The organism is Streptomyces sp. JJ38 (genome assembly GCF_019303475.1).
Classification (GTDB): domain Bacteria; phylum Actinomycetota; class Actinomycetes; order Streptomycetales; family Streptomycetaceae; genus Streptomyces.
The window spans coordinates 1-51,589 of sequence record NZ_JABLSI010000038.1 but is presented as its reverse complement, the minus strand read 5'-3'; the positions used below and the strand labels follow the sequence as shown (position 1 = coordinate 51,589).

Annotated in this window: 45 protein-coding genes; 19 read left to right on the top strand and 26 right to left on the bottom strand. The window is 73.6% G+C overall.

The features are described 5' to 3' along the window. Both HPT28_RS19925 and HPT28_RS19920 read right to left on the bottom strand, forming a co-directional pair. Nucleotides 1-989 (bottom strand): zinc-binding dehydrogenase (locus HPT28_RS19925; protein ID WP_219092524.1); only part of this gene is annotated, 989 nt, incomplete at its 3' end. Nucleotides 990-1,142: 153 nt separating this feature from the next. Then, nucleotides 1,143-2,555: an aldehyde dehydrogenase family protein gene (locus HPT28_RS19920; RefSeq protein ID WP_219092514.1), complete on the bottom strand. Its 1,413-nt coding sequence runs from the start codon at nt 2,553-2,555 to the stop codon at nt 1,143-1,145. 170 nt (nt 2,556-2,725) lie between these two features. Here HPT28_RS19920 and hmgA point away from each other — a divergent pair, with 170 nt between their 5' ends. Both hmgA and HPT28_RS19910 read left to right on the top strand, forming a co-directional pair. After that, nucleotides 2,726-4,054: a homogentisate 1,2-dioxygenase gene (gene hmgA, locus HPT28_RS19915; protein ID WP_219092513.1), complete on the top strand. Its 1,329-nt coding sequence runs from the start codon at nt 2,726-2,728 to the stop codon at nt 4,052-4,054. Between the two features lie 30 nt (nt 4,055-4,084). Continuing rightward, nucleotides 4,085-4,840 (top strand): GntR family transcriptional regulator, encoded by a 756-nt coding sequence (locus tag HPT28_RS19910; RefSeq protein ID WP_219092512.1) that lies wholly within the window; start codon nt 4,085-4,087, stop codon nt 4,838-4,840. Between the two features lie 96 nt (nt 4,841-4,936). Here HPT28_RS19910 and HPT28_RS19905 read toward each other — a convergent pair whose 3' ends face one another. Then, nucleotides 4,937-5,200, bottom strand: a complete 264-nt coding sequence (locus HPT28_RS19905) for a hypothetical protein (RefSeq protein ID WP_219092511.1) — start codon at nt 5,198-5,200, stop codon at nt 4,937-4,939. A gap of 328 nt (nt 5,201-5,528) precedes the next feature. Here HPT28_RS19905 and HPT28_RS27115 point away from each other — a divergent pair, with 328 nt between their 5' ends. From HPT28_RS27115 to HPT28_RS19875, 6 genes are all read left to right on the top strand, one after another. Continuing rightward, nucleotides 5,529-6,044, top strand: coding sequence for a hypothetical protein (locus tag HPT28_RS27115; protein WP_257578966.1), 516 nt, complete (start codon nt 5,529-5,531; stop codon nt 6,042-6,044). Then, a complete protein-coding gene (locus HPT28_RS19895) occupies nt 6,011-7,126 on the top strand; it encodes a GNAT family N-acetyltransferase (RefSeq protein WP_219092510.1) in 1,116 nt (371 codons plus the stop codon). The genes HPT28_RS27115 and HPT28_RS19895 overlap by 34 nt, the downstream gene beginning before the upstream one ends. Nucleotides 7,127-7,590: 464 nt before the next feature. Next, nucleotides 7,591-8,379: a glycosyltransferase family 2 protein gene (locus HPT28_RS19890; RefSeq protein ID WP_219092509.1), complete on the top strand. Its 789-nt coding sequence runs from the start codon at nt 7,591-7,593 to the stop codon at nt 8,377-8,379. After that, complete coding sequence (locus tag HPT28_RS19885; protein ID WP_308119386.1) at nt 8,376-9,401, top strand: glycosyltransferase family 2 protein; 1,026 nt, start codon at nt 8,376-8,378, stop codon at nt 9,399-9,401. Before HPT28_RS19890 ends, HPT28_RS19885 begins: the two co-directional genes overlap by 4 nt. Before the next feature lie 20 nt (nt 9,402-9,421). Further along, complete coding sequence (locus HPT28_RS19880; RefSeq protein WP_219092522.1) at nt 9,422-10,198, top strand: polysaccharide deacetylase family protein; 777 nt, start codon at nt 9,422-9,424, stop codon at nt 10,196-10,198. Next, nucleotides 10,191-13,748 (top strand): lipopolysaccharide biosynthesis protein, encoded by a 3,558-nt coding sequence (locus HPT28_RS19875; protein ID WP_374226988.1) that lies wholly within the window; start codon nt 10,191-10,193, stop codon nt 13,746-13,748. Before HPT28_RS19880 ends, HPT28_RS19875 begins: the two co-directional genes overlap by 8 nt. Before the next feature lie 16 nt (nt 13,749-13,764). On the opposite strand, the gene HPT28_RS19870 is transcribed toward HPT28_RS19875, so the two are convergent. After that, entirely contained in the window at nt 13,765-15,108 is a 1,344-nt protein-coding gene (locus HPT28_RS19870; RefSeq protein WP_219092520.1) for a xylan 1,4-beta-xylosidase, read from the bottom strand. Nucleotides 15,109-15,355: 247 nt separating this feature from the next. Between HPT28_RS19870 and HPT28_RS19865 the strand changes: the two genes are divergently transcribed. Continuing rightward, the gene (locus tag HPT28_RS19865) at nt 15,356-16,411 is read left to right on the top strand and encodes a DUF5925 domain-containing protein (protein ID WP_257578976.1); all 1,056 of its coding nucleotides are present in this window, start codon (nt 15,356-15,358) and stop codon (nt 16,409-16,411) included. 16 nt (nt 16,412-16,427) lie between these two features. On the opposite strand, the gene HPT28_RS19860 is transcribed toward HPT28_RS19865, so the two are convergent. From HPT28_RS19860 to HPT28_RS19850, 3 genes are all read right to left on the bottom strand, one after another. Further along, entirely contained in the window at nt 16,428-16,805 is a 378-nt protein-coding gene (locus HPT28_RS19860; RefSeq protein ID WP_219092507.1) for a GntR family transcriptional regulator, read from the bottom strand. Between the two features lie 218 nt (nt 16,806-17,023). After that, entirely contained in the window at nt 17,024-17,437 is a 414-nt protein-coding gene (locus tag HPT28_RS19855; protein ID WP_219092506.1) for an SH3 domain-containing protein, read from the bottom strand. Between the two features lie 208 nt (nt 17,438-17,645). Further along, on the bottom strand, nt 17,646-18,200 hold the full coding sequence (locus HPT28_RS19850) for a DUF1697 domain-containing protein (protein WP_219092505.1): 555 nt from the start codon (nt 18,198-18,200) through the stop codon (nt 17,646-17,648). A 187-nt stretch (nt 18,201-18,387) separates the two neighbouring features. Between HPT28_RS19850 and HPT28_RS19845 the strand changes: the two genes are divergently transcribed. Further along, entirely contained in the window at nt 18,388-19,746 is a 1,359-nt protein-coding gene (locus HPT28_RS19845; protein WP_219092504.1) for an alkaline phosphatase PhoX, read from the top strand. A gap of 42 nt (nt 19,747-19,788) precedes the next feature. Here HPT28_RS19845 and HPT28_RS19840 read toward each other — a convergent pair whose 3' ends face one another. The 4 genes from HPT28_RS19840 to HPT28_RS19825 form a co-directional block, all read right to left on the bottom strand. Next, the gene (locus HPT28_RS19840; protein WP_219092503.1) at nt 19,789-20,772 is read right to left on the bottom strand and encodes a hypothetical protein; all 984 of its coding nucleotides are present in this window, start codon (nt 20,770-20,772) and stop codon (nt 19,789-19,791) included. A 6-nt stretch (nt 20,773-20,778) separates the two neighbouring features. Beyond that, nucleotides 20,779-24,372, bottom strand: coding sequence for a DNA polymerase III subunit alpha (locus HPT28_RS19835; RefSeq protein WP_219092502.1), 3,594 nt, complete (start codon nt 24,370-24,372; stop codon nt 20,779-20,781). 175 nt (nt 24,373-24,547) lie between these two features. Further along, nucleotides 24,548-24,952, bottom strand: a complete 405-nt coding sequence (locus tag HPT28_RS19830) for a DUF1992 domain-containing protein (RefSeq protein ID WP_219092501.1) — start codon at nt 24,950-24,952, stop codon at nt 24,548-24,550. Between the two features lie 66 nt (nt 24,953-25,018). Continuing rightward, nucleotides 25,019-25,375, bottom strand: coding sequence for a VOC family protein (locus HPT28_RS19825; protein WP_219092519.1), 357 nt, complete (start codon nt 25,373-25,375; stop codon nt 25,019-25,021). 327 nt (nt 25,376-25,702) lie between these two features. On the opposite strand from HPT28_RS19825, the gene HPT28_RS19820 reads away from it, so the two are divergent. Continuing rightward, nucleotides 25,703-26,731, top strand: a complete 1,029-nt coding sequence (locus HPT28_RS19820) for an aspartate-semialdehyde dehydrogenase (RefSeq protein WP_219092500.1) — start codon at nt 25,703-25,705, stop codon at nt 26,729-26,731. 182 nt (nt 26,732-26,913) lie between these two features. Here the strand turns inward: HPT28_RS19820 and HPT28_RS19815 are convergent, their stop codons facing one another. After that, nucleotides 26,914-27,873 (bottom strand): slipin family protein, encoded by a 960-nt coding sequence (locus HPT28_RS19815; protein WP_219092499.1) that lies wholly within the window; start codon nt 27,871-27,873, stop codon nt 26,914-26,916. Between the two features lie 89 nt (nt 27,874-27,962). After that, on the bottom strand, nt 27,963-28,766 hold the full coding sequence (locus HPT28_RS19810; protein ID WP_257578974.1) for a DUF1684 domain-containing protein: 804 nt from the start codon (nt 28,764-28,766) through the stop codon (nt 27,963-27,965). Between the two features lie 565 nt (nt 28,767-29,331). On the opposite strand from HPT28_RS19810, the gene HPT28_RS19805 reads away from it, so the two are divergent. Next, a complete protein-coding gene (locus HPT28_RS19805) occupies nt 29,332-29,787 on the top strand; it encodes a cell division protein SepF (protein ID WP_219092498.1) in 456 nt (151 codons plus the stop codon). Between the two features lie 338 nt (nt 29,788-30,125). Beyond that, on the top strand, nt 30,126-30,812 hold the full coding sequence (locus HPT28_RS19800) for a class I SAM-dependent methyltransferase (RefSeq protein WP_219092497.1): 687 nt from the start codon (nt 30,126-30,128) through the stop codon (nt 30,810-30,812). 79 nt (nt 30,813-30,891) lie between these two features. Here the strand turns inward: HPT28_RS19800 and HPT28_RS19795 are convergent, their stop codons facing one another. Continuing rightward, on the bottom strand, nt 30,892-31,431 hold the full coding sequence (locus HPT28_RS19795; protein WP_219092496.1) for an isoprenylcysteine carboxylmethyltransferase family protein: 540 nt from the start codon (nt 31,429-31,431) through the stop codon (nt 30,892-30,894). A gap of 325 nt (nt 31,432-31,756) precedes the next feature. Between HPT28_RS19795 and HPT28_RS19790 the strand changes: the two genes are divergently transcribed. From HPT28_RS19790 to HPT28_RS19780, 3 genes are all read left to right on the top strand, one after another. Next, nucleotides 31,757-33,514 (top strand): NAD(P)/FAD-dependent oxidoreductase, encoded by a 1,758-nt coding sequence (locus tag HPT28_RS19790; RefSeq protein ID WP_219092495.1) that lies wholly within the window; start codon nt 31,757-31,759, stop codon nt 33,512-33,514. A gap of 31 nt (nt 33,515-33,545) precedes the next feature. Then, nucleotides 33,546-35,201 carry an NAD(P)/FAD-dependent oxidoreductase gene (locus tag HPT28_RS19785; RefSeq protein ID WP_219092494.1) on the top strand — a complete coding sequence of 552 codons (1,656 nt, stop codon included), beginning with the start codon at nt 33,546-33,548 and terminating at the stop codon, nt 35,199-35,201. 96 nt (nt 35,202-35,297) lie between these two features. After that, nucleotides 35,298-36,203: an SDR family oxidoreductase gene (locus HPT28_RS19780; protein ID WP_219092493.1), complete on the top strand. Its 906-nt coding sequence runs from the start codon at nt 35,298-35,300 to the stop codon at nt 36,201-36,203. A gap of 58 nt (nt 36,204-36,261) precedes the next feature. Here HPT28_RS19780 and HPT28_RS19775 read toward each other — a convergent pair whose 3' ends face one another. Beyond that, nucleotides 36,262-37,449: an acyl-CoA dehydrogenase family protein gene (locus HPT28_RS19775; RefSeq protein ID WP_219092492.1), complete on the bottom strand. Its 1,188-nt coding sequence runs from the start codon at nt 37,447-37,449 to the stop codon at nt 36,262-36,264. A gap of 41 nt (nt 37,450-37,490) precedes the next feature. Next, on the bottom strand, nt 37,491-39,125 hold the full coding sequence (locus HPT28_RS19770; protein WP_219092491.1) for an MFS transporter: 1,635 nt from the start codon (nt 39,123-39,125) through the stop codon (nt 37,491-37,493). A gap of 400 nt (nt 39,126-39,525) precedes the next feature. Here HPT28_RS19770 and HPT28_RS19765 point away from each other — a divergent pair, with 400 nt between their 5' ends. Further along, the gene (locus tag HPT28_RS19765) at nt 39,526-40,539 is read left to right on the top strand and encodes a phosphatase PAP2 family protein (protein WP_308119383.1); all 1,014 of its coding nucleotides are present in this window, start codon (nt 39,526-39,528) and stop codon (nt 40,537-40,539) included. Between the two features lie 121 nt (nt 40,540-40,660). Here the strand turns inward: HPT28_RS19765 and HPT28_RS19760 are convergent, their stop codons facing one another. The 3 genes from HPT28_RS19760 to HPT28_RS19750 all read right to left on the bottom strand — a co-directional run bounded on the left by HPT28_RS19760 (nt 40,661) and on the right by HPT28_RS19750 (nt 42,894). Continuing rightward, nucleotides 40,661-40,876 (bottom strand): I78 family peptidase inhibitor, encoded by a 216-nt coding sequence (locus HPT28_RS19760; RefSeq protein WP_219092490.1) that lies wholly within the window; start codon nt 40,874-40,876, stop codon nt 40,661-40,663. A 247-nt stretch (nt 40,877-41,123) separates the two neighbouring features. Further along, complete coding sequence (locus tag HPT28_RS19755; RefSeq protein WP_219092489.1) at nt 41,124-41,981, bottom strand: hypothetical protein; 858 nt, start codon at nt 41,979-41,981, stop codon at nt 41,124-41,126. Between the two features lie 259 nt (nt 41,982-42,240). After that, nucleotides 42,241-42,894, bottom strand: coding sequence for a transglycosylase family protein (locus HPT28_RS19750; RefSeq protein WP_219092488.1), 654 nt, complete (start codon nt 42,892-42,894; stop codon nt 42,241-42,243). Between the two features lie 520 nt (nt 42,895-43,414). Here HPT28_RS19750 and HPT28_RS19745 point away from each other — a divergent pair. Together HPT28_RS19745 and HPT28_RS19740 are read left to right on the top strand one after the other, a co-directional pair. Continuing rightward, nucleotides 43,415-44,218: a hypothetical protein gene (locus HPT28_RS19745; RefSeq protein ID WP_219092487.1), complete on the top strand. Its 804-nt coding sequence runs from the start codon at nt 43,415-43,417 to the stop codon at nt 44,216-44,218. Between the two features lie 78 nt (nt 44,219-44,296). Continuing rightward, complete coding sequence (locus HPT28_RS19740) at nt 44,297-44,620, top strand: hypothetical protein (RefSeq protein ID WP_219092525.1); 324 nt, start codon at nt 44,297-44,299, stop codon at nt 44,618-44,620. Between the two features lie 61 nt (nt 44,621-44,681). On the opposite strand, the gene der is transcribed toward HPT28_RS19740, so the two are convergent. The 7 genes from der to HPT28_RS19705 all read right to left on the bottom strand — a co-directional run. Next, complete coding sequence (gene der / locus HPT28_RS19735; protein WP_219092486.1) at nt 44,682-46,148, bottom strand: ribosome biogenesis GTPase Der; 1,467 nt, start codon at nt 46,146-46,148, stop codon at nt 44,682-44,684. Between the two features lie 65 nt (nt 46,149-46,213). Next, nucleotides 46,214-46,798 (bottom strand): 1-acyl-sn-glycerol-3-phosphate acyltransferase, encoded by a 585-nt coding sequence (locus HPT28_RS19730; protein WP_219092516.1) that lies wholly within the window; start codon nt 46,796-46,798, stop codon nt 46,214-46,216. Between the two features lie 68 nt (nt 46,799-46,866). Beyond that, nucleotides 46,867-47,610, bottom strand: a complete 744-nt coding sequence (gene cmk / locus HPT28_RS19725) for a (d)CMP kinase (protein ID WP_219092485.1) — start codon at nt 47,608-47,610, stop codon at nt 46,867-46,869. A 108-nt stretch (nt 47,611-47,718) separates the two neighbouring features. After that, nucleotides 47,719-48,804 carry a prephenate dehydrogenase gene (locus HPT28_RS19720; protein ID WP_219092484.1) on the bottom strand — a complete coding sequence of 362 codons (1,086 nt, stop codon included), beginning with the start codon at nt 48,802-48,804 and terminating at the stop codon, nt 47,719-47,721. 2 nt (nt 48,805-48,806) lie between these two features. Beyond that, complete coding sequence (locus HPT28_RS19715; protein WP_219092483.1) at nt 48,807-49,886, bottom strand: pseudouridine synthase; 1,080 nt, start codon at nt 49,884-49,886, stop codon at nt 48,807-48,809. A gap of 13 nt (nt 49,887-49,899) precedes the next feature. Beyond that, nucleotides 49,900-50,565: an SMC-Scp complex subunit ScpB gene (scpB, locus tag HPT28_RS19710; protein ID WP_219092482.1), complete on the bottom strand. Its 666-nt coding sequence runs from the start codon at nt 50,563-50,565 to the stop codon at nt 49,900-49,902. Beyond that, nucleotides 50,558-51,589: ScpA family protein (locus HPT28_RS19705; protein ID WP_257578963.1), on the bottom strand; the 1,032-nt coding region annotated here is incomplete at its 5' end. The genes HPT28_RS19705 and scpB, both read right to left, overlap by 8 nt.

The following is a 51,589-nucleotide window of genomic DNA, read 5'->3' as shown; positions in this document are numbered from 1 at the left end:
CCGCCCAGGTCCAGCCGTCCCGTGCGCACGTGCTCCGCCAGCACCGGCACGTCCTTCGCCGGGTCGCTGTTGCCGAAGACGCAGCCCGAGAGGGTGCGGGCGAAGTGGAAGATCTCCAGCGCCGAGAAGGACACCTGCTCGGCCTTGCCGCCGATGCCCACGACCGTCGTCCGCCCGCCGCGCCGAGTGGACGCCCAGGCCGTGCGGATGGTCTGGGCCCGGCCGACGCACTCCACGGCGACATCGGCACCGTCGCCCCCGGTCAGCGCGCGGATCTCCTTGGCCGTGGCCTCCCCGGCGAGCAGGAAGTCGCTCGCTCCGGCCGCGCGGGCCAGCTCCTCCTTGGCCGGGGACACGTCCACGGCCACGATCGGCCCGGCACCGGCGATCCGGGCCGACTGCAGGACGGCGAGCCCCACCCCGCCCACGCCGAAGACGGCCACCGACTCCCCGGGGGCGACCCGGGCGCTGTGGTGGACGGCGCCCCAGCCGGTCAGCACGGCGCAGCCCAGCAGGGCGGCGTCCGTGAGCGGGATGCCGTCGGGCAGCGGCAGCACGGCCCGCTCGGGGACGAGCGTCTCCTCGGCGAAGGCCGCCGCGCTCAGCCCGGGGTACAGCTCCCGGCCGTCGGTGGTCCGGGCGTAGGGCACGGTGGTGGCCGCGTTGGCGTGCGGGCACAGCCACGGCTCGGCCCGCTCGGCACAGAAGCGGCACCGGCCGCAGGAGGGTGCCCAGTTGAGGATCACACGGTCGCCGGGGGCCACGGCGGTGACGCCCTCCCCCACCGCCGTCACGGTTCCGGCGCCCTCGTGGCCGAGCACGGCCGGGACGGGCTGCCGGAGCGTGCCGTTGGACAGGGAGAGATCGGAATGGCACACCCCGGCCGCGGCCACGGCGACCCGCACCTGACCCGGCCCCGGGTCGGGCAGTGCGATCTCGGTGATCTCCAGCGGTGCGTCGACGGCGGGCAGGACGGCGGCTCGGACCACGGCGTTCGGCTCCTCGGTCACGGATTCACGGTCACGGGTTCACGGTTCACGGGTTCACGGTTCGCGGTTCACGGGCGGGTACGGCTTCGGAGGGGCCGCGGGGCGGGGCGGGGTGCGGGGCGGGGCGGGGTGCGGGCCTTCGGCGGTCGCGGCCTAGAACTGCAGGGACTTGGTCTGGAGGTACTCGGTGAGCCCGTGCGGGCCCAGTTCCCGGCCGACTCCGGAGCGCTTGTGACCGCCGAAGGGGGCCAGCGGGTTGAACCGGCCGCCGTTGATGTCCACCTGCCCGGTGTCCAGCCGGCGGGCGAAGGCGACGGCCTCGTCCTCCTCGGCCGCCCAGACGGCCCCGGCCAGTCCGTAGTCGGTGTCGTTGGCGATCCGGGCGGCGTCGTCGACGTCCCGGTAGCGCAGGATGCTCAGGACCGGTCCGAAGATCTCCTCGCGCGCGACCGTCATCTCCGGTGTGACGTCGGCGAGCACGGTGGGCCGCACGTACCAGCCGCGGCCCAGGCCCTCGGGGGCCTCCGTGCCGCCGGCCACCAGCCGTGCGCCCTCCTCGACGCCCCGTGCGATGTATCCGGTGACGCGCTCCCGCTGGCGGGCGCTGACGACGGGGCCGAGGCGGGTGGCCTCGTCCGCCGGGTCGCCGGGCACGTACCTGGCGACGGCGCGGGCCGCCAGCTCGACGGCTTCCTCGTAGCGGTCGCCGTCGACCAGCAGCCGGGTCCAGGCGCTGCACGTCTGCCCGGAGTTGGCCATCACGTTGGCCACGCCCGCCTTGACGGCACGCGTCAGGTCGGCCCCGGGCAGGACGACGTTGGCCGACTTGCCACCCAGCTCCAGGGCGACCGGTTTGACGGCGGCCCCGGCGGTGGCGCCGATGCGGCGCCCGACGGCGGTGGAGCCGGTGAAGGACACGAGGTCCACGCCCGGGTGCCCGGCCAGCGCCTCCCCGGCCTCCGGGCCGTACCCGGTCACCAGGTTGAACGTGCCCGCGGGGAGGCCGGCCTCGGCCACGGCCTCGGCGAAGAGCTGGGCCACCAGCGGGGTGTTCTCGGCGGGCTTGAGGACGACGGTGCAGCCCGCGGCGAGGGCGGGCGCCGCCTTGGCCACAATCTGGTGGAGCGGGTAGTTCCACGGCGTGATGGCGCCGACGACGCCGACGGGCTCGTGCAGCACCCGGGAGTTGCCGATGCGCTCCTCGAACGGGTACTCGGTGGCCAGGGCGGCGTAGGAGCCGGCGACGGTGACGGGCAGCGCGGCGTGGACGGCGCGGGAGAAGGAGAGGGGCGCGCCCAGTTCGGCGGTCACGGTCGTGGCGATCTCCTCGCGACGCGCGTCGAGGGCGCCGGTCAGCGCGGCGAGCCGGGCGGCACGTTCCGCGGGCACGGTCGCGGCCCAGCCGGGCAGGGCGGCCCGGGCCGCGCGGACGGCCGCGTCCACCTCGGGTGCACCGCCTGCGGGGACCCGGGCGATGACCTCCTCGGTCGCCGGGTTGTGGACGTCGATCCCGTCACCTCGGGCCGGAACCCAGGCGCCGCCGATGTAGTGAGCGTCGTGTGCCATGACCTCAACCTATCGCCGCTAGATTACGGCTGTCAGCCACTCGCCGACGTGCCGTGACTCACTCGCGCGACACGCCGCACCACCGGGCGACCCGCGTTCGGGTGTTGCGCATGGCGAAGGGATTCCTATGATTCACCATAGGAATCGAGCGCGGCAGGAGCGAGAGCGACATGAGCGACGGGGACCAGACCCGCACGACGGGGGACGAGCTGTCCTATCTCTCCGGATTCGGCAACGAGCACAGCAGTGAGGCCGTACCCGGCGCGCTGCCCGTGGGGCGCAACTCGCCCCAGCGCGCTCCCCTCGGGCTGTACGCCGAGCAGCTGAGCGGCACCGCCTTCACCGAGCCCCGGGCGCACAACCGGCGCTCCTGGCTCTACCGCATCCGGCCCTCGGCCGCGCACCCCGCCTTCACCCGGCTGGCGGGGCCCCGCGCGAACCCGGCCCTGCGCACGGCGCCGTTCACCGAGGTCCCGGACCCGAACCGGCTGCGCTGGGGCCCGCTGCCACGCGCGGCCGCGGGCACCGACTTCGTCGACGGGCTGTGGACGGTCGGTGGCAACGGGGACGCCGCGCAGCGCACCGGCATGGCCGTCCACCTCTACTCCGCGACCGCCTCGATGACCGACCGGGTCTTCAGCGACGCGGACGGCGAGCTGCTGGTCGTGCCGCAGGACGGCGGACTGCTGCTGCACACCGAGTTCGGCGCGCTGCGGGCCGAACCGGGCCACTGCGCGCTCATCCCGCGCGGCGTACGCTTCCGCGTCGAGCTGCTGGACGCCCACGCGGGCGGCTACGTCTGCGAGAACTACGGCCAGCCGTTCACCCTCCCCGATCTGGGCCCCATCGGCGCCAACGGTCTCGCCAACCCGCGGGACTTCCTGGCCCCCACCGCCGCCTACGACGCCGCCGACCGGCCCGTCGAGGTCGTGAACAAGTTCTGCGGACACCTGTGGGCCGCGGAGTACGACCACTCGCCGCTGGACGTCGTCGCCTGGCATGGCAACAACGTGCCCTACGTCTACGACCTGCGCCGCTTCAACGTGCTCGGCACGATCAGCTACGACCACCCGGACCCGTCCCTGTTCACCGTGCTGACCTCCCCGACGGACACCCCGGGCCTGGCCAACGTGGACTTCGTCGTCTTCGCGCCGCGCTGGCTGGTCGGCGAGGACACCTTCCGCCCGCCCTACTTCCACCGCAACGTGATGAGCGAGTACATGGGGCTGGTCGAGGGCGCCTACGACGCGAAGGCCGAGGGCTTCGTGCCCGGCGGCGGCTCCCTGCACAACATGATGTCGGCACACGGCCCGGACCGGGAGACCTTCGAGGCCGCCAGCTCGGCCGAGCTGCGCCCGCAGAAGATCGACGACGGGCTGGCCTTCATGTTCGAGACCCGCTGGCCGGTGGTGGCGACCGGGCAGGCGATGGACGCTGGACACCGGCAGCACGACTACGACGAAGTGTGGCAGGGTCTGGAACGACACTTCCGCAACTGATGTTTCGGCCCTGAGCGGCCGGGAGGCACGGTGACCCTCTTCGCCCCCGACTCCGTCGAGCTCAACCGCAAGCTGCCGCTGTGGTACCAGGTCTCGCAGTCCCTGCGGGCCTCCATACTCGGGCGCCCGCCCGAGGCCCCGCTACGGCTGCCGACGGAGGAGGCCCTGGCCGAGCACTACGGCGTCAGCGTGCTCACGATGCGCCAGGCGCTCAAGGAGCTGGAGACGGAGGGGCTCATCTCCCGGCACCGGCGGCGCGGCACGTTCATCGAGCCCGAAGCCCGTCGGGGCCGGCCGGTGCGGCTGCTGGGCTCGGTGGACGCCATCGTGGCCCAGCAGTCCGGCGAGGACACCACGCTGCTGGGTCACGGCCCCGCCCCGGTGCCGGCGGAGCTGGCCGAGTACTTCCCGGACTGCGCCGAGGCCGTGTCCTACCGGCGGCTGCGCCGCGACCGGGTGAGCGGCGAGCCGACGAACTGGGCGGAGAACCTCATCCCCCCGGCGACGGCGGCACGCATCGACCCGGAGGCGCTGCGGCGCATGCCGATGACCAAGCTGCTGCGGGACGAGGTGGGGATCCGCATCAGCCGCATCACGGACACGGTGGAGGCCAGGCTGGCCGACCCGGAGACGGCCAGGCTCCTGGAGGTTCCGCTGTTGAGCCCGATCCTGCACTACACGGGCGTCACGCTCGACGAACACGGGCGGGTGGTGGACGTGGCCCGGATTCACTACCGGGGGGACCGTTTCTCCTTCTCGGTCACCGTGGAGAACGTCGTCGACTGAACGGAGGTCGGCTGAGGGGTGTCGGGTGGGCGCCGTCGGACGCCGGGTGCGGGCGCTCGGCGCCGGGCCCACGCGGGCCCGGCCGGGCCGGGAGGCTCAGCCCCGGCCGCCGAACAGCGTGCGACGCAGCCGGCGCAGCGGCGCGAGCAGGGAGACCCGCCCGCCACGGCTGCTGCGGCTCCTGCCTGCGTCGTGCGTGGTCAGCTCCCGCATCAGCGTCAGGGCCTCGTCGGCCTTGCCCGGCGGCACGGCCGGGCCTCCGATGACGCTCAGATGCCGGTCCAGACGGGAACCGGACGCACCCGTGCGGCAGTTGATCGCGGGCACCCGAGCCCTGCTGCGCATTGTTATCTGATCCATGACACTCCCCACCCGTACGACGGCACCCGGCCCGGGCAGGCCCAAGCCTATCGCCCGGAGTGGACCGGCGGGTATCCCGGCCATGGGATCCACCTGCCCCGCAAGGGCGTTGGCGAAGCTTTTCACATGTCGTCAGCTGATGTCGCGCACACTCGGACGTGATACTTCACGCCCGCGCGTGAGCCCGCGCGCCGGGCGTGGGCTCCCGTGAGCCGGTTCCCCACCCCCTCCCCCACCGGCCAGCATGGTCGGAACGCCCGTGACGAGGCCACCAGGCGCGGCCGGAACGCGGGGCACGACATCCGGCGCTTCGGGGGCACAGCCGATCATGCACACCACGTCACACCAGAGCCCGCGTGCGCGCCCCGGCCCGAGCGCACACCACCGTCCGAGCGCGCGCCAGAGCCCGCGCGGGCCGCGCTCGGGTGCCGGTGCCGCGCTCCTCGCCGGGCTGGCCGTCGGCGTGACCGGCGCCGTGCTGACGTTCGCCGAGCCCGGTCCGCCGCTGCGCGCCCCGCTCACCTCCTTCTTCCTGCTGGCCGCCCCCGGCGCGGGGCTCGCCGCCGCGCTGCGCGGGCTGGACCCACTGAGCCGGTCGGTGGTCGCGCTCGTCGGTTCGATCGCCGTCAACCTGCTGGTCGCCCAGGTGATGCTGGCCACCAGGAGCTGGTCGGTGCGCGGCGGCGTGGCCGCGATCGCCGTCCTCAGCACGCTGGCGCTCCTGACCGCCGCCCTGTGGGCCCGCGCCCGGCGGCGCGGCGCGGGCGGCGCCACCGCCGCGGGCACCGGCCCACGCCCGAGAGAGGATCGATGGATACCGACGTCTGCAGACCCGGCGAGCTGACCCGGGCCGACCGGGAGGCCTGGAGCGCACTCCAGGCCGCGGCCGCCGGGCAGGGCTTACCCGAGCTGGCGAACCCCTTCCTGGCCCCCGAGTTCACGGTCGCCGTCGGCCAGGTGCGGCGGGACACACGGGTGGCCGTGGTACGCGGCGGGGGCTCCACCGACACCGGAAGCCCGGCGGCGTTCCTGCCCTTCCAACGCTCACGGTTCGGCGTGGGACGCGCCGTCGGGCTCGGCCTGTCGGACTGCCAGGGCATGGTGGCGGCGCCCGGCTTCCACTGCGACGGCCCCGGGCTGCTGCGGGCCTGCGGGCTCGCGGTGTGGGAGTTCGACCATCTCGTCTCGGGGCCGCAGCCGTTCGCCGGGTACGCCTCGGGCGCGTTCGCCTCCCCGGTCATCGACGTCGCCGACGGCCCGGAGGCGTTCTGGTCGGCGCTGCGCGCCCGTTCCCCCAACTTCACCCGCCGCACACTCGGCAAGGGGCGCAAGCTGGGCCGCGAGGCCGGGGAGCTCGTCTACGTCCACGACGAGCGCGATCCGCGGATGCTCGAGGTGCTGCGGGGGTGGAAGTCGGCGCAGTACCGGCGCACGGGCCGCGGCGACCGCTTCGCGCGACCCTGGATCGTCGAACTGGTGGACCGTCTCTTCCACACCCGCACGGACCGCTTCGCCGGTCAGCTCTCGGTGCTGTACGCCGGCGGGCGGCCGGTCGCGGCCCACTTCGGGCTGCGCTCGGACCGGGTGCTGTCCACCTGGTTCCCGGCCTACGACCCGGCCTACGGCAAGTACTCCCCCGGGCTGCTGCTGCATCTGCGCATGGCGGAGGCCTCCGCGGCCCAGGGGCTGGCCTCGGTGGACATGGGACGTGGCGCCAAGGCCTACAAGGACGCGCTGAAGTCCCGGGAGCTGACGGTGCACGAGGGCTGGGTGACGCGGCGCCACCCCGTGGCCCTCGGTCGTCGGATGCACCGGGCCCCGGTCCGCGCTCTGCGCAATGCCGTCGTCTCACGACCGGAACTGTTCGGCCCTGCCGACAGATTGCTCAAGCGACTGGGGAGCTTTCGCCCGAAAGGGCGAAACTAAGCATATTTACGCTGATCCGTGGCTGGATGCCGCAAGTGGTGCCCTACACTCCAAGCCGTCACAGAACGTCAGCTTCTGCCACACGCTCGGTTCGTCACACGGCCGCACCCAACGACCGCCGCGAACCGTTCGGCTCGCATCATCCAGCCACACAGCCACACCAACCACCACACACACCACAGAGGACCGCCATCCGCGCGGCGATGCGGTGCCGCCCCAGGGAGGGGGCGCGCCGCGAGTCCACACAGCGCGGACGGCGGTCGGGGGTCAGGTCCGGGGTCCCGTACAGCGCCCGGACCGCGGCGGCCCAGCCACACCGCCCACCCGTGCCGGACCCGCCCGGCGCCCGTCCGCTCCCGCGGAGCGGCGGCACCGGCGGGCCCGGCACCCGCCCCCTTCGCCTCGGGTAACCGCTCGGACCGGCCACGGCGGCCGGTCCACCGGACGAGAGGGCTACACCGCTCATGAATGTCTCCGTACTTCCACCCACCGATCCGCCCCTGGCGCACTATCGGCCCGTCAGCTCGCATCTGGCCATCGCACCACCCGTCAGCGTCGTCATCCCGGCCATGAACGAGGCCGAGAACCTCCCCTACGTCTTCAAGTCCCTGCCCGACTGGGTGCACGAGGTCGTCCTCGTCGACGGCAACTCCACCGACGACACGGTCGCCGTCGCCCGCGAGCTGCGCCCCGACGTCGTCGTCGTACCCCAGCGCGGCAAGGGCAAGGGCAACGCGCTCATCAGCGGATTCGCCGCCTGCACCGGCGAGATCATCGTGATGGTCGACGCCGACGGCTCGGCCGACGGCGCGGAGATCGTCACCTACGTCTCCGCCCTCGTCGGCGGAGCCGACTTCGCCAAGGGCTCGCGCTTCGCCAACGGCGGCGGCACCGACGACATGACACCGCTGCGCAGGCTGGGCAACCGTGCGCTCACCGCCGCCGTGAACGCCACGTTCGGAGCCCGCTACACCGACCTGTGCTACGGCTACAACGCCTTCTGGCGCCGCTGCCTCGACGACATCGCCCTCGACTGCTCGGGCTTCGAGGTCGAGACGCTGATGAACATCCGCGTCGTCAAGGCGGGCCTGCGGGTCCAGGAAGTACCCAGCCACGAGTACGCCCGCATCCACGGCGCCAGCAACCTGCGCGCGGTCCGCGACGGGCTGCGGGTGCTCTCGGTCATCCTGCGCGAGCGCGGCGCCCGGCCGCGCGGCGGCCCGGCGGTCCGCCCCCGGGAGCGCCGCGGGTGAGCAGACCGGTGAACCGATTCGCCCACTCCACGGTCGCCGGCGGGTTCTCGGTGGTGATCTGCGTCTACACCGAGGAACGCTGGAACGACATCCTGGCCGCCGTCGACTCCGTGCGGGCCCAGGAACTGCCCGCCCACGAGCTGATCCTCGTCGTCGACCACAACCGGCCGCTCCTGGAGCGCCTCGCCCTGCACTACGCGGCCACGGCCGCCGTGCGGGTCCTGGCCAACGCCGGACCGCGCGGCCTGTCCGCCGGACGCAACACCGGGATCGCCGCCGCCAACGGCGAGTTCGTCGCCTTCCTCGACGACGACGCCGTGGCCGAGCCCGCCTGGCTTGGTCACTTCGCCGCCGCCTACGCAGACCCCGCCGTCCTGGCGGTGGGCGGCCGCACCGAACCGCTGTGGTCCTCCGGGCGTCGGCCGCCCTGGTTCCCCGAGGAGCTGGACTGGACGGTCGGCTGCACCTATCGCGGCCACCCGCCCGGCCTGGTACGGGTCCGCAACGTCCTGGGCGGCAACGCCTCGTTCCGCCGCTCCGCGCTGACCGCCGCGGGCGGCTTCACCACCGGAATCGGCCGGGACGGGCGGCGACTGCCCCTCGGCTGCGAGGAGACGGAACTGTGCCTCCGGCTGGCCCGCGCCCACCCGGAGGCCGTCCTCCTCGTCGACGACCGGGCCGTCATCCGGCACCGCGTGCCCGCCGCCCGGCAGCGCCTGGGCTACGTCCGCACCCGTGCCTACGCCGAGGGCCTGTCCAAGGCGCTCGTCACCCGCAGCGTCGGGGCCCGGGACGGGCTGGCCACCGAACGCCGCTACACCACCCGGGTGTTGCCGGCGGCCCTGGGCCGCGGGGTGCGGGACTTCCTGGCCGCCCGGCCGGGCGGAGCGGGCCGCGCCCTGGCCCTCCTCACCGGTCTCGGAGCCGCCGCGGCCGGCTACGCCGTGGGCACCCTGCGGGCCCACGGCAACGCCGGGCCGCCGGGCGCGGACCGGGCCGCACGGGAGGAGGAGCCACGGTGAACGGCCCGGTACCCATCCTCATGTACCACAACGTGGCCCGCTTCCCCACCACCGAGACGCTGCGGCTCTCGGTGTCCCCGGAGGCGTTCGCGGCCCAGGTCGAGGTCCTCGCCGACCGCGGGCACACTCCCCTCACGGCGGCCGAACTGGCGGCGGCGTGGCGCTCCTGCCGTCCGCTGCCCGAACGGCCCGTGCTGATCACGTTCGACGACGGCTACGCGGGAGTGCACCGCTACGCCCTGCCCGCCCTGCGCCGCCACGGCTTCCCCGCGACGCTCTTCGCCGCCACCGGATGGCTGCGCGGCCCCCGGCAGGCCCAGGCGGTGCCGGACGCGATGCTGAGCTGGCCGCAGCTGCGGGAACTGGCCGCCGGCGGGGTGGAGATCGGCGGCCACAGCCACTCCCACCCACAACTCGACCAGCTCCCCGACGCCCGGCTGCGCCACGAGGTGCGGCACTGCCGCGCTCTGCTGGCCGAGGCCCTGGGGCAGTCGCCGGTCTCCTTCGCCTACCCCTTCGGCTACTCCAGCCGCCGGGTGCGGGAGGCGGTGCGCTCCGCCGGCTTCGGCCAGGCGCTGGCCGTGCGGAACGCGCTGGCCGATCCACGGCGGCAGGGCCCGTACGCGCTCGCCCGGCTCACCGTCCGACGCACCACGACACTCTCGGAGTTCACCCGCATGGTGGACGGCGTCGGCCTCGGCCGCGGCTTCGCCCGGGACCGGCTGCTGACCCGCGGCTACGCGGTCGTGCGCCGGACCCGCGCGGCGGCCGGAAAGGCACGGCTCACCGGTGGCTGACGCCGCGACGAAGACCGCTGGGGACCCCGGCCCGCCCTCCCCGCAGGACGGACCGGGCCCGCCGCCGCGGGGCGCGGCGGAGCCCGGACGCCACCTCTTCCGCAACGCCTACGCCCTGATGCTCAACACCGGGGTCAGCGCGGTACTCGGCCTGGGCTACTGGCTGGTGGCCGCCCGCTACTACACGGACGCGGCCGTCGGCCAGGGTTCGGCGGCCATCGCCGCGATGAAGCTGCTCGCCGGGCTGACCGCCGTCACCCTCCTCGGCACTCTGGCCCGCTTCGTCCCGGTGGCGGGCCGCACGACCCGCGCCCTGGTCGTGCGCGTCTACGCGGGCGGCGCGGCGGTGGTCGCCTCCGCGGCCGTGCTCTTCGTCCTCACCCTGGACCTGTGGGGGCCGTCCTTCCGGCTCCTGGACGGCTGGCTGCCCGGGCTCGGGTTCGTCCTCGCCGTCGTGGCCTGGTCGCTGCTCACCCTCCAGGACGGGGTGCTGACCGGGTTACGCAGCGCCGCCTGGGTACCGGTGGGCAATACGGCCTTCTCCGTGACCAAGCTGGCCCTGCTGGTGGTGCTCGCGGCCGCGGTCCCCACGGCGGGGGTGTTCGTCTCCTGGGCGGCGGCCATCGCCGTCTCCGTCCTCCCCCTCGGCTGGCTGGTGCTGTACCGGCTCGTGCCCCGGCACGTGGCCGCCACGGCGGCCGGCGCCCGCCCGGCCTCCTGGCGGGAGATGGGACGCTTCCTGGCCGGGGACTCCACGGGCGCGCTGTTCTCGCTGGCCGTCGTCTACCTGGTGCCGGTGCTCGTCGCCGCGCGGGTCGACGCGGCGCAGAACGCGTACTTCTACATCACCATCACCATCGCCGGCACGGTGAACCTCCTGGCCGTCAACATGGGTGCCTCGCTGACCGTGGAGGGCGCGCACGACCCGGCGCTGCTCGCCGCCCACTGCCGGGCCGCGCTGCGCCGCATGCTGCGCATCATGGTCCCGGTCTGCGCGGGGCTGTTCGTCTTCGCGCCGCGGATCCTCGGCGTCTTCGGCCCCGGATACGCGGCCGAGGCCACCGGGCTGCTGCGCTGCTACGCCGTCGGAGCCCTGCTGCGGGTGGTGATCGAGGTGTACTTCGCGGTCCTGCGGGCCCGTAGCCGCACGGCCGGGCTCGCCTGGCTACAGGGGGCGCTGTGCGCGCTGGTGCTGGTGCTGACGGTGGTGCTTCTGCCGCCGCTGGGGCTGGTCGGGGCGGGCCTGGCCGAGCTGATCAGTCTCGGGGCCGTCGCGCTGGTGGCGCTGGTACGGCTCCGGAGCACGCTCGGCTCGGGTTCCGGCTCCGGTCCCGGCACCCGTGTCCGTGGCCGCGCGAGGCCGCGCGCCACGACGCCCGCGCCGGACGGCGACCTGGCCGACCTCCCCACCTCCCTGCTGCCGCGTGGCCACCGGTGGCGGCTCCCTGGGCGCGGCCGCCTGCCCACCCCCGGCCCGTGGACGACGCTGCTGTGGGCGGCTCCGGTCGCGGCGGCCGGCCTGTACTGGGTCCCGCTGCGCGAGCTGGGCACCCCCGAGCTGGACGCCATGGGCGGGCTCGGCCTCGTCTCGGTCCTGCCCGGGGCGACACTGCTGGGCGCCGCGGCGCTCGTCGCCTGCTTCGCCCTCACGCTGGTCCAGCCGCGCCAGCACCGGGCCCTGCTCACCCTCGTCCTGCTGCTCACCGTCGTCTCGCTGCACGCCGTCCCCGCCCTCGTGGAGGCGGAGCCCCGCTTCGCGACGGCCTGGCAGCACCTGGGTTTCCTCGACCTCATCGACCGGACGGGCGCCGCCGCCCCGGAGCTGGACGCCCGGTGGAGCTGGCCCGGCTTCTTCGCGCTGGCGGCCTTCCTCGCCCAGGCCTGCGGCGTCGACGACCTGACCGGGGTACTGCGCTGGTGGCCGACCGCCGTGCAACTCCTCTGCCTCGCGCCCTTCGCGCTGCTGCTCCGCGCGGTGCGCGCGCACTGGCGGGCGAAGTGGTGCGCGGTCTGGTTCTTCGTGCTGACCGGCTGGGTGGGGCAGGACTACTTCTCTCCGCAGAGCCTGACCTACCTGCTCTACCTCTCGTTCGCCGCCATCCTGCTGGTGTGGTTCCGGCCCGACGCGGGGGGAGGGCGGGACACGGCGCGCCCGCCGGGCCCGGGCCGGACGGGCCCGGCGGGCCGGAGACCGGGCGAGGCGACGGTCCCGGCCCTTCCCGGCCCGACCCGGGCCGTGCTGCTGTGCGTGCTCCTCGCCCTGTTCACGGCCGCCGTCTCGGCTCACCAGCTCACGCCGTTCGTGATGCTGGGGCTCCTGTGCGGGCTGCTGGCGGCGCGGCGGCTCGCGCCCCGCGGGCTGCCGCTCTTCGCGGCGCTGCTGGTGGTGAGCTGGGTCGGCTTCCTCGCCGAGCCGTACTGGGTCGGTCACTTCGACGAACTCTTGGGCGGCCTGGGCGGTTTCGGCGACAACGTGTCCTCCTCCGTCGCCGGGCGGATCGAGGGCGGCAGCGGCCTCCACCGGCTCGTCCTGCACACCCGGGTGGGCCTGGCCGCCGGGCTGATGGTCCTGGCCGTGGCGGGGCTGCTGCGCCGCCGCCGGGCGGGCTGGGCCGACCGCTGTCTGCCGGTGCTCACGGCGGTGCCGTTCCTGGCCTTCGCCCTCCAGTCCTACGGGGGTGAGATCGCGCTGCGGGTCTTCCTCTTCGCGGCCCCGGGCGCGTGCGTGCTGGCGGCGCTGGCGCTCTTCCCGCACCCGGAGACCGGGCGGCCCGGGGGCGGGCGGCCCGGGGGCGGGCGGCCCGGGGGCGGGCGATGGGCGGCACCGGGCGCGGTGCTGCTGTGCGGACTGCTGTTCATGGGCGGCTTCCTGGTGGCCCGGTGGGGGAACGAGAGCTTCGAGCGGGTCCGTCCGGGCGAGGTCGCGGCCATGGAGTACGTGTACGCGCACGACCGGCCGTCGGCCGCGCTGCTGTGGCTGAGCACGGACCCGGAGGTCAACGTCACCCCGGCGCTGCCATGGGGCGCCCGGGACATGGAACGGGTGCGCTACGTGCCACTGCTCGCGCCCCGGGACCCGGGACGCACGGACGCGCTCGTGGCCGCCCTGCGGACGGCCGGGCCGCGCGCCCGGCTGGTGGTGAACGCGGGCCAGTCGGAGTATCTGCGGCTGGACGCGGGCTATCCGGCCAGCTGGTCCGCCGAGTTGCGCGCCGCGCTGGACGGACGGGTAGAGCTGCGCCGGGTGTTCAGCGATCCGGACGCCGTCCTCTACGCGCTGCGCGATCCGCCCCGGGAGGCGCCGGCCGCCGTGGCCGGGCCGGGGGCGGGCGCCCCGGGTCCACTGGTGACCTGGGACAACTGGTCGGTGACGGGAGCGCTGTGCACCGTGCTGGCGCTCGGCCTGCTGGCCTGGCGGGAGGTGCGGCGGACCGTCCTGCCGCCCGGTCCGCCGCGGTCGGCTCGGCTGTCTGCCCTGTGGTGGTTCACCATGCCGCTGCTCGGGGTGGCCCTCGGCTCGCTGCTGCTGCGGCTCGTGACGCTGGTGTGAGCCGCGGAGCGGACCGTCAGCTCTCCAGCCAGCGCACCTCGTAGCCGTCGAGGGTCAGCGCCCGCCCCTCGACGCTCACCCGCACGGGGCCGGGCCGCTGGTTGACGGCGAGGACGGCCCGCTCGCTCGCGAGCAGCAGGACGCCCTCGGGCTGCTCGTCCGGCAGTCCGCGCAGCTCGGCCCCCGGCCCGAAGGCGGCGGCGAACCGGGTGAGCAGGTCGAACATGGGCAGGGTGCCGCCGCCGTCCGCGTCGGCGGTCCCCGTCCACAGGCAGCCGGGGCAGCGGCCGCGCCACGTCTGCGGGTTCCAGTAGAAGCCGGTGGTGGCGCCGCCGCGCACCATGGCCACGAGGGCGGAGGCGTGGGCGGCGACGCGCCGGGGTTCGCTCCAGCCGTCGCGGCGGTCGCGCTCGTCCCCCCGCTCGACGTACCACTCGGCCCACCACACCGGCAGCCCCGTCTCCCGGCGCACCCAGCGCGTCACGTCCGTGAACATCTCCGTGGCGCCGAAGACGTCGGGGAGGAAGCGACCGTCCTTGGTGTAGGACGAGCCGTCCACGACAACGAAGTCGGCGCCGCGCTTGTGCGTGTTCCAGTACGTGAGCGCGGCCGTCGACCGCCGGTCGACGCTGCCCCACGGCCCCCGCAGCGGGGAGGCGTGGGGGCTGTCGTCCGGATCCACGGTGTCCAGGACGACGTAGGGCCCGCCGATCAGCGCGTCGGGGCGGGCCCGTTTCACCGCGTCGTACACCAGGTTGTACAGCTCGGTGTAACCCTCGTGGTTCCAGCGGCCCTTGGTGTCGTCGAAGAAGCCCTTCAACTCGTTCCAGACCAGGAAGTGCCGCACCCGTGGATAACGCCTGGCCACCGTGGCGGCGAGGCGGGCGAAGTCGGCGTAGTGCTCCGGCTCCGGGGCCTCCTCCAGCCGGCTCCAGTCCGTCTCTCCGGGGCGGCCGCCCTTCATCCAGTCGGGGGCGCAGCACAGGGTGAGCACCGGCACGCCGTGGGACTCCTCGACGAAGGCCATACGGCTGTCCAGCGCCTCGAAGTCGTAACGTCCCGGAGAGGGTTCGGGATTCTCCGCGCCCCAGCCCATCAGGTGCTGGACCTGTGGCAGCCGGTGCGGGGCGAGGGCCTTCGTGACCCGGCCGACGGCCTCCTCCTCCCCGGCGTCCGCGCTGAACCGGGTGTGGGTGAAGCCCCAGCCGAGCTCCGGCCGGGCGGGCCCCGGGGCGCCGGACGTCGCGCCCGGCGGTCCGCCGTCGTCACTTTGGCCCGGCGGCGCGGCGCACAGGGCCAGCGACAGGGCGAGGGCGACGGCTCCCGCCGCGGAGACCCCGAACAGCCTTCTGCGGACCAACTGGCCTACCGCTGCGTGTTCTGCCACTCCCTCAGCGTAACGACGACCGACGGGGGCGGGGGCGGGGAACGCTTCGGAAACACACGTGCGCGGGACGGCCGGGTGCCGGATCATGGGCGGCATGCCCAACGCGCCAGAGGAGCCCCACGCCGCACCGACCGACGTCCGCCCGCCCGCGCCACGGCCCGGCGGGGCCGGGCTGCCCGCGGCCCAACCGCCGGAGGCGGGCCTGCCCGTCCGGCTCACCATGGACGACGCCGACTCCCCCGCCGACGTCATCGACGCGCTGTTCCTGACCCGCTTCGTCACCGGTGCCCAGCCCTTCGCCCAGGGCCGTTCCGTCGAGCGCACGAAGAAGACGAGCACGCTGATGCCGCCGGACGCCCGGGTGCTGCGGTCCTTCCGGGAGGGCGACCGCCGCTGCACGCTGGCCGAGGGCGAGGGGTGGACGGTGCTCGTCTCCCGCTGGCCCCGGCGCGCCGACGTGACCGTCACGGCCGTCAGTCAGGAACTCGCCGACGAGCGGCTGCGCCAGGCGCTCGACGGCGCCGAGGACGAACCGGAACCGCAGCCCGACGACGTGGCCATGGGTTTCTGGTACGTCTCACCGCTGCGCGGCGCCTACCGCACGACCCGCCGGATCTCGGCCGGCTCCTGGGAGGAGGTGCGCGGCAACTACACCGCGCCCGTCGCCGACGCGCTCGGCGACCTCATGAAGCTCACCCCCGACGACATCAGCGGCCGGCTGCTGCTGTTGCACGGCCCGCCGGGCACCGGGAAGACCTCGGCTCTGCGCACCCTCTCCCGCGCCTGGCGCGACTGGTGCCAAGTGGACTGCGTCCTCGATCCGGAGCGGCTGTTCAACGACATCGGCTACCTGATGGACATCGCCATCGGCGAGGACGACGGCGACGGCGGCCCGGGGCGCTGGCGGCTGCTGCTCCTGGAGGACTGCGACGAGCTGATCCGCGGTGAGGCCAAGCACGCGGCCGGGCAGGCGCTGTCCCGGCTGCTGAACCTGACGGACGGCCTGCTCGGGCAGGGCCGCAACGTCCTGGTGGGCATCACCACCAACGAGGACCTGGAGCGGCTGCACCCCGCCGTCGTCCGGCCGGGACGCTGTCTCGCCCGGGTCGAGGTCGGTCCGCTGACCCGCGCCGAGGCCGTGGGGTGGCTGGGTACCGCCGAGGGGGTCGGCCCGGAGGGCGCCACGCTCGCCGAGCTGTACGCCCTGCGCCGCGGCTCGGCGCCGGCCGGTGTCCCCGTGCAGAGCGGCCCCGCGGGGGCGGGTCTGTACCTGTGAGCCGCCGGGCGGTGGGTCAGTCGGCGTCGTAGACGGCGCGGAGCGCGTCGCGGACGGCGGTGAGCGCGGCGTCGTGGTCCAGCCCGAGGCGGTGGACGTCGTGGGCGTACCGCTGGGCCGCGCTCGCCGCGCCCCGGGCTGCGGCGTCCGCGGCGGCGGCCACGAAGGTGCCCGCCCGGCCGCGGGTCTCGATCACGCCGTCGCTCTCCAGGACGCGGTAGGCCTTGGCCACCGTGTTGGTCGCGAGTTCGAGTTCGGCTGCCAGGCCGCGCACGGTCGGCAGCCGGTAGCCGACGGGCAGCCGTCCCGAGCGGGCCTGCTCGGCGATCTGGGCGCGCAGCTGCTCGTAGGGGGCGGCGGCCGACGACGGGTCGATGGTGACGTGCAGGGCCAAGGGGCTCTCCAGCGGGCGGTGTTCGGGGACGGCGGTCCGGGGCGGCGCCGGGTCGCGGTGCCTGGGCTTTCGCCCACGACCTTAACTCCCGTCCGTGACACCGGGGATACGCGCATGGCTCCCGGAGAGCGCCGGGGCCGGCGACGGGGCGGGACGGCGACGGGCCCGGGAGGCGCGATGCCGCGTCTCCCGGGCCCGTCGGCCGGTGTGCCCACCGGTCAGTGGCGGCACCAGGGGATGTAGTTGAGGTTCTTCACGTAGCGGGCGGTCACCCAGCCCTTGTGGTGAGCGAGCTTGTACCAGCGCGGGTTGCCCTTGATGGTCTGGCCGTTCACCTTGCAGATGATCTTTACCTTGGCGCCGTAGGGGAGGCCGCCGACGATCTTGGAGTGGGTGGTGGGCCTCTTGCGGATGTTCAGGCCGGTCCGGGCGATGACCTTGCCCCAGCGGGCGTGGGCCGCGGCCTCGGCGGTGTGGTCGGCAGTCTCCTCGACCGCTCCGGCGGCCGTCGGAACGGTCTGGGCGGTCGCCTTCGCCTCTTCGTCACCGGCCAGGGCGGGCCCGGCACCGAGCACGCCGAGCGTCAGGGCGCCGGCCGTCAGGGCGACGGTCGTCTTCACGGATTTCAACACGGTCTCTCCTCCGATGTGAGCGGTCATCGGCGCACGGCTCCGGGAGCGGGCCTGGGTGAAGGCCGTCGCCGGTCACCCCGGGCTCATGCGCCGCAACGAGCATGGGGGGACGACGGCGCGCGCTTCCGGGCGCCATTCCGATACCTCACCCGCCCGAGCGAGCCCGGCAGACCCGATGGAGTATCCCGGCGGCCCTGTGGTGACCCGGTCAGCCTTGGGCGAGGGAGAGCAGCCTGGTCGCCGTGTTCCAGTTGCGGGCCGTGGCGACGACGCCGGCACGCTCCACCGTCCGCGTCACCCTGGAGGCGAGGCGGGAGCGGCCGATGCCGCCCGGGCAGTGCAGGTAGACCGTGCGGCCGAGGAGCCGGAAGGAGTCGGGGGCGTCAGCGGACGCGTCGAGGTCCGCGAGGGGCGCGGGGCCGGGCGGGGCGGCGGAGAGGAAGAGGCAGTGCAGCGAGGCGGGACGGGCCACGGCCTCGGGGTACGGGTTGGCCGCGAGTTCGGCGGACAGCTCCTCCGGGGTGCGCATGACCACGGGGACCGCGGTGCCGAGCTCGGCCTCGATCGCGGCCGTCAGCTCCTGGGCGACCCGGGCGGGCGTGTGCTCGTCGGAGGCGGACAGGACGATGTTCCCGGTCTGGAGGTGGACCCGGACGTCGGTGTAGCCGAGGGCCTCAGCGAGCTCACGCTGCCGGACGGCGGAGATCCGGCGGCGGCCGCCGACGTTGACGCCGCGGAGCAGGGCGATGTGCCTGGTCGTCATGGCGGCAGCCTCGCACACCGCGCCCCGTGCGGCGGGGCCCCGACGGGCGGAGGGCGCGGTACCGGGGAGTCGGGGAAGGTTCGCACAACGGCCTTCTTCCGTTGGGGCACAGGGCTGTGGGCCCCTTCCTAGGGTGAGGCCACCGCCCCCCGCGGATCCACCGTGTGACCCTAGGAGACGATCTCTCATGACGGACCACCTCGACCGGCAGCCCGCCCAAGACGGCATCGAGCGGCGTGGCTTCCTGCGCGGCGCGGCGGGGGCGGCCGCGGCCGGCGTCGCCTTCTCGGCGCTCTCCGCCCGCACGGCCTCGGCCGCTCCGGCGAAGTTCGAGTTCGACCCCGGCTACGGCCCACTGCGGCCTGTCAGGGACCAGGCCACCGGCCTGGAGCTGCTCATGCTGCCGCGCGGCTTCGAGTACATCTCCTACGGGTGGACCAACGACCTGATGGACGACGGGGTGCGCACCCCGGGTTCGCACGACGGCATGGCGGCGTTCCGGCGTGGCGACCGCGTGCACCTCGTGCGCAACCACGAGCGGCGCGACGGCGAGGCGTTCACGTCCCCGGCGTACAACCCGGAGGCAGGAGGCGGCACCTCGAACCTGGTCTTCGACCCGGACGCGGGCCGGTGGCTGGAGTCCTACGGCAGCCTCGGCGGCACGGTCCGCAACTGCGCGGGCGGCCCGACCCCGTGGGGCACCTGGCTGACCTGCGAGGAGACTTTCGAGACCCGGGCCGGCAAGCGGCACGGGTACGTCTTCGAGGTGCCCTGCGAGGGCAAGGGCGACCCGCGGCCGTTGACCGCGATGGGCCGGTTCAACCACGAGGCCGTCGCTGTCGACCCCGCGACGGGCCACGTCTACGAGACCGAGGACCGCGGCGACGCCTGCCTGTACCGCTTCGTGCCCACCGTGCCGGGCGACCTGGCCAAGGGCGGCCGGCTGGAGGCCCTGAGCATCGGTGAGGCCGCCTACGACACCCGCAGGGACGGCGAGCGCTCCTACGGCACGGTCTCCTGGGTGCCGGTCGACGAGGCCGACCCGGCCGAGGACACCGTGCGCAGGCAGGCGCAGGCCCGCGGTGCGGCGGTGTTCGGCCGACTGGAGGGCGCCTGGTACGGCAACGACCGTATCTATGTCATCTCCACCAACGGCGGCCCGGCGGGCCAGGGCCAGGTGTTCGAGCTCGACCCGGCCACCGGCCGGTTCCGGGTGCTGTTCGCGTCGCCCGGTGCCGAGGTGCTGAACGCCCCCGACAACATGTGCGTCAGCCCGCGCGGTGGTCTGGTGCTGTGCGAGGACGGCGGCGGCACGGAGTATGTCCACGGCCTCACCACCGAGGGCGAGATCTTCCGCTTCGCCGCCAACGCCGTGGACCTGCGCGGGGGCACGGCGGGCAAGGACGTGCGGCCGGGCGACTACCGGAGTTCGGAGTGGGCCGGTGCGTGCTTCGAGCCGAAGAACGGCAACTGGCTGTTCGTCAACGTCCAGAGCCCCGGCATCACCCTGGCCATCACCGGCCCCTGGCGCCAGGGCGCCCTGTAGGGGCCCGCAGAGGGCGCACGACGGGTGCGTCGGCGGCACCGCTCACGCCGCGTCGCCCAGCCGGTTCGCCGGGTGAGCGGCGGTGGCGCCGAAGCGGTGCCGGGCCCGGTCGGCGGCGGCTTCGGCCCGGTGCGCCTTCTCCTCCCGCGGGTCGAGGGAGAGCTGCCGGGAGGCGAGGTCGGCCGCCGTGAGGTCCTCGGCGCGCAGGGAGAGGGCCCGCACCCGGGCCCGCTGGAGGCCGAGCGCGTCGTGCAGCGCGTAGGCCAGGGCCGTCAGCGCGGGGGTGTGGGCGGTCGGTTCGGGCAGGGCGCGGGTGCGGGTCGTCGTGGAGCGGTCGGCGTACCGGACGGTGAGGGTGAGGGCCCGCGCCACCTGGCCGTCGGCGCGCATCCGGTAGCCGAGGTCGTCGGCGAGGGTCAGCAGTGCGCGGCGGCGGACGTCGGCGTCCAGCTCGTCGCGGCCGAAGCGGTGTTCGGCCGCGACCGAGCGGGCGGGGGCGCTGGGAACGACCGGGACGGGGTCCTCGCCCCGGGCGCGGGCCCGCAGCCGGCGTGCGGGGGTCGCGCCGAGGATGCGCTGGAGGGTGGCGGGGGACGCGGCGGCGACGCGGCCCACCGTGTCCAGACCGTAGGCGCCGAGGCTCCGGGCCGTCGCGGGGCCGACGCCGTAGAGGGCCGCGACGGGCTTGGCCGCCAGGAAGTCGGCGACGGCGGTGGGGTCGTCGGGAACCGACCGGACCCGGCCGGGCTCTCCGTCGTACGCCGCCATCCGGGCCAGCAGCGGATTTCCGGCCACTCCGACGGTGCACGGGACGGCGTGGAGGGCGAGGGCGCGGACGCGGACCAGCTCGGCCAGCTCCGTCGCCGTGCGGCCGAAGTAGCGCAGGGCACCGCGGACGTCGGCGAGCGCGGCGTCCGGGGGGAGCGCCTGCACGACGGGGGTGATGTCGGCGAGCAGGTCGAGGAGGAGGGGGTAGCGCTCCTCGGTGCAGCCGGGACCGAAGTGGACGTACAGCACGTCGCCCATGGCGGATCACCCCGCGCTTCCGGGACTGGAGTGCCACAACTTGCGGCCGGGGCCCGCGGGTGTGCCGGGGCCCGCGTGCTTGGGGGACTCGCCGGCGGGCTGGAGGTCGGCCCAGGGGTGCAGCTCGTACCCGGTCGCCAGGCGGATGCGGCGCCGGGGCGCGGCCTCCGCGGGGGCGTCCTCGTTCGGGGCGTCCTCGTTCGGGGCGTCCTCGTTCGGGGCGGTGGGCCGGTCGCCGGGAGCGGGGCGGGTACCGGGCTGTTCGGCGAGCCGGGCGGCGACGGCGTCCAGACCGCCGGTGCGGCGCAGTTCGACCAGCTCGGCCAGGTCCCAGGCGGCGGCGCCGACGACGCTGAGGCTGCGCGGTCCGCGCCGCTGGACGACGCCGCGCACCAGCAGCAGCCAGGAGTGGAAGACGGTGTGGGCGCAGGCGGCGTGGCTGTCCTCGAAGAAGGCGAGGTCGGTCAGGCCGGTGCCGTCGTCGAGGGTGACGAAGATGACGCGCTTTCCGGAACGGATGGGCGGGGTCTGGGTGGCGACCTTGGCTCCGGCGACCAGCACCGTCTCCCCGTGCCGGGCGGCGGTGAGCCGCTGGGCGGGGCGGACGCCGAGCTCGCCGAGGAAGGCGTGGTGGTCGCTCATGAGGTGGCGGGAGGCGTCCAGGCCGAGCACCCCGAGTTCGGCGCCGAGGCGTTCGTCGCGGTCCAGGTCGGGCAGTCCCGCGGGGGGCGGCCCCGCCTCGTGCGGGCTGCCCCCTTCGCCGTCCCCGCCCCGGACGTCCAGGGCGAGGGGCAGCTGCCCGGCGCCACTCCCCGGGCGGCGGCCGCCCCGGTGCAGCTCGGCGATGTGCAGGAGGAGATCGCGCCGGTTGGGCCCGAAGGCGTCCAGCGCACCGACCCTGGCCAGGTTCTCGGCCACGGGGCGGGGCGGGTGGGCGCGTTCCAGCAGGTCGTGCAGGGAGCGGTAGGGCCGTCCCGCGGCGATGCGGGCGGCGTCCGCCTCGCTGATGCCGCGCACCTCGCCGAGCGCGAGGCGCACGCCCCAACGCCGTGATTCGGACTCCAGTTCGATCCGATAGGTGACGTCGGAGCGGTTCACGTCCAGCGGGAGGACGGGGACGCCGTGCCGCCGGGCGTCCGCGAGCAGCAGCCGCTTGGGGTACATGCCGGGGTCGTGGGTGAGCAGCCCGGCGTAGAACGCTGCCGGGTGATGGGCCTTCAGCCAGGCGGACTGGTAGGTGGGGACGGCGAACGCGACGGCGTGCGCCTTGCAGAAGCCGTAGGCGCCGAACGCCTCGACGATCTCCCAGGTGCGTGCGATGACCTCCGGGGAGTAGCCGTTCCCCGCCGCCTCCCGTTCGAACCAGGCCCGGATGCGCGGCTGGAGGTCCGGATCGGCCAGCGCCCGCCGGGTCTCGTCGGCGAAGGACTTCCCGCAGCCCGTCATCCGGTCGACGATCCGGATGATCTGCTCGTGGAAGACCACCACGCCGTAGGTCTCGCGCAGGGCGTCCGCCAGGTCCGGGTGCGGGTACTTCGGCGGGGTGCGGCCGTGCCGGGCGGCGATGAAGGGCCGGACCATGTCGGCGGCGACGGGGCCGGGACGGAACAGGCTGATGTCGACGACCAGGTCGTGGAAGGTGGACGGCTGGAGGCGGCCGATGAGGTCGCGCTGGCCCGGTGACTCGATCTGGAAGCAGCCCAGCGTCTCGGCGGCGGCGATCAGCCGGTAGGTCCGCTCGTCGCCGGGCCCGGCGACGTCGAGCGCGTCCAGGTCGGGGCGGCGGCCCGTGGCCCGCTCGATCTCCGAGACGGCGTAGGCCAGCGTGGACTGCATCCGCACCCCGAGCACGTCCAGCTTGAGCAGTCCGAGCCGCTCGACGTCGTCCTTGTCGAACTGGGACATGGCGAAGCCCTCGCCGCTGGTGGGCACCACCGGGGTGCGGGCGCGCAACCCGGCGTCGGACAGGAGCACGCCGCACGGGTGCATGGCCGTCCCGCGCGCGAGCCCGTCCAGCGCCTCGACCAGCCCCCAGAACCGGGCACCGTGACGTTCGGCGTCCAGGCCGCGCAGCTCCGGCAGCTCGGCGAGCGCGCCGCGGGCGTCGCGGGCCCGGATGTGCGGGAACGCCTTGGCGAGCCGGTCGACCTCGGCCGGGTCCATGCCGAGCGCCGCGCCGACGTCCCGGATCGCGTGCCGGACCCGGTAGGTCTCGGGCATGGCGACGGTGGCCACCCGCTGTTCGCCGAACCGCTCGAAGATCGCCCGGTAGACCTCCAGCCGCCGGGCCGACTCGACGTCGACGTCGATGTCCGGGAGGGCCGCGCGGTGCTCGGAGAGGAACCGTTCCATCAACAGGCCGTGCTCCACCGGGTCGGCGGCGGCGATGCCCAGCAGGTGGTTGACCAGCGAGCCCGCCCCCGAGCCGCGGGCCGCCACCCTGACGCCCAGGGCCCGGACGTCGTCCACGACCTGCGCGACGGTGAGGAAATAGGTGGCGAAACCGTGGCGCTCGATGACCCGCAGTTCCTCCTCCAGCCGGTCCCAGCGGCGGCGGTCCCGGTCGTAGCGGCGGGCCACCATCCCCGCCGCGCAGCGCGAGCGCAGCACCCGGTCGGCGGTACGGGCGCCGGCCCCGACGAGATGCGGCTCGGGGAAGTGGGCACTGCCGACGCCCAGGTCGTCGCCGGCGTCGACGCGGCACTGAGCGGCGCTCTCCTCGGTGTGGGCCAGCAGCCGGTGCGCGAGGTCGCGGCGGAAGCCCGCGGCCTCGGCGATCTCCTGCGCGAGCCGCGCCATCTCCCGCGGCCCCTTCAGCCAGCGCTCGCCGCCGTCCAGCCCGCGGGCGGGGTCGACGGGCACCAGGGTGCGGGCCGCGTCGAGCACGTCGGCGACGGGGCCGAGGCCGGGGTCGGCGTACCGGACGGCGTTGGTCAGCACCGGGACGACACCCCGCTCGGCGGCGAGCCCCAGCATGCGGGCCGCCTCGCGGCGCGGCGCCGAGCCGTCCACCGCCAGCCGCAGGGCGTCCCCGAAGACGTCCCGCCAGGGCGTGAGCAGCCGGGCCGCCCGGTCCGGCCGGCCGGCGGCCAGGGCCCGGCCGACGTCCGACCCCGGGCCGAGCAGGACCGTCACGCCACGGGCCGGAACGTCCGCCGGGCCCAGCACGGGACGCTCGCCCGCGCCCGCGTGGGCGCCCGCCGTGGTGTCCCTGTGGGCGGCGCTCACCAGCCGGCACAGCTCGGCCCAGCCGGCGGCGCCGTCGCGGGCCAGGAACACCACGCGGTGCGCCGGCTCGGCCACGAAGGCCCCGCCCCGCACCGGGGTACGCCGCCGGACCGCACCGACGCCGGGCGCCGACGCGCCCCCGGTCCCGCCGGGCGGCTCGGCGACGGCCAGCTCGACGCCGAACAGCGGTCGCACCCCGGCGCGCTCACAGGCGTCGGCGAACCGCACGGCCCCGGCGAGGGTGTCCCGGTCGGTCAGGGCCAGGGCGTCCATGCCCCGCTCGGCGGCCCGCTCGGCCAGCCGCTCGGGGTGTGAGGCGCCGTACCGGACGGAGAGACCGGACACGGCGTGCAGATGCGTAAACCCAGACATCCGCGTCTCCTCGCCACACCAGCCACCCCCTGCCTACGACTCTCGCCGGCTCTCTCCTTCCACCTTAACCCCGTTTTCGAATGGACGTTCGAACGGCCGGGCGAAGAGAACCCCGGGCCGTGCGGCACGGCCCGGGGCGTGGCTCTGGTCGGCTCCGGAGGCCCGGAGGGCCTGGTCAGCCCCCGGTGTCGCGGGCGCGGCGCTCCGCGACGACCTGCTCGACGTCGAACGGGGTGAGGTTCAGCGGAGGGCCGGAGAGCGGCCGGCGCAGGGCGGCCTCGATCGTGACGTTGATCTCCCGCAGGATGCGCCGCGCCTCGGCGTCGGAGCGGGCCGCGCGGGCGGCCGCGAGGGCGTCCTCGGCCTCCTTGCGCAGAGCGAGCGCCGGCGGCAGGACGGACACCCCCTCGTCATGGAGCTTCCGCTTGATCCACCAGTTCTCGTCATAGGGCTCGTCGGCACCGGGCAGCGGCTTGCCGGCACCCGTGAGGCCGGTGAACGCGCCGCGTTCGGCGGCCTCACGGATCTGCTGGTCGACAAAGGACTCGAAGGAGACTCCGGGGGGCTTGCGCTCGGTCATCGTTCGTCCTCCCTCTCGGGGTGTCGTCACTCCTCGGCGTCACTCCCGGAGCGATGCCCCGGAGCGTCATTCCTCGGGACCGAGGAACTCCAGGCGGTTCCCGTGGCAGTCGTCGGCGTAGAAGCGGCGGCGGCCGGGGAAGGCGTCGTCCCAGGCGACGACGACGCCCTTGTCGGTGAGGCGTGCGGCCAGCGCGTCCAGGTCGGCGACGAGGATTCCGGGATGGCCCTTGCGCGCGGGCCGGAAGTCATCCTCGACGCCGAGGTGGATCTCCAGGCCGTCGGCGCGCACCCACAGCCCGCCTCGCGCGGCGAGCTCCGGGGGCTTGCGGATCTCCGTCATGCCGAGCACGTCCACGTAGAACGTACGGCACAGCTCCTCGTCCCCCGGGGGCAGCGTGAGCTGGACGTGGTGGAGGCCCAGCCCGAAGTCGGAGCGGGGGACGGCGTCGTACGGCTGGGGCTGGCTGCGTTCCCTCACGGCGTGGCCCTTCGTCGGCCCTGCGTTCCAGCGGTCACCGTCGATCCTATGTCGGCGTTATGCCGCGGAACACCCGCCCTGCGGGGGTCCGTACGGCGCCACCAACGGATTCCCGCGGGCGCTGACTACCATGGAGGAGGTGTGTGCCCGCACCACGGTCCGCCGGGTGTTCACCCGATGTGACGCACGTCAAACGATTGGCAGGCCGTAGGGCGCCTCGGGCAGGGTAGGGGCCAGCGTCGGGACACGAGTCGAGAACGAAGGAGCCCCATGAGGATCGGCATCGTCGGAGCCACGGGCCAGGTCGGCAGCGTTATGCGCGACATCCTGGCGGAGCGGAACTTCCCGGTGGAGGAGCTGCGCCTGTTCGCGTCCGCCCGCTCGGCCGGTCGCACGCTGCCCTGGAAGGACGGCGAGGTCACCGTCGAGGACGCCACGACGGCCGACTACTCGGGCCTGGACATCGTCCTCTTCTCCGCCGGCGGCGCCACCTCCAGGGAGCTTGCCCCCAAGGTCGCGGCGGCCGGCCCCGTCGTGATCGACAACTCCTCCGCCTGGCGGCTGGACCCGCAGGTCCCGCTCGTCGTCTCCGAGGTGAACCCGCAGGCCGCCGTGGACCGGCCGAAGGGCATCATCGCCAACCCGAACTGCACCACCATGGCGGCCATGCCGGTGCTGCGCCCGCTGCACGACGAGGCCGGGCTCACCGCTCTCGTCGTCGCCACCTACCAGGCGGTGTCCGGCAGCGGCCTGGCCGGGGTGGCGGAGCTGGACGGCCAGGTCCGCAAGGCGGTCGAGACGGACGCCGCCCAGCTGACCTTCGACGGCTCCTCCGTGGACTTCCCGGCGCCGGACAAGTTCAAGCGCCCGATCGCCTTCAACGTGCTCCCGCTCGCGGGCTCCATCGTGGACGACGGCCTGGAGGAGACCGACGAGGAGCAGAAGCTCCGCAACGAGAGCCGCAAGATTCTCGACATCCCCGGGCTGAAGGTGTCCGGCACCTGCGTGCGCGTGCCCGTCTTCACCGGTCACTCGCTCCAGGTGAACGCCCGCTTCGAGCGGCCGATCAGCCCCGAGCGTGCCCGTGAGGTGCTCTCCGCGGCACCGGGCGTCGCCCTGTCGGAGATCCCCACCCCGCTGCAGGCCGCGGGCCAGGACCCGAGCTTCGTGGGCCGCATCCGCCGGGACGAGACGGTCGAGAACGGGCTGTCCCTGTTCCTGTCCAACGACAACCTGCGCAAGGGCGCGGCCCTGAACGCCGTGCAGATCGCCGAGCTGGTCGCGGCCGAGCTGAGCTGAGGCCTGGCCGACGGCCGGACCCCGCGCGCTGGCCGGCCCAGCGCCGAGGCGCGGGGCCGGCCAGCCCAGCGCCACGGCACGGCGGCGGGCTTGGGCGGACTGCCCGTTCCCCGCATGTCGGGGCGTGCGGGTGTGTCATGGCCGATCGCGCGGTTCCCCGCGCCCCTGCCGGGGGCGGGGAGTCAGCGGTCGGCCCCTGACCCGCCCTCCGGCCTCTCGGGCGGCGGCACCTCCGGTACGCCCGGCACACCCGGCAGCTCCGACACCCCGGGCACCTCCGGCAGCTCCGGCTCGTCGGCCTCGTGACGCGGCGCCTCCGGCTCCCGCGTCACCTCCGCGGATCCGCCCGACGCGGCGCCCCGGGCTGCCGCGTCGGCCTCCGGCGGCGGCCCGCCCTGCGCTCGCTCCAGGAAGCGCAGCAGCTCGACGGGGAAGGGGAGGACGAGTGTCGAGTTCTTCTCGGCGGCCACCGCCACCACCGTCTGGAGCAGGCGCAGCTGCAGGGCCGCCGGGGTGGCGGCCATCTGCTGGGCCGCCTCCGCGAGTTTCTTGGACGCCTCCAGCTCCGCGTCCGCGTTGATGACCCGGGCCCGGCGGTCGCGGGCGGCCTCCGCCTGCCGGGCCATGGAACGCTTCATCGCCTCGGGCAGCGAGACGTCCTTGATCTCCACCCGGTCGACGTTGACGCCCCACTCCACGGCCGGGCTGTCGATCATGATCGCCAGCCCCTGGTTCAGCTTCTCGCGGTTGGACAGCAGGTCGTCCAGATCGCTCTTGCCGATGATGGAGCGCAGCGAGGTCTGGGCCATCTGGGAGACCGCGAACCGGTAGTCCTCGACGCGGATGATGGCGTCGGCCGGGTCCACGACCTTGAAGTAGACGACCGCGTCCACCCGGACGGTGACGTTGTCGCGGGTGATGCCCTCCTGGGCGGGGACGGGCAGGGTGACGATCTGGAGGTTCACCTTCTGCATCCGGTCCACCACCGGAACGATGATCCGGAAGCCGGGCTCCCGGACCTCCGGGCGGAGGCGCCCGAGCCGGAAGACCAGCCCGCGCTCGTACTGCCTGATGACCCGCGCGGCGGCCAGGAAGTAGACCGCGCAGACGGCTGCCACCACCGCCGCCACCTCGACGACCATCGCTGCCTCCCGCCAGGAGAAAATACGGCGATATCGGTCGAAAACGCCAACTCCACCGTAATCCGGTCCACGACCCGGGGTCGAGGGTGTCAGGAGACCAGGTCGCGCTCCCCCGCCGCCACGTCGAGGCCGAGCGTGTTCCCCGGAGGCGGGAACGGGCACAGGAAGTGCTCGGAGAACGCCGAGGGCGGCAGCGTCGTGCGGTTGAGGTCGACCGTGACGGAGTGGTCGGGCGCGGGGGCCCCGGTGCGCAGGAAGCGGAAGCGGTAGCTGCCGTGCCCGCTGGTTCCGTCCGCGAAGACCGCCCACAGCGCCCCGCTGCCCACGACCGACACCCGCAGGGTGTGCGCACCGCCGTCCGGCCCGGTGAACCGGATCTCCCCGCCGAGGTCCAGGCCGCGCTCCCGGCCGTCCGCGTTGGGCACGATCACGCGCCGCGTCTCCGCGTAGCGCTCGAAGACGCCGGGCAGGACCCAGCGGGCGTCGTACGGACTCGTCCTGATGCCGGTGAACTCCCGCCGGGCGGGCGCGCCGGGGTCGTGCACCCGCACCGCCCACTGCCCCTCCCTCCGCAGCAGCTCCAGCCGACGGTCCCCCCAGGTGATCCGGGCGTGCTCGGCACCACCGGCACTCGTGCCGAGGGTGCGCTCGCCCATCAGCGGCTCCCCGGCGACCGACAGGTCGTCCAGGACGTCGGCGTGCAGCACGACCCCGGAGCCGTCGGGCGTCTCGCGCCACTGCCCCGGCAGCCCCTCGATCCAGCCCGCGTCGTCCGCCTGCGCGAGCCAGTACGTGCCGGTCACCGAGAGCGGCCCGTAAGGGGCCACGACCGTCTCCAGACGCTGCTGGTGCCACTCCTGCCACTGCTGCACGGCGGAGGATCCGGGCGCCATGGGATTCGCGACGTTCGCGGAGTCCGGGTCGGTGTTGTACGGGTTCGATGACATTTCGGCGTTCATGCGTTCAACTTGCCACAGACCGGGCCGCGCGGCGGTGAGCCACCGCGCGTGCTCGACGCGGCCGCCGCCCGCCGCACAACGACCCCTGGCGGCCGGCCTCGGACCGACGCGGCGTCAGAACCCCTCCCGGGACAGCACACGCACAGAGTTGACGCGCACTCACACCGTGGGCGAAGAGCCTTTCCGGGGCGCCGCCGGCCGGACGAAGGAGACGCCATCGCCCTGCCGGCATGTGCCACCGTCCCCATGACGGCGCATCAGTTCTGCGGCGCTCCGGCGCTCACCCGCCCGGCGGTCGGCTCACCCGCCCGGCGGCCGTCCGTGATCTTTCTGTCTTTCACCACCCGTATACCGCACAACCGCAGCTCCACAAGGCATGATGTGTGCAGCAGAACTGTCACGAAACATGCTCGCGACGTATATCCGCTTGGCGCACCATCCGCATCATGGACGACGATAGGCGTGCGGACGGTACGACCGCATGCGAGAGGAGGCGTCCATGGGATCGGTGCGCAAGGCGAGTGCCTGGCTGGGCCTCGTCGACGACAGCGAGATGCGGTACTACGACGACTACGCCGAAGAGGCGGGGCAGGAGCCGGAGCCGGGTGACGCCGTGCGGGACGCGTGGGCCACGGACCCGCGGATCAGGGCGACGGCGGCGGACGCCCAGGACGCGGGCACCCGGATCGCCACCATCACCCCCGACGGCTTCCGGGACGCCCGGCACATCGGCGAGCTGTTCCGGGAGGGCGTTCCGGTGATCGTCAATCTGACGGCGATGGAGTCGAGTGACGCCAAGCGCGTCATCGACTTCGCCGCGGGCCTCACGTTCGGGCTGCGCGGCTCCATCGAGCGGGTGGCCAACCGGGTGTTCCTGCTCACGCCGAACGCCTACCAGATCCTCAGCGGACAGGACCGCCGTCCCGCCGAGGGCGGCTTCTTCAACCAGAGCTGACGACGCGGCTGAGGGCGGGCGCGAACGCCCTCAGCCGCGTCGGGGGCCGGGCGCGACGGGCGGCGCGTCCCGGCGGGCGCCGTTCCCCTCCCGTTCCCACGCGCCACCGCGCGCCTCTCCGAACATTCGGCCGAATTCCGGTTCGCTTCCCGGTACTTTCTGACTCGAGGCCGAACCGAACGGATTTCGCCAGATGGCCGAGATTCGATCGAATGCCACTCGAAAACGACTCGTACCGCGCTGGGAAAACCAGCCCTTCTCGACGCTCACTCAAGGTCTGATTCGCATGACCCACCCGCTTGTTGACAAGGTCTGAGCAGCCTCGGACCATGGCCGCCATGAGCGAATCAGAGGCAGGAGAGTCCGAGGTCATCGGCTACAACAAGCAGATGTACGGCGACCCGAAGAAGTTCGCCAAGCGGGCCCCGTGGGACATGGGAGAGCCGCAGCCCGAGGTGGTCGACCTGGTGAGGTCCAGGGCGATTCGGGGCGAGGTTCTCGATATCGGTTGCGGCACCGGTGAAATCGTCATCTACCTCGCCTCCGAGGGATTCTCCGTCACCGGCCTCGACGCCGTTCCGGAGGCGATCCAGCAGGCGAAGGAGCGGGCCGCGGAACGGGGTGTCACCGCCACCTTCGCCGTCGCCGACGCCACCGACCTGTCCGCCTACGCGGACCGGTTCGACACCGTCGTCGACAGCGGGCTGTTCCACGTGCTGGACGCGGAGCAGCGGCGGAAGTACGCCACGACGCTGCACGCCGCCTGCCGGCCCGGCGGTCGCGTCTTCGTCCTCGCCTTCAGCGCCGAGGGGCGCGAGGTGGTCAAGGCCAGGATGGCCGCGATCGGCGTTCCGCAGCAGGTGACCTCGCGGATGAGCCCGCTGGCGCCGGACGACCTCCGCGCGGCGTTCGGCCCGCTGTGGGAGGAGGAGTCCATCCGGGACTCGGCCATCCGCGTGCGTTTCCCCGGTGACGCGTCGACCTCCGACCTGCCCGCCATGTTCGCCGTCTTCCGGCGTCCGTGAGCGGGGACGTCATCCCCGTGCCGGGGCCGCTGCCGCGGCGGCCCCGGCACCTCCACCACAGGCAAGCCCCGACGCCGCGTCAGCCGGCCGGGTCCCAGGCGTGCACGCGCGGCACCCAGCGCGGGACGTGCCGCCGGTAGCGGTCGTAGGCGTCACCGAAGCGGTCCCGCAGCCGCCGCTCCTCGCTCAGCGGCAGATAGACCGCGTTGGCCAGGAAGAACAGCCCGAACCACAGGCCGAGCCACGGCGAGCGCAGCGCGACGGCCTCACCGAGCTGGATCGCGAGCACCCCACTGATCATGGGGTTGCGCACGTGCCGGTAGGGGCCGGTGACGACGAGGTGCCGCGGCGGATCCAGCGGTGAGAGCGTGCCCTCGCCCTTGCGGTGGAACAGGCTCACCGTCCAGGCCAGGAAGGCCACTCCCCCGAGGACCAGCGCGACGCCCACGCCGGCGCACAGGACGCGCACGGCCAGGGGAACGTCCACCCCTCGCATGCCGCTTCCCGTCCACACCAGCGCCGGGATCACCACACCCATCGTGACCGGGCCGATCAGCACCGGGGCCACGTGGCGCCGCAGCCGCACCGCGCCGCCGCCCGGAGTCGCTTTATTTCGCATGCTGGTGAATTTAGTGCGGTCCCGAGCGGGCTTCGAGTCACCCCTCATCCCCGTGTGGTGTCTTTCGGCCATACGTCACGCGGTTTGCCTGGGGGAAGGACCGCAGCCGCCCGCCCCAAGGTTCACCCGATCGATACCGCACGCCCGCGATCGCAGGAGGAACACCCATGGGCCGATCTCGCGCCCGTCACCGGAGGGAGGCCCTCACCGGCCCGCCCACGGGCGCGACGACCGGGCTCGTGCGACGTCCCGTCCGCCCGCCCTCTCCCTGTCGACGACCGGGAACGCAGCCCAACTCCGTTTCGCATCACCTCTGGAGGCACTGATGCCCCGCGCAACCACACCCCGTCAGCAGTCGGGGAAGAAGTCCGAGCGTCCGGACACCGACGTCATCATCCTCGGCTCGGGGCTCGCCGGCGCCGCCATGGCCGCCGTCCTGGCCCGCGGCGGTGCCAACGTCCTCGTCCTGGACGCGGGCAGCCACCCGCGCTTCGCCATCGGCGAGTCCACCATCCCGTACACGTCGATGCTCATGCGGCTGGTCAGCGAGCGGTACGACGTCCCGGAGATCAAGTACCTGACCACGTTCGAGAACGTACAGGGCAAGATATCGTCGACCTCCGGCATCAAGAAGAACTTCGGGTTCCTGTACCACCGCGAGGGCGAGCGGCAGAACAACCGCGAGACCCACCAGTTCCCGATCCCGCGGATCACGCACATCGAGAACCACTTCTTCCGCCAGGACGTCGACTCCTGGATGCTCAACGTCGCGGTGAAGTACGGGGCGAGGATCCAGCAGCGGACGCGGATCGTCGATGTCGACTTCGACGACGAGGGCGGCACCCTCACCGACGACCAGGGCAAGACCTACCGCACCCGGTACGTCGTGGACGCGAGCGGATTCCGCTCCCCGCTGGCCACGAAGTTCGGCCTGCGCGAGGAGCCCACGCGGCTGCGCCACCACTCGCGCTCGCTGTTCACCCACATGCTGGGCGTCACGCCCTACGACGACCTCCTGCCGCGCAGCTCGAAGGATGCCCCGACCCCGTGGCACCAGGGCACCCTGCACCACCTGTTCGAGGGTGGCTGGGCCTGGGTCATCCCGTTCGACAACCACGCCCGGGCGACGAATCCCCTGGTCAGCGTCGGGCTGAACCTCGACCCGCGGGTCCACCCGGAGTTCGACGGCACCCCCGAGGAGGAGTTCCGGGCCTTCATCGACCGCTTCCCGGACATCCGGCGCCAGTTCGGCGACGCCACCGCCGTCCGCCCGTGGGTGCGCACCGGGCGGCTGCAGTACTCGTCCAAGACGACGATCGGTGCCCGCTGGTGCCTGACCTCGCACGCGGCCGGCTTCGTCGACGCCCTCTTCTCCCGCGGGCTCAGCAACTCGTTCGAGATCATCAACGCCCTGGCGTGGCGGGTGCTGGAGGCGCTCAAGGACGACGACTTCACCGTCGAGCGCTTCAGTTACGTCGAACAGCTGGAACAGGGGCTGCTCGACTTCAACGACAACCTGGTGGCGAACGCCTACACCTCCTTCTCCCACTACGGCCTGTGGGACACCTGGTTCCGGGTGTGGTCGCTCGGACAGATCCTCGCCACCTTCGAGATCAACCGCACCTACGCCCGGTACCTCGACTCGCACGACGCGGCCGACCTGGCGCATCTGGAGAGCATCGCCCCCGAGGGCTCCATCTCCGACTACGGGCCCGCCCGCGAGCTGCTGGCCTTCGTCAGCGACCAGGTGCGGGACGTCGCCGAGCGCCGCACCAGCCCGGGCCCGGCCGCCGCGTCGATCATGAACGCCCTGATGAAGGCCGACTTCGTACCGCCCGCCTTCGGGCTGGCCGACCCCACCAACCGGTGGTTCAACGCCAGTCCGCTGAAGGTCATGGACACCATCAAGTGGGCCCGCAACGACGCTCCCCCGGAGATCGGCAGGCTCGTGGACGACGGCCTGACGCTCTTCATCAAGAAGCGCCTGTCGCCCGACGAGTTCGACCTGCGGGAAGAACTCAAGCACGTGGTCGCCGGGCTGCCGCTGGTGGGACGGCCGCTGCGCTCGTCGATCGCCCGCTGAGCCCCGATCACGCATTCAAGGAGCAACAGACATGACTGTGAAGGCCAACCGGTACGACGTCGCCATCATCGGGGCCGGCATGGGCGGTTCCGTGCTGGGCGCCGCGCTCTCCCGCAACGGGGTCCGTGTCCTGCTGATCGACGGCGGCGTCCACCCGCGGTTCGCCGTCGGCGAGGCGACGATCCCCTACACCAACGTCAGCCAGCGGATCATCGCCGCCCGGTACAACCTGCCGGAGCTGACGACGCTGTGCACGCTCAAGGACTGCGCCAAGAACATCAGTCCGACCTTCGGCACCAAGACGCACTTCGGCTTCCTCCGCCACGAGGAGGGCAAGCCGCAGAACCCGCGGGAAACCAACGAGTTCCACACCCCCGGGCTGCTGCACGAGGCCCACCACCTCTACCGCCAGGACGTGGACGCCTGGGTGTTCCACCTCGCGGTGAAGACGGGCTGCACACCACTGCAGAACTACAAGGTCGCGGACGTCGACTTCGACGACTCCGGTGTCACCGTGCACGGCGAGGACGGCTCCGAGTACCGGGCGCGGTACGTCGTGGACGCCAGCGGCCACAGCTCGCCGCTGGCGGAGAAGTTCGGTCTGCGCGACGAGATCCCGCGCTACAAGCACCAGTCGCGATCGATGTTCACGCACGTCATGGGCATCACGCACACCGACGACCTGTGGGACCGCAAGCCGGAGCACACGCCGCCGGTGCCGTGGTACGAGGGCACGGTGCACCACACCTTCAACCGCGGCTGGGGGTGGGTGATCGGCTTCGACAACACACCGCTGTCCCGGAACCCGCTGTGTTCCATCGGCCTCACGGTCGACCCGCGGGTCTACCCGAAGAACCCGAAGCTGTCCGTCGAGGAGGACTTCGCGGACATCACCTCGCGCTTCCCCGACATCGAGCGGCAGTACGCCGGTGTCACCCCGGTGCGCGAGTGGGTCTCGACAGACCGTCTGCAGTACTCCTCGAAGCAGACGGTCGGCGACCGCTGGTGCCTGCTCTCGCACGCCGCGGCGTTCATCGACCCGCTGTTCAGCTACGGCCTCGCCAACACCGGGGACGCCATCAACCGGCTGGCCTGGCGACTCATCCGGGCCTGCCAGGACGACGACTTCTCGGCGGAGCGCTTCGACGACTTCGAGCAGTGGCAACAGGCCCGCTTTCACTACAACGACGAGATCGTCAACGCCGGCTTCACGGCGTTCGACCACTTCGAGTTCTGGAAGGCCGTCTTCCGGGTCTGGGTCTGGGGCAACAACTACGGCACCTTCCGGGCGCGGGCCGGGCTGACGCAGTACCAGAAAGACGCCCGGGACAGCCACTTCCAGGACCTGGAGAAGGGTCAGAACCTCGGCTTCGACTGGCCCGACCACGAGGGCTTCCGGCACCTCTTCGACACCATGGTCACCCAGGTGGACGCCTTCCAGGCGGGCAAGATCGCCGCGCACGACGCCTCCGAGGCGCTGTGGGCGGAGCTGGAGGCGGCCGACTTCTTCCCCAAGCCCTTCGGCTTCCAGGACCGCTCCGTCCACTTCATGAGCCCGAAGCCCCCGGTCATCGCCAAGTCGGCGCTGTGGCTGTCGCGCCACGGCGACCCGCAGGTGCGCAAGATGCTCATGAAGAGCGGCCGACAGGCCATCCGGCTGCGGCTGTCCGGCTCGAAGATCTTCTGAGCTCCGCCCCAGGACATCAGGCGGGTGCCGGCCGCGCGACATCCGGAGCCGGCACCCGCACCCCGTGACACCTGCAAGCGAAACGAGGAGTTGCTCGTGCACGTCTCCCACACAGGCAAGGGCACGGTGGTCGTCACCGGTACATCGTCGGGAATCGGCCGCTCCTGTGCCCTGCGACTGGCGGCCGACGGGTACCACGTCTTCGCCGGAGTCCGTAAGGAGTCCGACGGCCGTGAGCTGCGGGCGGCCGCCCGCGGCAGCCTGGAGCCGCTCATTCTGGACGTCACCGACGAGGCGAACATCAAGGAGGCCGGGCGCCGGGTCCGCGAGGCCACCGGCGACCGGGGCCTGGCCGCGCTCGTGAACAACGCGGGCGTCGGCATCACCTCGCCCGCCGAGGTCGTCCCGATGGACCGGCTGCGCAAGAGCTTTGAGATCAACTTCTTCGGGCAGCTCGCGGTCATCCAGGAGTTCCTGCCGCAGCTGCGCAGGGGAACCGGGCGTCTGATCAACATCGGTTCGATCGGGAACCGGGTGGTCATGCCCTTCGCCTCCCCGCTGAACGCCTCCAAGTGGGCCTTCGCCGCGGTCAACCACGCGCTGCGGGTGGAACTGCTGCCCTGGGGCATCCACGTGGTCCTGGTGGAACCCGCCTCCATCAAGACGGCGGCGGTGGACAAGCTGGAACAGGAGGGCCTCAGCAACATCGACGAGTTCGGAGCCTACGAGCGGAACCTGTACGGGAAGGCGTACCGCTCGATGCTGAAGAACGCGACGATGCACATCCGGCGTCTGGGCACCTCGCCGGAGGCGGTCGGCAAGGTGGTGGTACGGGCCCTCAACGCGGAGACGCCGAAGGCGCGTTACCTCGTCGGCAAGTCGGCGCGCCCGCTGGCCGGCATCGTCAAGTACGCGCCCGACCGCGTCTACGACAAGATCCGGATGAAGGTCTTCCAGCTGCCGGACGAGTTCGGCGCGCGCGCCGGCGAGCCGGTGGACTGAGCCCCTTCGCGGCGCACGCGCTGGGGAGTCCCGCCGGCCGGGCGGGACTCCCCCGGCCTCAGCGGAAGGCGTCGACGCCCGTCAGCGCCTTGCCGAGGACGAGCTGGTGCATCTCCACCGTGCCCTCGTAGGTGAGGACGGACTCGAGGTTGGTGGCGTGCCGCATCACCGGGTACTCCAGGGAGATGCCGTTGGCGCCCAGGATCGTGCGGGAGGTCCGGCAGATCTCGATGGCCTCGCGCACGTTGTTGAGCTTGCCGAAGCTGATCTGCTCCGGACGCAGCGTCCCGGCGTCCATCCGGCGGCCGAGGTGGTGCGCGAGCAGCACGCCCTTGTGCAGTTCGAGCGCCATGTCGGCCAGCTTGGCCTGGGTCAGCTGGAACCCGGCGAGCGGACGGCCGAACTGCTCGCGGCTGCCCGCGTAGTCGAGGGCGGCGTGGAGGCAGCTGCGGGCCGCGCCCATCGAGCCCCACACGATGCCGTAGCGGGCGTGGCTGAGGCAACTGAGCGGGCCGCGCAGGCCCGTGACGCCGGGCAGGACGGCGTCGGCCGGGAGCCGGACGTCGTCCATGACGAGCTCGCTGGTGACCGAGGCCCGCAGAGACCACTTGTGCTTGATCTCGGGCGCCGAGAAGCCCGGGCTGTCCGTGGGCACGACGAAGCCGCGGATGCCGTCCTCGGTGGCGGCCCACACGACGGCCACCGCGGCGACGGAGCCGTTGGTGATCCACATCTTGCGGCCGTTCAGCACCCAGTCGTCGCCGTCGCGTTTGGCGTGGGTGCGCATCGCGGCCGGGTCGGAGCCGACGTCGGGCTCGGTGAGGCCGAAGCAGCCGATGAGCTCGCCGGCGGCCATGCCGGGCAGCCAGCGCTCCTTCTGCTCCGTCGAGCCGTAGCGGTGGATGGCGTACATGGCCAGGGAGCCCTGGACGGAGACGAGGGAGCGGATGCCGGAGTCGGCCGCCTCCAGCTCCAGGCAGGCGAGGCCGTACTGGACGGCGGAGGCCCCGGCGCAGCCGTAGCCCTCCAGTGACATGCCGAGGGCGCCGATGCGGCCCAGCTCGCGGGCCAGCTCACGGATGCCGGGCAGTTCCCCGTTCTCGTACCACTCGGCGATGTGCGGCAGCACCCGATCCGACGCCCAGGACCGTACGGTGTCGCGGACCGCCAGCTCCTCCGGGCTGAGCAGGTCGTCGAGGCCGAGGGGATCGGCGGGGTCGAACGGCGGCAGGGAACGGCTGGACATGCGCGGCCTCCGGATCACCAGGTGGTCGAAACCGCCAGATGCTACCGATTGGTAACACTCTGGGGCAAGAGGGGCTCCTCCGTGGGGCCCGGCTGCGCGGGGACGTACCCGCCCCGGTCATCGGCCCGGTGCACGGCGCGCGGCAGCCGCAGGGCGGCCAGCGCCCCGGCGAGCAGCAGGCCGGCGCTCACCAGCAGCGTCACGTGCATCCCCTGGACGAAGGCGAGCCGCGCGGACTCGCGCAGCACCTCCCCCGCGGCGCCGCCCAGGGAGTCGGCCACCGCGAGCGCCTCGCCCAGCGAGTGCCCGGCGGCCTCCGCGGCCCGTTCCGGTATCCCCGGGGCGGACTCGACGGCGGAGCCGTACGTCCCGTTCATGACGGTGCCGAGCAGGGCGATGCCCAGCCCCGCGCCGAGCTGGTAGGCCGTCTCCCCGATGGCCGCCGCGCTGCCCGCCTGTTCGGGCGGGGCGTCGGCGAGCATGGACTCATAGCAGCCGAAAAGCACCGTCTGCAGACCGAAGCCCAGGAGGAGGAAGGCGCCGACGCACACGGCCGGATCGTCCCGCTCGCCCAGCGCGGTGAGGCTGAGGACGGCCACGGCCGTGAGGAGGAAGCCCCCGACGACCATGGCGCGCGGGCCGAGGGCCCTGAGCAGCCGCGGCCCGGCGAGCCCGGCGGCGATGGCCGCGAGGGACAGCGGGAGGAGCCGCAGTCCGGTCTGCAGCGGCGAGAGCCCGAGGATGAGCTGAAGGTACTGGGCGGCCAGCAGCGCGAGGCCGACGAGGGAGAGCACGGTGAGGACGATGCAGCTCACCGCGGTGCCGAAGGCGGGCCGGGCGAAGGCGGTGAAGTCCACCAGCGGGAACGGGCGGCGGCGCTGGCGGTGGGCGAACCAGCCGAGGAGCACGGCACCGGCCGCCAGCAGGGCCCCGGTGCCGGGGTGCAGCAGCCGCCCGTCGCCCGCCTGCTTGACGGCCAGGATGACGCAGCACAGACCGGTGGCGGCGAGCAGCGCGCCGAGCACGTCCCAGGGGCCGCTGTCCCCGCCGGTGGACTCCGGGACGAGCAGCCGCCCGACCGGGACCGCCACCACCATCAGCGGGATGTTGAGCAGGAAGACCGAGCCCCACCAGAAGTGCTCGAGCAGCAGCCCGCCCACCAGGGGCCCGGCCGCCGCTCCGACGGCGGCGACGGCGCTCCAGACACCGATGGCCAGCGCCCGCTCGCGCCGGTCAGGGAAGACGTGCCGCAGCAGCGAGAGCGTCGCGGGCATGATCATGGCGCCGCCGACGCCCAGCAGCGCCCGGGCGGCGATGAGCACCCCGGGCGTGTGGGCCAGGACGGCGAGGACCGAGGCGAGCCCGAAGATCGCGTAGCCGAACAGCAGGACGCGGCGGCGCCCGACCCGGTCGCCCAGGGTGCCGAACAGAATGAGGAGGGAGGCGCAGACCAGTGGGTAGGCGTCGACGATCCACAGCAGCTCGACCGGCCCGGGCCGCAGGTCCGCGGTGACGGCCGGCACGGCGACGTGCAGCACCGTCGCGTCCAGCGCGACCAGCAGGAGACTGGCACAGAGGACGACGAGCACGGTCCAGCGTCCGGCTACGGGAGCCGGGGGGCGGGTCCGCTGCGCGGGGACGTCGGATCCGGCGGGGTCCGGACTCGTCCCTGGCATGTACTACCTCCTCGTGCTGCCCGCCGAAGGCGCTGACGTGCCGCGGTCAGTGCGGGCCACCGGCGTGGCCGGGCCCGGACGGAGCGGTGGCGGTGCCCCGTAGCGTACGCCAGTCCGCCGATCGGTCATGTGTCGCGGTTCACCCGGGCACGCCGCCGCGTGGCCCGACGTCCCGCCGCACCTCCCGCGGGAAGATTAAGCCGAGGTGGACACGAGCGGAAGTCCGGTGCAACAGGACTCGCGGATTCCCAGGAAAGGCCGTGGATATGAAAAACCGGCCCCAGGATTTCCACGGAATCCACCCGCGACCGCCTATCTGGGAGGGAATCCACATCACATCGCCATTACGAAGGCGGGTGCGGGAGCGCCCCTTCAGGTCACCCGCTGTAATGTCGACCGAGTGCGTACCGACCGAATCCTCGCCCGCCTGGAACAGGAGCCCGCGCGGCGACCGAACCCGGCCCCGGCGATGAGTGTCGCCCGCACGTCGCTTTTCGCCGCCACACTGGTCGTCTACGCGGCGATCGTCGCCGCGGTGGTGCAGACCTCCTACCTGGTCCGGCTGGACTGGCAGCTCATGCTGTTCCGCCCGTACAAGCAGTGGCCCCAGCTGCATCCGTTCCTCGACTACTTCGTCGTGCTCGGCCAGCGCGGGCCCACGGCCGTGCTGGTGACCGCCTGGCTGGGCTGGCGCTCCTGGCGGCAGCGCACGCTCCGCCCGCTCCTGATGCTCGGGGCGGCCCTGCTCCTGCTGAACGTGAGCGTGGGGGCGGCCAAGCTCGGCATGGCCCGGGAAGGGCCGCACTACGCGACGACCCTCGGCTCGAACGAGATGTGGCTCACCGGGGACATATTTCCCTCCGGGCACACCGCGAACGCGGTGGTGACCTGGGGCATCCTCGCGTATCTGGCCAGCACCGAGCGCGCCCGGCGCCGGTTGTCCGTCGTCGCCGCCGTCTTCGCACTCGGGGTGGGAGCCACCACCGTCTACCTGGGCACGCACTGGGTCAGCGACGTGCTGCTCGGCTGGGTGGCGGGGCTGCTGATCCTGCTGGCGCTGCCGTGGTGCGAGCCGTTGGCCGCTCGCGTCGAGGAGCACGTGCTGGCGTACTGGACACGGCTGCGGGCCGCGGGAAAGCTGGTCACGGCGGCCGGGGCGGAGACGGCGCCGGCCGCCACCGCGCCCGGCGGTGCGGCGACGCCGGGCTCCGAGGCCGCGTCGGGCAGGACGCCGGCCGGGGCGGCCGGGGGCGCCATACGGCACGCCCACGCGGCGCATCCGGGGCACGCGGGCCACGCCTCCCGGCCGCACGCCGTGCGCTCGGAACGGACTCCCGTCACGCCCGCGGGGAGCCGCAGACCGGCCGCGGAGCGCCCCGGAGGCCGTACCACGCCGCTCGGGCCACGGGCCTAGCGGGCAGGGCGCCGTGCCCTGCGGGACGCTCCCGGGGACGGCGGCCACGACGCCAGGCGGGCCCCGCACCGCGGCCGTCGGCCGCGGTGCGGGGCCCGCCTGGCGAGAACGCTGTCGGCTCTCAGCCCTTCCAGCCGCGGACGACCGTGTCGTCCTCGGCGGTGAGGTTGAGGCGACCCGCCACGTACTCCATGGTGACGACGGCGTCCGGCGGCAAAACGCGCACGGTGGTCCAGCCTCGGCTGCGCGCCCGCTCCTCGGCGGCCGTCACCGGCATCCCGGCGTAGGCCTCGGGGTCGTCGTCCGGCTCGTTGGACTCGAAGGGTATGGGTGCCATGTCGGCCACCGTACGTCACGGCCCCACGCACCAGGAAGTCCCGGCGCGGTCATGCGCGTGCCACACTTCTGTCACAGTCGCTCCTCCGTTCGGCCCTCTCCGCGACCGCCCCTCCGGGCCTTCTCCGCCTCTTTTCCACGGACCCGCAATTCCCCGGGGGCAGCCCCGCCGAATCACGGTTCAGCGGTGTGGGAATTCCCGGTGCGGAGGGTGGGTAAAGGCGGGCGGAGTTCCGGTGCGACCGCCTTCAGCGACCGGTTCGGCCGGCACCGCGACGCACGGGTTCGAACCGCAGCAGCAGCTCGTTGGCCCCCGTGTAGCAGGGGCGGACGAGGCGGTCCCCGTCACTCAGCGGCACCGCGGGGTGCCGCAGCCGGTGCTGCTTGTCCGCGACGTCGTCGAGGATGCGGGCGACGCGCACGGCGGCCTCGCCGGCCCCCGGACGCAGCCACAGCGCACAGCCGTCGCGCGCGGGCGGGCGCAGTCCCGCGAGCGGGAGGACACAGCGGAAGCCGCCCCCCTCCGGGCGCACCGGGGCGCTCGCGACGGGGCCGCGGCCCTGCCGGGGCGTCACCTCCAGGGTGGCCTCGGGGGTCAGCTCGGCCCCGTACAGGCGGCCGCGCAGCGTCAGCGCACCGTCGGCGACCAGCAGCTCCGCGGCCTCGGCGTGCGGCCAGCGCTGCCAGGCCCGCAGGGCGAGGTTGCCCTTCTGGGTGGTGAAGGGGACGCGCGCCCCGAGCCACGTCCGCCCGGGCTGGGGACTGTGTGCCGTCAGGGAGTGCAGGTCGTGGGTGCCGGGGAGCAGCCGCGCGCGCTCGCCGCCACCGAGGCAGAGGTAGGCGTTCCACACCCCCTCCGCGAGCGTCATGGTGCTCGGCAGGGCCGCCCGGAGCACCCCGGCCCCGACGGGCACGAGCGGCAGCCGGACCTCCTCCGTGGCGGCTCCGGGCCCCATCGTGCGGCGGCACAGCAGCAGCGCGGCGTCCCAGGACTCCCCGACCACTTCGGGCCGGACGACGTCGAAGGTCAGCCCACCCGCCGTGTCGGCGGTGCAGTGGGCCCGCACCCGCACCCGGTCGGGCAGGGGCTCCGCAGTGGTCATCATCCGCGGCGCCCTCCCGTCGGCACGCCGTCGGCGCCGTGCCCGCCTCGCGGGAGGGTGGGTATGTGCATGCGTCCCCGGTTCCGTCTCTGGGCGCGGGCGGCCACCGCCGGCTGGCGGCCGCCCGCCTTACGTCCAGTAAGACCGGGATGCGGCGTCCCGGGTTGGTTCGTTCACCGGATTTCTTCGGAGAAACGTCACATCGACCGACAGTTCGTCCCGCCCCGGAAGGAGTCCGGGGCGGGACGCGGTTGGCGGCGGATCAGACGTGCAGCCGCTGTCCCGGGAGGATCACGTCCGGGTCCTCGCCGATGACCTCGGCGTTGTCCCGGTGGACTCGGCGCCAGTCGGTGTCGTGCGCGGCGGCGATGGCGCTGAGCGTGTCACCGGGCTCGACGGTGTAGTTGGCCCGGGAGTGGCCGCGGTCGGTGTGCGGCCGGGGTGTCCGCTCCGGCACTCCGGAGCCGCGGGCGGACGTGTCGGGCCCGCTGTGCGACCCCGCCTCGGGCGCCGGGGAGGCCGGCTGCTTCGACGGGGCGGGACGGGTCGGCTGAGGGTCGCTTCCGTACAGGCCCAGCTTCGCGGAGCAGGCGGGCCACGCCCCCCAGCCCTGGGCCGCCTGGACCTTCTCGGCGATCTCGATCTGCTGGGCCCGGCTGGCCGTGTCGGCGGTGGCCGCGTAGGCCGTGCCGCCGTAGGCGGCCCAGGTGGAGGCGGAGAACTGCAGGCCGCCGTAGTAGCCGTTGCCGGTGTTGATCCGCCAGTTGCCACCACTCTCGCACTGCGCGAGGCGGTCCCAGGTTCCACCGTCCGCCGCCTTGGCGGGGCCGGCCGTCAAGGTGAGCAGCGCCACCGGGGCCAGGACGGTCAGCGAGACCGCGCCCGCACGTGCTGCTTTCCCACGACGAATGGACAAATCTCATCCCTCTCGAACGCCCCGGGGCTCCCCTGTACCGCGTCGGCCGTCCGGCGCCTGCTGCGCCGTCGGGCCGGGCGGGTGTCCGTCGCGGGTACTGCTCGGTGGTGCGGCACCCGTGTCGCGCGGTCGTACTGCGCGGCACCGGTGCGGCGACGGACTGCCCCGGGTGGTGCTCTCTGCACCAGCCGGAGAATCTAGGGACTACCGGGGGCCGGGGACAACCAACCGGCCGCTTGCGCAGGTCAGTTGAATGTTACCGCAAGTAACAGACAATTTTCCCTGTCCATACTTGTCAGATTTTGTCCTGATATGGACGATCCCGGACACCCTGGGCGGGTGACACACCTCACCGACGCAACTTCACCAGTCTGCACATCAATTGACTTTCCGTGACCGTTTTCGGCGTTCTGTTCACCAAGCGCATTCGCCTGGACGACTCGGCACCACCAGTTGCGTGACTGTGACCACAGGTGACCCGTTGTCCAGACGAACCAGTACCGAACGCCAGGAGCCTCCTGTGTCCCCCATGCTCGACGTCAGTGACGAGGTCCGCGCCGAGATCGGCGAAGCCGAAGCCGCCAAGCTGATCGCCGGCGACACCGTGCCGGACCGCTACGACTGCACCTCGTGCCGCACGCCCGGCAGCACCGACGAACGCACGAGCACCGTGCTGTTCGTCGGCAGCGAGACCGCCGTGCTGGCCTTCGCCCACGCCGCCTGCGTCCCCTCCCAGATCGTCAGGGTCTCCGAGGAGCAGATCCAGAGCGCCGTGCGCACCATCTCCGGTGAGGCGGCCGGGGCTTCGGCCCCCGCCGAGTCCGGGTCCCCGTCCGTACCCGCCGACGGCCGGCAGGCCGTCCTGGGCGTGACCTGCGGCCAGGTCCTCGTCGGCGAGACGCTGCACCCGGCCGTCGTCGTGGAGCCCACCGGCCCCATCGCCCGCCCCGGTACGACGGGCGGCGGCGACGAGTTCCTCCCGCTCCTCATCGAGGCCGGCTTCATGCCGGTCACGGAGCTGGACAAGAAGCCCGGGCCCCTGCCCGGCTGGTCGGTGCTCATGGCCATGGGCAAGTTGCACGCGGTGCTGCAGCCCGCCGAGGAGGGCCAGCAGCCCACCTCCTGGTGGCAGGCGCACCAGCCGCTGCCCGTCACCGACGAGTGGCGCACCACGGCCAACAGGACCAACTCCGTCCTCGTGTACGCCGCTCCGGCCGGTTCCATCGGCCAGCAGCCGCGCGAGGACCTGATGCGCGACGCCCTGGAGCGGGCCGCCGAGCGCGGTGTCCTGGTGGCGGCGACCATGCCGCTCGCCGGTACCTGAGGCCGGCACCGGGCACGGCCCCGCCGATTCCCCCGCACGGCCCCGCATCCAGCGGGGCCGTGCGGTCGTTGGGCAGACGTGCACGCCTACGAACCTCACCTCGACGCCCGCTATCCACAGCCGGACTCCGGCTCGATCCCGGCCATGCGTCCCCCGCACGAAGCGGCGGCCGGCCGCACCGGGCGGTCGGCCACACCGATCTTCGACGCGCTGTACGCGGAGTACCGCCGGCTCTTCCGGGCGCTGCCCGGGGACCGGTCCGGTGAGGAGCAGTTGCGGTTCGGGGGATTCGACGGCCTCGGCTCCCGCTACGGCACGGACTTCACGCCGGTGCCCCAGGAGCGCCGGCGGGGCGGCGCCCACCGCGCCCCCGCCCTCCCGGCTCTGCCCCCGGGCAGTTAGGGGCGGCCGGTGACGGCCGCGGGGCCGGCACCGCATCAGCGGCGTCGGCCCCGCGGGCGGCTCACTTGCGCTTCTTGCGCTTCTCCCGCACCCGCACGGACATGTGGATCGGCGTCCCCTCGAAGCCGAACTCCTCCCGCAGCCGCCGCTCGATGAAGCGCCGGTAGCCGGCCTCAAGGAAGCCGGAGGCGAACAGAACGAAGCGCGGGGGGCGCGTCCCGGCCTGGGTGCCGAAGAGGATGCGGGGTTGCTTGCCGCCGCGCACGGGGTGCGGGTGGGAGGCCACCAGCTCGCCGAGGAAGGCGTTCAGCCGCCCGGTGGGAATCCGCGTCTCCCAGCCCGCGAGGGCCGTCTCGATCGCCGGGACGAGCTTCTCCGTGTGCCGTCCGGTGCGGGCCGAGATGTTGACGCGCGGCGCCCACTGCACCTGGACCAGGTCGCGCTCGATCTCGCGCTCCAGGTAGAAGCGGCGTTCGTCGTCGAGCGTGTCCCACTTGTTGTAGGCGAGCACGAGCGCGCGCCCCGCCTCCACCGCCATGGTGATGATGCGCAGGTCCTGGACGCTGATGGACTCGCTGACGTCGACGAGGACGACGGCGACCTCCGCCTTCTCCAGCGCCGCGGCCGTCCGCAGCGAGGCGTAGTAGTCGGCGCCCTCGGTGAGGTGGACGCGCCGGCGGATGCCAGCGGTGTCCACGAACTTCCAGGTCTTGCCGCCGAGTTCGACGAGCTCGTCCACCGGGTCGCGGGTGGTTCCGGCGAGCGGGTCGACGACGACGCGCTCCTCCCCCGCCACCTTGTTGAGCAGGGAGGACTTGCCGACGTTGGGCCGGCCGATGAGGGCGACGCGGCGCGGCCCGCCGAGCGCGGTGCCGAAGGTCTGGGCGGGCGCCCGCGGCAGCACCTTGAGCACCTCGTCCAGCATGTCGCCGGTGCCGCGCCCATGCAGCGCGGAGACGGGGTACGGCTCGCCGAGACCGAGCGACCACAGCATCGCGGCGTCGGCTTCGCCGGAGGGCCCGTCCACCTTGTTGGCGCACAGCACCACCGGCTTGCCCGCGCGGCGCAGCAGCTTGACCACGGCCTCGTCGGTGTCGGTCGCGCCGACCGCGGCGTCGACGACGAACACCACGGCGTCGGCCGCCTCGACGGCGAACTCGGCCTGCGCCGCGACGGAGGCGTCGATGCCCAGGACGTCCTGCTCCCAGCCGCCGGTGTCCACGACCTTGAAGCGGCGGCCGGCCCACTCCGCCTCGTAGGTGACGCGGTCCCGCGTCACCCCCGGGCGGTCCTCCACGACGGCTTCCCGGCGCCCGAGGATGCGGTTCACCAGGGTCGACTTGCCGACATTGGGGCGGCCGACGACGGCGAGCACCGGCAGCGGTCCGTGACCGGCCTCGTCGAGGGCGCCCTCGACGTCCTCGGTGTCGAAGCCCTCCTGCGCGGCAAGCTCCATGAACTCCGCGTACTCGGCGTCGCCGAGCTCACCGTGCCCGTGCGCGTCGCCGGAGTTGATCTGCTCGTTCATCGGTCCTGTCCTTGCTGAAGGCTGAAGTGGCTTGCGGGCCGGACGCGGGCGTCCGGCCGGTGGGGTCAGCGGCCGGTCAGACGTCTCGCCGCGGCGAGGTGCGCCGTCAGCCGCTCCTGCAGCCGTCGCGTCGCCTCGTCCATGACCTGCCGGGTGCGGCGTCCGCCGCCGCCCACGGTGACCGGGTCCCCGAAGACGACGTCGACCCGGCCGCGCAGCGGGGGCAGGGCCGGTATGACGCGGCTGCGCCGTCCGGAGCTGCCGAGCACGGCCACGGGCACCACCGGGGCCCCGGAGCGGACCGCGAAGTAGGCCAGCCCGGAGCGCAGGGCCGCGAAGTCCCCGGCGCCGCGGCTGCCCTCGGGGAAGATCCCGAGCACGCCCCCGCGGTCGAGGACGCCGAGAGCCGACGTGACGGCGGACCGGTCGGCGGTGGAACGGTCCACCGGCACCTGGCCGATGGACCGCAGGAACCAGTCCAGCGGGCCGACGAACGCCTCCTGCTTGATCAGGAAGTGCACCGGCCGCGGGCAGGTGCCCATGAGCATGGGTCCGTCGATGTTGTGCGCGTGGTTGACGGCGAGTATGACCGGGCCGCTCGCGGGGATCCGCCAGGCGCCCAGCACCCGGGGCCGGAACAGTCCGTTCATGAGGCCGATGCCCAGGCGCCGGCCCGTCGCCGCGCCGCCCACGCTGGGCAGCGCTCTGGTCGTCGTGCTCACGCCGTGCGCTGCCTGTCCTCGACGAGGGTGACGACGCACTCGACGACCTGCTCCAGGGTCAGCTCGGTGGTGTCCACCTCGACCGCGTCGTCCGCCTTGGCCAGCGGGGAGGTGGCCCGGCTGGAGTCGGCGGCGTCCCGGCGCAGCAGTGCCTCGCGGGTCGCGTTCAGGTCCACGGCGGCGTCGCCGGGGCGGGCCTTCAGCTCGCCGCCGCGGCGGGCGGCCCGGGCCTCCGGGGAGGCGGTGAGGAAGATCTTCAGGTCCGCGTCGGGGAGCACCGTCGTCCCGATGTCGCGGCCTTCCACGACGATGCCGGCCCCGTCGCGGGCCGCGTCGGCGGCGATGGAGCGCTGCAGCTCGGTGATCCGGGCCCGCACCTCGGGCACCGCGCTGACCGCGCTGACCGCTGCCGTCACCTCGGCGCTGCGGATCGGCCCGGAGGCGTCCTGGCCGTCGACGGTGATCGTCGGAGCGGACGGGTCGGTGCCGGAGACGATGCCGGGCTTGCCGCAGGCGGCGGCCACGGCCCCCGCCTCCGAGACGTCCACCCCGTTGGTCAGCATCCACCACGTGATGGCCCGGTACTGCGCCCCCGTGTCGAGGTAGCTGAGCCCCAGCTTCGCGGCGACGGCCTTGGAGGTGCTGGACTTGCCCGTTCCGGAGGGGCCGTCGATGGCGACGACGACGGACGCCGGGGCGCCGGAAGGAACGGGGGTCGCGCCCTGAAGGGTTGCAGCCACGGTGAAGAGGGCCTTTCTAGCCAGGAGGGTGCGGGGCGGGACCTGCCCCGCACCCAGGCTACCGGTAAGTGAACGGCCGGATCATCCGGCTTGACGCCCGCCCGCGCCTCACGGGCGGATCGCCCAGCCCCGGCTCCGCAGCATCTCGGTGAGCCGGGCGGCCGCCTGCGGCTCCACCATGAGCTGGACGTGGCCGGCCTGCTGCCCGGTGGCGTGCTCGATGCGGACGTCCTCGATGTTGACGCCCGCCTGCCCGGCGTCGGCGAAGATCCCGGCCAGCTCGCCCGGCCGGTCGCTGATGAGCACCGCCACGGTGGCGTAGGCGGTCGGCGTCTGGCCGTGCTTGCCGGGGATGCGGGCCCGGCCGGAGTTGCCCCGGCGCAGGACGTGCTCGATGCCGCTCGCCCCCTCGCCCCGCTTGGCGTCGTCCGCCGACTCCAGCGCCCGCAGCGAGCGCACCGTCTCCTCCAGGTCCCCGGCCACGGCGGCCAGCACGTCGGCGACGGGCCCGGGGTTGGCGGAGAGGATGTCGATCCACATGCGGGGCTCGGAGGCCGCGATGCGGGTCACGTCCCGGATGCCCTGCCCGCACAGCCGCACCGCCGTGTCGTCCGCGTCCGCCAGCCGTGCGGCCACGAGGCTGGACAGCAGCTGCGGCGTGTGCGAGACGAGCGCGACGGCCCGGTCGTGCGCGTCCGCGTCCATGACGACGGGCACAGCCCGGCACAGGGCGATCAGCTCCAGCGCCTGGTTGAGCACCTCGGTGTCCGTCTCCGGCGTGGGCGTCAGGACCCAGGGACGCCCCTCGAACAGATCCGCCGTGGCCGCCAGGGGCCCGGACTGCTCGCGGCCCGCCATGGGGTGGGTGCCCAGGTAGCTGCGCGGGTCGCAGCCGAGACCGGCCAGCTCCCGGCGCGGTCCGCCCTTGACGCTGGCGACGTCCAGATAGCCGCCGGCCGCGCCGCGCCGCTGCGCGGCGGCCAGCACCCCGGCGATCCGGGCCGGCGGTACGGCGACCACCGCGAGGTCGACGGGGCCGGGGGGCGGCTCCGCCGTCCCCGCGCCGAGCGAGGCGGCCGTCGCGGCCTGCTCGGCGTCCCGGTCCTCCAGGTGCACGGTGACGCCGCGGGCGGTCAGGGCGAGGGCGATCGAGGTGCCGATCAGCCCGGTGCCGATGACGAGTGCACTGCGCATGCTCAGAGACCGACCTCGTTCATCAACATGCCGACCTCCGTGTTCGTCATCCGGCGCAGCCACCCCGACTTCTGGTCGCCCAGGGCGATGGGGCCGAACTTGGTGCGGACCAGCTTGTCGACCGGGAAGCCGGCCTCGGCGAGCATCCGACGCACGATGTGCTTGCGGCCCTCGTGCAGCGACACCTCGACCAGGTAGTTCTTGCCGGTGTTCTCGACCACCCGGAAGTGGTCGGCGCGGGCGTAGCCGTCGTCCAGCTTGACGCCGTCCTTGAGCCGCTTGCCCAGGTCACGCGGGATGGGGCCCTGGATGGCGGCCAGGTAGGTCTTGCGGACGCCGTAGCGCGGGTGGGTCAGGCGGTGCGCCAGCTCGCCGTGGTTGGTGAGCAGGATCAGGCCCTCGGTCTCGGTGTCCAGCCGGCCGACGTGGAAGAGCCGCGTCTCGCGGTTCTGCACGTAGTCCCCGAGGCACTGGCGGCCCTCCGGGTCCTCCATGGAGGAGACGACGCCGGCCGGCTTGTTCAGGGCGAAGAAGAGGTAGGACTGGGTCGCGATCGTGAGCCCGTCGACCTTGATCTCGTCCTTCTCCGGGTCGACGCGCAGGCCCTGCTCCAGCACGATGCGGCCGTTGACCTCCACCCGGGCCTGGTCGACCAGCTCCTCGCAGGCGCGGCGCGAGCCCAGGCCCGCGCGGGCCAGCACCTTCTGCAGCCGCTCACCCTCCGGCTCGTCGAACGTCTTCGGCAGCCGCAGGGCCGGCTTGTCGTGCCGGGCCCGGTTGCGCTCCTCGATCTGGGCGTCGTACTCCCGGGACCGGGCGGGCGCGGTGCGCTTCGGGCCCTTCGCACCGCCCTTGCCGCCGCCCGCGGCCTTCGCGGGCTTGGCTCCCTTGGCGCCCTGCGCGCCCTGCGCTCCCCGGCTTCCGCCGGGCTTGCCCTGCTGGCCGCCGGCGGGCTTTCCGCCCGAGGTCGGGTAGCGGCGCTCCTCGGGGCGGGGACGTCCGGAGGAGCGCCGCTGCCCGCCGTCCCGGCTGCCGCCCGCGCCCCGGGGGTTCCGGTTGCTGTTCCTGCCACTGCTTCGCATTGAAGAATCCGTCTTACGTCCGAGCGTCGCCGCTGTCGTCTGCATCCACTGCATCTGCCTCGAACGACGGCACGCCCTCCTGGCTCTCGCCCTCCACCGCGTCCGCCTCCGGGAGGAAGGGCGCGAGTTCCGGCAGCTCGTCCAGGCCACGCAGGCCCATCCGCTCCAGGAAGTAGTGCGTCGTCACGTACAGGATCGCACCTGTTTCCGGTTCGGTGCCCGCCTCCTCCAGCAGACCGCGCTGGAGCAGGGTGCGCATCACGCCGTCGCAGTTGACGCCGCGCACCGCGGAGACCCGCGAGCGGCTGACGGGCTGCCGGTAGGCGACCACGGCCAGCGTCTCCAGGGCGGCCTGCGTCAGCCGGGCCTGCTGGCCGTCCAGGACGAAGCCCTCGACGGCCTCGGCGAACTCGGCCCGGGTCGAGTAGCGCCAGCCCCCGGCGACGAAGCGCAGCTCGAAGCCGCGCCCCTCGCGGGTGTAGTCGTCGGCCAGCTCGTGCAGCGCCTCGGCGATCCGGCGCCGGGGACGCTTCAGGATTCGCGCGAGGTGCTCCTCCGTCACCGGTTCGTCGACGACCATGAGGACGGCCTCCAGCGCGGGCTTCAGCTCCAGCTCCGCGACCCGGTCGGCTCCCGCCGGGGTGTCCCCCTCCTCCGGGCGGACGGTCTGCTCAGTCATGGCGCCTCTCCTCGGTCTCCCGCCCCGCGTTCCCGCCCGCCGGCTCCGGGGCCCGGTCGAACTCGTCGGTCACCCGGGGCGCCGCGTCCTCCCTGCCGCTCCAGCGGACGGTGAGGGCGCCCAGGGCCTCGTCCTGCTCCAGGGTGACGGCCCGCTCCCGGTACAGCTCCAGCAGGGCCAGGAAGCGGGCGACGACGGTGAGCGTGTCAGGGGCGTCCGCGGTCAGCTCGGTGAAGTCGGCCTCGCCGAGCTCGCGGAGCCGCGCCACCACGACGTCCGCCTGCTCGCGCACGCTGACCAGGGGCGCGTGGATGTGGTCGACGTAGACCTGCGGCCTGGGCCTCGGCTGCATCGCCTTGACGGCGAGCCGGGCGAACCCCTCGGGGCCGATCCGGATGACGACGTCGGGAAGCAGCTCGGCGTGGTGCGGCTCCAGCCCGACGCTGCGCGGGTGACGGCGCGCCTCCTCGGCCAGCCGGTCGGCGAAGATCTCGGCGACCCGCTTGTAGGCCCGGTACTGCAGCAGCCGGGCGAAGAGCAGATCGCGGGCCTCCAGCAGCGCGAGGTCGGCCTCGTCCTCGACCTCGGCGGACGGCAGCAGCCGGGCGGCCTTGAGGTCGAGCAGCGTGGCGGCGACGACCAGGAACTCCGTCGTCTGGTCCAGGTCCCACTCCGGTCCCATGGCCCGGATGTGTGCCATGAACTCGTCCGTGACCCGGGAGAGGGCGACCTCCGTGACGTCCATCTTGTGCTTGGAGATGAGCTGGAGCAGCAGGTCGAAGGGGCCCTCGAAGTTGTCCAGGACGACGGTGAAGCGCCGGTCGTCCGCCGTGTCGCCCTCTCCCTGTCCGGGTTCCGCGGCGGGGCCGCCCTCGTCCGCGCTTCCGTTCCCGTCTCCGTCCCCGGCCGGGGCGGCGGGCGCGGCGAGCACGGGTGCGGACGGCGCGGCTCGCGGGGGCTCGACCGGCACGGCGGGCGCGGCGGGCTCGACCGGCGCAGTGGCTGCCGTGGGCGCCGCCGCGGG

What these genes read in the sequence shown, in the direction of transcription:
- HPT28_RS19920 (WP_219092514.1), bottom strand. Translation starts at nt 2,555, where the DNA reads ATGGCACACGACGCTCACTACATCGGCGGCGCCTGGGTTCCGGCCCGA.
- hmgA (WP_219092513.1), top strand. Translation starts at nt 2,726, where the DNA reads ATGAGCGACGGGGACCAGACCCGCACGACGGGGGACGAGCTGTCCTAT.
- HPT28_RS19905 (WP_219092511.1), bottom strand. Translation starts at nt 5,200, where the DNA reads ATGGATCAGATAACAATGCGCAGCAGGGCTCGGGTGCCCGCGATCAAC.
- HPT28_RS27115 (WP_257578966.1), top strand. Translation starts at nt 5,529, where the DNA reads ATGCACACCACGTCACACCAGAGCCCGCGTGCGCGCCCCGGCCCGAGC.
- HPT28_RS19895 (WP_219092510.1), top strand. Translation starts at nt 6,011, where the DNA reads ATGGATACCGACGTCTGCAGACCCGGCGAGCTGACCCGGGCCGACCGG.
- HPT28_RS19890 (WP_219092509.1), top strand. Translation starts at nt 7,591, where the DNA reads ATGAATGTCTCCGTACTTCCACCCACCGATCCGCCCCTGGCGCACTAT.
- HPT28_RS19880 (WP_219092522.1), top strand. Translation starts at nt 9,422, where the DNA reads ATGTACCACAACGTGGCCCGCTTCCCCACCACCGAGACGCTGCGGCTC.
- HPT28_RS19865 (WP_257578976.1), top strand. Translation starts at nt 15,356, where the DNA reads ATGGACGACGCCGACTCCCCCGCCGACGTCATCGACGCGCTGTTCCTG.
- HPT28_RS19850 (WP_219092505.1), bottom strand. Translation starts at nt 18,200, where the DNA reads ATGACGACCAGGCACATCGCCCTGCTCCGCGGCGTCAACGTCGGCGGC.
- HPT28_RS19845 (WP_219092504.1), top strand. Translation starts at nt 18,388, where the DNA reads ATGACGGACCACCTCGACCGGCAGCCCGCCCAAGACGGCATCGAGCGG.
- HPT28_RS19840 (WP_219092503.1), bottom strand. Translation starts at nt 20,772, where the DNA reads ATGGGCGACGTGCTGTACGTCCACTTCGGTCCCGGCTGCACCGAGGAG.
- HPT28_RS19835 (WP_219092502.1), bottom strand. Translation starts at nt 24,372, where the DNA reads ATGTCTGGGTTTACGCATCTGCACGCCGTGTCCGGTCTCTCCGTCCGG.
- HPT28_RS19830 (WP_219092501.1), bottom strand. Translation starts at nt 24,952, where the DNA reads ATGACCGAGCGCAAGCCCCCCGGAGTCTCCTTCGAGTCCTTTGTCGAC.
- HPT28_RS19820 (WP_219092500.1), top strand. Translation starts at nt 25,703, where the DNA reads ATGAGGATCGGCATCGTCGGAGCCACGGGCCAGGTCGGCAGCGTTATG.
- HPT28_RS19815 (WP_219092499.1), bottom strand. Translation starts at nt 27,873, where the DNA reads ATGGTCGTCGAGGTGGCGGCGGTGGTGGCAGCCGTCTGCGCGGTCTAC.
- HPT28_RS19810 (WP_257578974.1), bottom strand. Translation starts at nt 28,766, where the DNA reads ATGGCGCCCGGATCCTCCGCCGTGCAGCAGTGGCAGGAGTGGCACCAG.
- HPT28_RS19805 (WP_219092498.1), top strand. Translation starts at nt 29,332, where the DNA reads ATGGGATCGGTGCGCAAGGCGAGTGCCTGGCTGGGCCTCGTCGACGAC.
- HPT28_RS19800 (WP_219092497.1), top strand. Translation starts at nt 30,126, where the DNA reads ATGAGCGAATCAGAGGCAGGAGAGTCCGAGGTCATCGGCTACAACAAG.
- HPT28_RS19795 (WP_219092496.1), bottom strand. Translation starts at nt 31,431, where the DNA reads ATGCGAAATAAAGCGACTCCGGGCGGCGGCGCGGTGCGGCTGCGGCGC.
- HPT28_RS19790 (WP_219092495.1), top strand. Translation starts at nt 31,757, where the DNA reads ATGCCCCGCGCAACCACACCCCGTCAGCAGTCGGGGAAGAAGTCCGAG.
- HPT28_RS19785 (WP_219092494.1), top strand. Translation starts at nt 33,546, where the DNA reads ATGACTGTGAAGGCCAACCGGTACGACGTCGCCATCATCGGGGCCGGC.
- HPT28_RS19775 (WP_219092492.1), bottom strand. Translation starts at nt 37,449, where the DNA reads ATGTCCAGCCGTTCCCTGCCGCCGTTCGACCCCGCCGATCCCCTCGGC.
- HPT28_RS19770 (WP_219092491.1), bottom strand. Translation starts at nt 39,125, where the DNA reads ATGCCAGGGACGAGTCCGGACCCCGCCGGATCCGACGTCCCCGCGCAG.
- HPT28_RS19760 (WP_219092490.1), bottom strand. Translation starts at nt 40,876, where the DNA reads ATGGCACCCATACCCTTCGAGTCCAACGAGCCGGACGACGACCCCGAG.
- HPT28_RS19755 (WP_219092489.1), bottom strand. Translation starts at nt 41,981, where the DNA reads ATGATGACCACTGCGGAGCCCCTGCCCGACCGGGTGCGGGTGCGGGCC.
- der (WP_219092486.1), bottom strand. Translation starts at nt 46,148, where the DNA reads ATGAACGAGCAGATCAACTCCGGCGACGCGCACGGGCACGGTGAGCTC.
- HPT28_RS19730 (WP_219092516.1), bottom strand. Translation starts at nt 46,798, where the DNA reads ATGAACGGACTGTTCCGGCCCCGGGTGCTGGGCGCCTGGCGGATCCCC.
- HPT28_RS19720 (WP_219092484.1), bottom strand. Translation starts at nt 48,804, where the DNA reads ATGCGCAGTGCACTCGTCATCGGCACCGGGCTGATCGGCACCTCGATC.
- HPT28_RS19715 (WP_219092483.1), bottom strand. Translation starts at nt 49,886, where the DNA reads ATGCGAAGCAGTGGCAGGAACAGCAACCGGAACCCCCGGGGCGCGGGC.
- scpB (WP_219092482.1), bottom strand. Translation starts at nt 50,565, where the DNA reads ATGACTGAGCAGACCGTCCGCCCGGAGGAGGGGGACACCCCGGCGGGA.